The following is a 51,936-nucleotide window of genomic DNA, read 5'->3' as shown; positions in this document are numbered from 1 at the left end:
GTATCGGAAAAGTGCTGGTAGACCGCGGTGAAGTTCCTCTGAGCCAAATGTCATTACAAGCTATCCATGATTGGACGAATCAGCATAGCGAGCAAGAAGTTCGCCAGCTATTAGAAGAAAATCCGTCATTTGTATTTTTTAAACCGCAATCATTTGTCCCTGTTAGAGGCGCAAGTGCGGTTCCTTTAATTGCTAAAGCATCTGTTGCATCAGATAAAACTCTCATTCCACCGGGAACAGCCTTACTCGCGGAGATCCCTGTGTTAGATAATAATGGGAAATTTACGGGGCAGTACGAAATGCGTATGATGGTAGCCTTGGATGTTGGTGGTGCGATTAAAGGGCATCATTTTGATATTTACCACGGTATAGGCCATGAAGCCGGAAAAATGGCCGGTTTTTATAACCATTACGGGCGAGTTTGGGTGCTGAAAAAAAGCCAGCCGCTATTTGGTTCAATGTAGTTACAGTTTTAACTGAGGTTGTTCGTTATTATGCAAGCTAAGCTTTCTGATGCTTGGATGCAGCGTTTTGCTGGGATCGGGCGTTTATATGGGCAACATGCTCTTCATCTTTTTGCACGTTCCCACATTTGTGTCATTGGCATTGGTGGGGTAGGCGTGTGGGCCGCGGAGGCGCTTGCTCGTTCAGGTATTGGGCATATCACATTAATTGATATGGATGATATTTGTGTGACTAATACCAATCGCCAATTACATGCCATCAAGTCGACAGTTGGGCAACCAAAAGTTGATGTGATGAAAAATCGTATTTTAGAAATTAACCCCGAATGTGTAGTGAATGTTATTGATGATTTTATTACTGTTGATAATGTCGCTCACTACCTTAGCACGGGGTTTGATTATGTCATTGATGCCATTGATAGTGTAAGGCCTAAAGCTGCGTTGTTAGCGTATTGTAGACGCTTTAAAATACCCATTATCACCACAGGTGGGGCTGGTGGACAAATCGACCCAACACAGATTCAAGTGACAGACCTAGCTAAAACGGTTCAAGACCCTTTAGCCGCTAAGTTGCGGGAACGCTTAAAATCCGATTTTAACGTTGTTAAAAATGGCAAAGGAAAGCTCGGGATTGACTGTGTTTTTTCTACTGAACAGCTTGTTTATCCGCAAAGTGATGGTACTGTGTGTGCGGCAAAAAGCACTGCGGATGGCTCTAAGCGTATGGACTGCGCTTCAGGCTTTGGTGCGGTGACTATGGTTACAGCCAGTTTTGGGTTTATTGCTGTCTCACATGCACTTAAAAAGATGATAGCAAAATCACAACGGGAAATGGAACAGCAGTAAAGTGAATGAGGCTATTGCGATAGATAGCCTCATTCAATGAATTACGCAGGTGTCATTTCATTTGCAATATTTTGAATTGCCGTAATGAGTGATTGAATACCATTTTGGCGGGATTCGCTGAGCTGGCTAGGTAAGCCGGTTTGAGCTAATAAGCTATTAAAATCAATTTCCATGATTTCTTTCGCTGTTTTTTGCTCTATTGCCGCTAACAAAATGGTAAATAACCCTTTCACCACTCGGCCTTCACTATCCCCATAAAAATGAAATGTTTCATCATCATTGAGAAGTGCTCCAATCCAAACTCGGTTTTCGCAGCCTTTAACCTCTTGAGTTTGCAGTTTTTCATCATCAGACAGCGCTGGCAATTTTCTCGCAAATTGAATTAATAAACGGTATTTATCTTCCCATGCTTTATGTGTGGAAAACTGTTCAACTATTTCTTGAATTTTAATCTCTGTACCGAATGGGTGCGGAGCAAGTTCATGGTTAGTCGAAGTCATTAGGCTTCCTTTATTGATTTATTCATTGAGTATAGAAAGTGAAACGGTGACTGCATCGATAAATTTATCGACGTCTTCCCGGTTGTTGTACGGCATCATTGAGATACGCAAGCAGCCACTGATATTTAATGCATCCATTAATGGTTGGGTGCAATGTTGACCATAGCGTAATGCAATATTTTGTTCGGTCAAGAGGGCACCTAGATCACTATGGTGAATATCTTTGAAGTTAAATGATAGCAAAGGAGAATCAGGCACACTATAGCGAATAAAGCCGGGAAGTGCCGACAGTTTTTTAGTAGCATATTCGATTAGTGAGCAAGTATATGTTTCTGCTAGTGTTAAATTTAATCCTTCCAGCCACTCTAGGGTAGCAGAAAAGGCAATTACCCCTGCAATATTCGGTGTTCCTGCTTCGAATCGTTGTGGGATAGGTGCAAGAGTGAAATCGTCAAATGTGACGTGGGTCAACATTTTTCCTCCACCATGCCAAGGGGTCATTTGCTCTAAAAGTTCTGTTTTGGCGTAGCAAACTCCAAGCCCAGTTGGCCCATATAACTTATGTGCTGAAAATGCATAGAAATCAATATTCAGCTCACTGACATTAATCGGGCTATGAACGACACCTTGTGCGCCATCAACAACGACTAAAGCTCCTACTTGGTGAGCGAGCTGAGTCACCGTTTGTATATCGGGTTGATAGCCAGTTACATTGGACATTTGAGTGATAGCGATGACTTTCGTTTTTTCAGATAATTTAGATTGGAGTACATCAAGACTCAATGTCAGGTTCTTTTCAACTGGCCATTTTATAATTTTTGCGCCAGTTTGCTGTGAAAGCATAATCCAAGGTAATAAATTTGAATGATGTTCTATTTCACTGACAATAATTTCATCGTCAGGTTTTAATGTTGAGCGAAAATAACCTTGTGTAATTAAATTAATTGACTCAGTTGTTCCGCGTGTCCAAATAATATTTTTTTCACTGGAAGCATGAATATATTTTGCAGCACGGATTCGCCCCTGCTCATAATCACGTGTTAATTTCAATGATTCAGATGACTGCCCTCGATATACCGAACTGCCCGACAAGCGATAATAGTCATTTGATGCATTGATCATGGCGATAGGCTTTAATGCTGTTGCCGCACTATCAAAAAATAGTGTTGATGAGTCTATCGCTGGGAAGGCGAGGCGAAATGTGGTGGCGCTAAAATGATCCATGAGTATTTTCTTTTTAGTCAAAATTTCAATGTGTTTTGATTTTACTGAGTGCGGTATTAGTTGATTGTACATTTATTAGTACATTTATAGTTACTTTCTGATTAATTTAAACTTATCATTTTTTAATCTAGCCATTGAAATATTTTGTTACGTTTGGTATTAATTGTTAGCAATTCTTCTAGATGTGGTTTCAAGATGATTCAGTGTTTTGCGTTGCAATGCAATGCCTTTTGTTTATAAATTTATTTTTTTAAGTACTTAGTAAATAATTTTCAAGATTTATCTTAAATATCTTACTGAAAGTTTTTTCGGTACACTTACAATTATCTATAGTTATTTGTATTTATTAAGTTAAATTGCTTAAGTAAATACCGAAATAGCATTAAAAAAAGAGTAAAAAAAAGCACCGCGCGTTGGCGGTGCACTATATAAAATCACTATGGACAGACAGGGTAAATGTACAGGAAGTGAAAAAACAGTAGCTAAAGCTACAAAGGTCTGGTTCAACCAGACAACTTGCAAACACAACATCACAACCACAAAGCCAAAAGTTTCAAAGTAACTAAACTCTGTAACTTTTCGTTCCGGCTTAGGAAGTGTGCATACTATAGGTATTTACTAGCGTATCCTCAAGGGACAAATTATAATGCTTCGGATGAAAAAAACTAATGCATAACAAGATGCCAAGTAGAAGTGATTATGTCTAAAAGATTACCGCCCCTAAATGCACTGAGAGTCTTTGATGCTGCTGCTCGTCATTTAAGTTTTACTAAGGCAGCAGAAGAATTATTTGTAACTCAAGCAGCCGTTAGCCACCAAATGAAAAGTTTGGAAGATTTCCTTGGGCTGAAATTATTCCGTCGGCGCAACCGATCATTGTTATTGACAGAAGAAGGTCAAAGTTATTACCTTGATATTAAAGAGATTTTCTCTTCTTTAAACGAGGCGACGCGTAAGTTGCAAGCCAGAAGTGCAAAAGGGGCATTAACGGTTAGTTTATCCCCAAGTTTTGCGATTCAGTGGCTGGTGCCAAGGCTTTCAGGCTTTAACCAGGCCTATCCAGGAATTGATGTGCGGATCCAAGCTGTAGATAGAGAAGAAGATAAATTGGCAGATGACGTTGATGTCGCTATTTTCTACGGTAAAGGTAATTGGCCAGGGCTAAGAACAGATAGGCTTTATGCTGAATATTTAATGCCGGTATGTTCACCATCTTTATTAACTGGAGATAGCCAACTAAAAATTCCTGAAGATTTAGCAAAACATACGTTACTTCACGATTCTTCACGAAGAGACTGGCAAGCATATGTTAAGCAACTAGAGTTACAAAATGTCGTTAATGTACAGCAAGGTCCCATTTTTAGTCATAGTGCGATGGTTATTCAAGCTGCTGTTCATGGTCAGGGAGTTGCACTGACGAATAATGTTATGGCTAAAAATGAAATTGACGCAGGGCGCTTAGTTTGTCCCTTTAGTGAGGTGTTAGTTAGTAAAAATGCATTCTACTTAGTTTGCCAAGAAAATCAGGCAGATTTAGGCAAAATAGCTGCATTTCGCCAATGGATTCTTGGGCAGGCGGCAAGTGAACAAGAAAAATTAGGTTTTATTACGGGTGACCAAGATGTGGCGCTTATTCAGTAATCAAGTATTTAAATAAAAGGTGTTACTGTGAATAGTCGTTTGATGTTAATTTTTGCAGGAATTAGTGGCTTCTTTACTGTTGCTTTTGGAGCTATTGGTTCACATGCGTTATCGTCAATTATGAGTGTCCATCAAATGGACTGGATTGAAATAGGGCTACGTTATCAAATGTTGCATACTGTTGCACTAATGGTGCTAGGGGCAATTTTATTACGTAAAATAATTCTGTGGTTCTATTGGTCAGGTGTGTTTTTCTCTGTTGGGATACTTCTTTTTAGCGGTAGCCTTTATTGTATGGCACTATTGCAGGTAAAATACTTCTCTTATTTTACGCCAATAGGTGGTGTATGTTTCCTAATTGGTTGGCTGTTAGTGGTTATTGGCGCTATGCGTCTAAGGAAATCGGCGTCACGCAATGAGTAATAAAATTGCACTATATTGCCGTCCAGGCTTTGAAAAAGAATGTGCAGCAGAAATTACAGATAAAGCAGGGCAAAAAGAAATTTATGGTTTTGCCCGCGTAAAAGAAAACAGTGGTTATGTTATTTTTGAGTGCTACCAAGCAGAAGATGCGGACAAACTCGCACGAACGTTGCCTTTTCGAGAATTAATTTTTGCTCGTCAAATGATTGTAATAGGGGATTTACTTAAGGATTTACCGCCTGAAGACCGTATTACCCCGATTGTAAATGCATTGAGTCAGCAAGTTGTGCGGGCAGGAGATCTCCGTGTTGAAGTTGCTGATACCAATGAATCGAAAGAACTCTTGAAGTTTTGCCGCAAGTTTACGGTACCTTTGCGTAATGCATTACGTAAAGAAAAAATCTTATTGCCACTCGAAAACTTTAAGCGGCCCGTTATTCATGTGTTCTTTATTGCCCCTGGTTGCTGCTATACCGGGTATTCGTATACCAATAATAGTTCAAATTTCTATATGGGGATCCCAAGGTTAAAATTCCCATCAGATGCACCGAGCCGTTCAACCTTAAAACTTGAGGAAGCTTTCCACGTCTTCATTCCTTATGAAGAATGGGAAGAACGTCTAGCAAGTGGGATGAAAGCTGTCGATCTTGGTGCATGCCCAGGGGGATGGACTTATCAATTAGTGAAACGCAGTATGATGGTGGATGCTGTAGATAACGGCCCAATGGCGGAAAGCCTTATGGATACAGGGCAAGTTAAGCATCACCGTGAAGATGGTTTTAAATTTAAGCCTACTTCCCATAATATTACTTGGTTAGTCTGCGATATGGTTGAAAAACCAGCTAAAGTTGCTGCGCTAATGACTGATTGGCTTGCTCAAGGTTGGTGCCGAGAGGCCATTTTTAACTTAAAATTGCCGATGAAAAAGCGCTATGAAGAAGTTTCACATATCTTAGAAAAGATGAAAGCACAGCTTAAAGAGCAAGGCGTTAATGTGTTGATTCAAGCTAAACAGCTTTATCATGACCGCGAAGAAGTAACTGTACATGTGATGAGGATATGGTCGGCAAATCCAATGGCACGTGAGTATTATTAATTTATAGAATCAGTTAATAAAAAAGCCACTTCATCATTAAGTGGCTTTTCTGTTTTCTATTAGTTGGGTGCATAACGCAACTGATTCAGATTCCCTCGTATCGGGATATCGGTTCTTAAAGTCGCAATATCTCGGCAAATCAATGCAATTTCCTGCTGATTGATGAGCTTTTTCTGCCATTTCTCTTCAAGGTTATCTAAATTGGCAAATATATTTTCAATAGAGTGATATTGTTGCAATAGTGTCGTGGCACTTTTAGGACCAATCCCTGCAACACCGGGAACTTTACTACTACTGATCCCTGCAAGCCCCCAATAATCAGGAAGTTGATTAGGAGAAACGCCAAATTCCTTTTCGATAAAAGGGATATCTAGCCAGCGCTTTTGAAAATAATCGCGAATTCTTAAGTTAGGGGAAAGTAGTTGGCAGTAACCTTTGTCTGTGGATACGATGGTAACTGTGTGCCCCGATCCCGCAATGCGTGTTGCTAAGGTAGCGGCTAAATCATCGGCTTCATCCCCTTCAGACTGCCAGCAGTGAACCCCTTTTTCTTTAAATAAGGCTATTAGGGTGGGGAGTTCAGCATGCAGATCTTCAGGCATAGGTTGTCGCCCCGCTTTATAATCGGGGAGTTTTTCATGGCGCCAGCTTTGGTGACGTCCTTCTTCATCAAACACTGCAACAATGTGCGTGGCATCAGTATGGGCGATCAACTGCGATATTGCAGATAAACAAGTTTCTCCACACGGGCTTCCTTGCACCGCGTGGATACGGCGTATTAAGTTTAATGCATCAATAATTAATAAGTGGATCATAAATACGCCAACATTTACTTATTTCACGATTTCATAGCAAGGTTCGTATGCCGTACCACCCGGTAATTTCATACGATGTTGCTCAACGAAGCCTTGTAATAACACATCCATACGCTTCATTAGCTCACTATCGCCGTGAATTTTGAATGGCCCATGTTTTTCGATGGCTTTCATACCAAATTCTTTCACGTTACCAGCCACAATACCGGAGAAAGCGCGGCGTAAATCTGAAGCCAGTTTCTCAGGTGCTTGCCCTGGGTGGAGGTTCAGTGATGCCATATTTTCATGCGTTGGTTCGAATGGATGTTGTAAATTGTGAGCAATTTTAATTGACCAGTTGAAGCTATAGGCATCACCTGTGCTACGGCGATTTTCTTTAACTTGTGGCATGCTGCGTTTCATTACACGAGCGACTTCTTGAGCATCATCAATAATAATTTGGTAATGCTTACTGGCTTCATCACCTAAAGTGTGTCGAATAAAGTCGTCTAATACTTCAAAGTATTCCGCACTTTCTTTTGGGCCCGTTAAAATCAGTGGTAGAACTTGTTCACTGTTGGCTGGGTCCATTAAAATACCCAATAAATACAGTAACTCTTCGGCGGTACCGACACCTCCTGGGAAAATAATAATCCCATGACCTAATCGAACGAATGCCTCTAAACGTTTTTCGATATCAGGCATAATGATGAGTTCGTTCACTAATGGGTTTGGTGGCTCAGCGGCGATAATTGAAGGCTCAGTTAAGCCGATAAAACGGCTATTTTTGTATTGTTGTTGTGCATGGCCAACTGCTGCACCTTTCATCGGTGCTTCCATGGCACCCGGGCCACAGCCTGTACAGATATTTAGCTCACGCAACCCAAGCTCATTACCTACCTTACGGCCATATTGGTACTCAATTTCATTAATTGAGTGGCCGCCCCAGCAAACAATCATACTCGGGTCTTCATCGATATGCAGGGCACGGGCATTACGCAAGATAGAGAAAATCATATTGGTAATATGTGTGCCATTTTCGAGGTCTAAATTAAATTGTTCTTTGGCATGGGTAATTTGCGCATGGACGAATAGAATGTCACGCAATACGGCAAATAGGTTTGCTTGTAAGGTGCGAATAATTTTACCATCAACAAAAGCTTTTTCTGGTGGGTCGATAAGTTCAAGCTTAACGCCACGCTCACGGCGTAATACATTGATATCAAAATCTTTACTTTTTTCTAATAGCTCTTTACTGCTATCAGTTAAGCTGCCTGAATGCAAAACGGCTAAAGAACAATTTCGAAATAATTGGTACAAATCGCTACTGGCCGTGCGTTTTAGCATATCAACTTCAAGTTGAGAGAGTAGATCCATAGATCCTAATGGACTGATATGAGTAATCATTTTTTTCCCTTTTAAATCATTTTATTACGGATTGCTCTCCGAAATAATTCGAAATAAATCCAATATCAAATTTCGATTTTTTTCCAACTAAGACCCCTATCATCCTGATACATTCTGGTCATATCCATTGATTTGTGTCCTAAAAGCTGGTTAGCGAACTCATTTGATTTTTCATTCCCATACACTCTGGATGCTAGGCTTCGGATTTCGTGGAACGTCGGCGGAGAACCCTCCCATGACAAACCACTTTTGCTTCTGGCTAGTGAAAAAGCCTTACCAATGGTTTTATCTGCTAGCATATCACCCTTCTGTGAAACCAGCACGAATTCCTTTCCGTTCAATTCATGCTTGCACCTATCTAGCACTGATTGCAAAGTTTTATTAGCTATATTATTTGAAATGGTGAGCGGTATTGCTATTTTAGTTCCTGTTTTCTCTTGCTCTATCCATAAGTAACCATCATAAATGTCATTCCATTTTAATTTTCTAATATCACCAGAGCGCTGTCCTGTTAATATAGCCAAATCCATACTCATGCTAACCCAAGGCTGACAGTGTTCTACAGCGGTGTTGTATATTTGAATGTAATCACTTTCTGATATCCTAGTTCTGGCTATTTTATTCCTTGGAACTCTGGTTGCTATTACGGGATTGAAATCAATCACCCCATCCGACATCGCTTCGTTAAACATATCTTTTAGAATACTCCGCATCAATCTAGCTGTAGTTATATTCCCATCAGAAACAATGCTATTTATGTAATCAGCAATATCTTTAGTTTTTATTTCATTTAAAGGAACATTATTGAAGCTATTTTTTATCCTTTTTAACCGTCCTTGGTAGTCATCTAGGGTCTTTTTCTTTAAATCACGGAGGAGTATAATCTCACCAAATCTATCTATCCAATCATGAAATTTTATTGCATCGTTACTTGCCATTCTGTTTATTAATGATTCTTTTTTTCCATAAATAAACAAGTTAGCCGAGATGGCTTCATTTACCGCCTCGGCTTTATTTCTTCCTATACCGTATTCAATGCCGGTTTCGGGGTTTCGGTAGCTGTAATATCCTTTTCTGCAATATAAATTAGGGGGTAAGTGTACGTTTTTGGGGCTTCTGTTTCTTGCCATCTGTCTCAATCCTTTTTAACAGTTTGCAGTTTTTATTTAATAGAATGCTTGGGTTAAGATTTTCGTAGTTTGTTATTTTTTGTGCGGATGGGTGTATTAAATATTGATATCCGTCAAATGTTGGAGCTGGGTATATTTTCCCAGCGCTTATCCACCGCCTTATCGTTTCATCACTTCTTCTGTGCTTTTTTGCGAATTCTCTGACTGTTTGCATTTATGCGCCTCCGTTCTTCCTTTTATATTTCTCATAATCATCCCCGCAATCTTTACTGCAATATGCGCTATTTGGTTTTGCTGGCATTTCTTCACACCAGATGCACATTCCGTTTATTGATTTAGTTACTGGCTGGCGATTTGATAATGCTGCTTGAATGTGTAATTGTTCTAGTTCGTTTGCTGAGTCGATAATATCCATAATTCACCTATGCTATTTTCAATACGTTATTAGATTGAATATTGCTTTCTACCTGAGCACCTCACCACAAACCACCTCAACATCCCGCACCTGCATTATCTGCATAGCACGGCTCTCGCATTCTTGCTGTGTGTAGATTTGCTCAGATACAGGCACAGCAGAACCCTGTATTACAAGCAGTAATACATATCCGATTATTTGCATTGTTATTTACTTTTGGATAAATATAGGGGTATTGAATGCAGGGGATTTATCTTTAGATACGTAAACGTTTGATGCAATGCCGTCATTCATTCTTTTTGCTGCCTCTTGCGTGATAAATGCAACAGGATGTAAGTTGTTAATTCGCTCAATCTCATTACATAATTGAATTAACATTTTAGGGTGAATTAATTTATCCCAATCATTCAGCCTAAAAGTAAACTCTTCATTCTCAAGTTCAGCTTTAATTAATGACTCACTACGTTTTTTTAATTCTTTCGCATATTCCAATATTTCATTATTCATTTTTTATTTTCACTCCGTTGCTGATTAATGCTTTTTCCACTTGCTCTATAGCACTATTAAATCCATCGAGGAAATAATCATTATAATGTGAGTCAAGCTCCGGCAATTCAACCTATAAACTCTCGCGTGATGCTTGCCATGCAGATAATTGACGTTGGTGCATTCTTGTTATCGAAATCATACCAAGCCCATTATTTTTCATTTCTTCTTTTTGTGGTGTAAACCACTCTTCAAATTGCTGCCTTGATTTATTCATCACTCACCATCCTCAAAGTTACTTAACGCATCCATTACGCTAGTTTCTCGTAGAACATCAAAAGCAATACAGGCCATATCGAATAAAGCAATCTCTTGCGGGTGAATGGCTTTATCAAATCGATAACCAAATGGCACTTCATAACCTAGGCGTTTATAGTAAACACGCGCCAGCTCGTTGGCTATATCGACAATTTGACGGTCTGTTAATGGTCTATCCATCACTCCACCTTCATTAATTCATGAATTCCATCTTTAGTTAATGTCCAGCCAAGGATTGTTTGTCTGATTAAACCTTTTTTCTCAAAAGATTTAAGCGTTCTGCCATCAACCCCAGCGCCAAACTTATCTCTCACAATATCTAGCGTTTTAATTTGCTTCTCTGTTAATTTCATCACTCCACCTTTTTATAGCCAGTTTTTACCAAACCACGCGATAGCAAGAAATGTAATTCCGCCAAAAATGAATGACAGTATTGTGATCGCCAAAAAGTTAAATGAATCTCTCATATATATTCCTTTTCATTGCATCCCTGCGAGTTAAATTATTACGTTGGGTTTACTAGCTCATACGCATCATTAACGTGGTCTTGCTCTATTGCATAATAAGTACCGCTTCCATCAAATTCACATTCTTCACAGTTGCGGTATATATCAGTGATGGCTTGTTTTAACTTTGTGTTTTCTTCTTGTAACTGTTCAATAGTCATATCTATCTCCTGTTTGCATCCTTGCACTGAGTCCGTATTTATTTAGTTAATTACTTTTAATATTACTGTATTTACGTTTGTTCCTGAGCTGGAAAAACTCTTTTCAGGAAGAGAAATAATTTCGTGATTTCTAGATTTAAGTAATTCCAAAAACTCAAGAGTTAATTTATTTGTTCTAAATGTTATTGATGAAGACATTATTGCTATAAGAATTCCGTTAGGCTTTAGAAATTTGAGCGCGTGCGTTACATGCTTTATATCAGCTTGCTTTCCAAACGGTGGGTTCATAATAACTCTATCGAAACTTTCAACGGGAACTGATTTTAAGAAGTCACATGCTTCATGAACAAAGCCTATATTTAGTGATTTTAAGTGCCTGTTATGTTCAGGATTTAATTCATACATACTCAGACTAACCCCATCTACAGCAGTGGCTTCTTTCGCTAATGCTCCAATTCCTGCACTAGGCTCTAATACTGACATTCCGGACTTTATTTCTGCTAGGTCAATTACTTTTTTTGCTAACTCAGGCGGTGTAGGGAAGAACTCAAAATCATCTTTAGGTATTGTTATTTCTCCTGTTAATATAATCTGGTCTATTCTTTCTTGTGCGTCACTTTCAAACAAATGAGCCTTTATTTTTTTGTTCCATTTAGCTCCTGCGGCCTCTAATACTTTGTTTGTTTTTAAATATATATTTCTATCAAGCTCTCCAGTTAAATATAATTTATTTTCTTCTGCGCGTGCGTTACTTAGCACATTCAGAATAGTGCTTTCTATTTTCATGGTTATATCCTTTGGTTAAATCATATAAATAGCGTGTCGTGGGTAGGGGAGTCCGATAGGAGCGAACGGAATATCGTCTGAGAAATCCATCGGTGGCTCATTACTTTGTTGGGCTGGTTGTTGTGGTTGCCCCCATCCACCTTGTTGTTGTGTTTGTTGTGACTGTGGTTTCTTGTCTAGAAACTTCACGATGCTATCCATGCCCACAGTGACCTCAGTCGAATATCTATCTTGCCCTGATTGGTCTTGCCACTTTCTAGTTCTGAATTTTCCTTTCACAAAAACTAGCGATCCTTTTTTAAGATACTCACCAACGTTTTCAGCTAATTTTCCAAACACAACAACACGTATCCATTCAGTTTTTTCTTTTTGCTCGCCCGTTTTCTTGTCTTTCCAACGCTCTGAGCATCCGATAGACATAGTTGCGATAGCGTCACCGCTAGGTTGGTATCTAATTTCAGGGTCATTACCAAGATGACCAATAATATTTACTTCGTTTAGCATGGCTTACCCCACTGATTGCCAAATTGAATGCCTAATTTATTTAAACCCTGATCCATTACTTCAATGAACTCGGGGACTAATTCGTCGAATTCTTTCATCATGCTTTCGTCACGCTCGACAGGGAAATATGCGATTTCTTTCCCTGCTGGCATTCGTGGGTCAAAATTTGCAAAGTGCCAGATGTCCTTACCTGTAACCCACATGGAATATTGAACTTGAGCCACATATTCCTTTTTCATTGCATCGATTCCGTTCAATGCTAAGTCGATAAATACGTCCGTGTTATTCGGGCATTTAAGCTCTAACCCTGAGCCATCACTGCAAATGCCGTCTGGTGAGCAAGCTATCCGTAGTTGCTCGTCTTTGAATATTATTGGCACTTCCTTTGCCGTTAATCCGGTGTAAAACTCGAATGTCATCCTTGCTTCTAACTCGTAGTTTTTACCCCATTCCAGCGTCCTTGCTGATACTTCCTTGTAAACTCCCGTGCAAACTTCACCAATAAGGGTGTTTAAATATGTTTTCTTTGTGTCTGACCATTTAGTGCCAGACCTTGGTTTGGATATGACTTTCCATGCCTCAGAGGCAGTCACAACACCTAACCTGATTGACAACCACTCTTCGCTTCCTTGCTCTACTTTGGTTAAATCGATGCCTGTTTTGCTTAGAATGATGTCATTGCTAATCATTTTCCTTCTGCCTTTTTCCTTAGCATGTCGATGATTACGTTCGCTTCAAACACAGTTATTTGTTCAGGGTGGGTAATTGGACGATTGAATTTCTTGCTGATGAATTCCATAAACGTATCGCTCCATTCGCCATCTACTTTCATCATCAATGCGGTGATATCGTCCATCTGTTGCTCACTGGCTGGCGTTACGTCACGAGGTTGTGACTGTTCGCTTTTAAAGTCGATACCTTCACCAGCTTCGGTGTTAACGTAGTCAATTGCTTGGTCTAGTCGTTCTCTACGAGGCCAGTATTTGCTAGCACGCTTAACTATTGTTTTACGCGCCATTTCCTCCCACCAAGTTTTCCATGGTCCATTAGCTGATTTACTTGCAGCCTGTACAGTTTTTATCTCAGCTAAACTCATTTCTTCCGTGAGATAATCACCGCTTGGAGTTTTGACAGTACAATAACCACCAACAATCGCGCCTCTATCACCGAATGCGTTGTATTTATGTGTTGGTGGTGTATCTAATCCGTTAGATTCGTAAGTATCATTTTCATGAACTAGCTTACATTGCCCCCATTCAATTGCTTTCGTTGCTTGAGCTAAATGCAATAGCCCCATGTAACTGATATCCAAACAAACAACGCCTTTCCTTGGCACTAGATAAGCCAGTTTGCTTGCTGGGTTTAATGTGATTCCAATAGCTGCGACATTGACAATTGCATTCTGCGCGCTTGACGGGTTACTCATAGCTACAGATGCCAGTTCGTTATTCCGCTGAAATGCTTGAATGGCGAACTGGCTTTCCTTAGCCCATGTTATTGATTGGTCTGTAACTGCACTGCAAAATAATTGCTCTTGCTGTTTTACAAACTCTATTATTGATGTGCTCAAAACATCCTCCTTTCGCTTTTCGCAGCCTCAAAAAAAGCATTCCATGCTTCATCTGATTCTTGAGTCGTCATTTTCCGTATGACCGATGAGGGAAGGGCATCATAAAACCGCTGAGCCATTTCATTAGTTAGCTCATCATCCTGATTTGCTAGGTGCTCACGGTCTGGAATGGTGACGAAGTTTTCATACTCTGAAATTCTCATGCTGCGTCCTTACTTAACTTGGCCACTGCCGAAAATATTAGGCTTCCTTTCCCTCTGGTGATGTACTCTTCCATAAGCGCATCAGTCCATTCATGCTTTAAGAGGAAATCAACTATCTCCTCAATCGGTGCATCCATTGCAGTAAAGAGAGCGTCCGTATCTCCCTCTATTTTTTGCACTTCATGGTTTTCAATTGATAACCTGAAGTCTTTATCAAACGTTATTGACGGGTAATAACCTTTTGTATTTATGTGTAACGTCATATCCACCTCGGTATCAGTGTTATGAAGGCAAGTAGGGCGATAACAACGGCTATCCAATCCCACTTAATTTTGTTTTTAACTTCATCCTTGAAGCTCTCGCTATTCAGTCGATAGCTGAGTTCCTGACGTTTTAATTCGTTAATTTTTGGCATAAGAAATCCCTCACTTATCGATTGATAGCGATTGTTATTTAGGTTCTGGTGTTGGTGCGGTGGGTATTAGTAGTTCATTGTCATATGGGGGATTTGGTTACTTGCAACTAGCTTAATAAATTCAGTCGCTAATTTTTCATCAAATCCGTTACTGACCAAGGCTTTCAATGCCTCTTGATTAAATACTCGGCGATGCTCTTTATCTTCTTGACGTTTAGCATCTTCCTTACGTTTGCGTTCTTCTTCCGCTAATCGCGTTTGTTCAGCTTCAAGAGCTTTCTTGCGCTCAGCTTCGATAGCGGCTTGTTTCTCGCGCTCGGCTCTCTCCTGAGCTTCTTTAGCTTCTTGCTCAGCACGTTGAATGGCTTCCTGCTTTTCACGCTCTGCACGTTCGGCGGCTTCTTTGGCTTCACGTTCGCGCTGTGCTGCTGCTTCGATTTCTTGCTGTGCTTTTTGTTCAGCTTCTAACCTAGCTTGCTCTGCTGCTTGTTTCTTCAGCTCTTCTTCGTGTGCAATACGTTGGCGTTCTGCTTCGGCTTTAGCTTCTGCTAAATCACGGTCGAATTTCTCATTCATGAGCAGGGCGATTTCATGATCTGACTCGATACGCTCAGCAAGTGCCTTGTCGAAAGCCTCATTCATTTCTAGCGCTTCTTCGTGCCACGCTAACATTTGCTTTTCTGCTTCGATTCTCTCTAACTCAGCCTTTCTTTCCTTTTCAGCTAACTCCCAATCATCCGCTGGTTTTTTAATTTCAGATGCTAAGGCATCAAGTTCCCTTTTAAATTCAGCTCGAGCCGCATCAATCTTTTTCGGAATTTCTTTTAACTCTGCGGCTAATTCTTTTCCTTTTGATTCAATATAAGTTTTCGAGCGAGTTACTTCATACGCTAAAGAAACTAGCTTCTTTCTGTTAACCTCCTTAGACAAATCCAGCTCGCCAAGCTCCTCTCTTTTTTGATTGGCCTTAACTTTGATAGCTAATAATAAGTTGCCAGCTTTCTCTGGTTCAGTAAAAATAGAGAGCCTATTTTCTTTCTCGATTACGACTAATTCATTTGCCATTTCCTATGTTCCTTATGTGCTTATTCCTCACTATTAATAGCGATATGAATGATTAAGCGGTGGGTTACTGCTGACCGAGGGCTTTTGCGATTGCTAAGCGTGTCTTTTCCATTGATGACTCGTAAATGTCATTCCAGCCTTGCTTGCGACCATTGCGTTGCATTTCAATCAAAGCCTCTAATAACTCTGGTGCTGCTGCGATTAGATGGGAGTCTGCTTTCTGATTGGCTGTTGTGATATCTAAATAAACATCACCAATTGTCACTCCGTGAAAAGTTGTCATTATTTCATTGGCATTTCTTATGGTGTGTTTCCAAGGCGCAGGCGTTCCTTTAAACTCCATATCACCCCCTAGCCTTTAATATTGCATATGCTTCATTAAAAACATCTTTATCTACCCACAAAACCAAAGCTTCTTCATCTAAATCAGCATCAGTAACAAAAGAGACTGTCGTGTTATCAGTGCTTTCTTTTATAGCAGTTATAGTCTTTGATAAAAGCTGGAAAGATATATTTTCACTTCCGATTTCATTAATTAAGTCAGATATAGAAATCATTTATTACTCCTAGCCTTTAACATTGCATCTGCCATGCGGTAGTAGGTTTCAGCTTTATCCTTGAAAATGGCGTCAATGTCATCCTGTGACCAATAACCGCTATCCATGCGCTCTGTTGCCCAATCACCTTGCATAGCCTTAGCAGCTAGATAGTCACGTAAACTCATACCTGTATGAGTGCCATGTAACCCTGTTGCTGGAATTGGAAAAGCCGCACCACCTGTTTTATCTGTCATACTCCCTCCGTTATTAACTAAACGTCATCATCATCTAACGATGCGAATTTGATGATTGTTTTTATTGTTTCATCAAATTGATGGATTCCACTACTTTCAGAAAGCCTGTCTTGCGTACCTTCGACTAACTCACCTAACTCAATCGATTTACAGTCATACAAGCCAAGCACGTTACATAAAGTTCTGGATACGATGTTGTGTAAGTGACCCTTGATGATTAAAGCTGGATTACCATGCATAGCGCCAACCCGTAAAAAGTGGTCAGCGTGTTTCTGATGCGCTTTTGCTGATGATAAAATTGCAGGTAGCATCTCTTTGTTAGGCTGGTTAATTAACTCGTCGCCATCGCTGTAGGTGTGACCTATAGCGCCTGTTGGTATTGTTTCCATCTCTATCTCCTATCTATTAATCAACTCACCACAGTCCACCTTGATGGACTGTAATTAGTTAACTGCGCTCGTTTTTCTGCTGCTCAAGCTCTCTTGCTATCATTGCAGTTGTGCGTATCGCCCATTTATCAATAATTAATCCATCCTCCATCACTAGAGCCATTTCCTCCGGCCTAACCATGCACTCAGAATCAAGCTTGCAGCCTTTGCATTTTTTGAACTGGCTACACCATTTGCTAGTGTCAATAGTCGTATTCATACGGATAGTCCTGATATTGACTCATGTCATCGTCTGGATGCTCGTCGAATTCTTCGATATCGTATTCCATATTCACCCCCTTGCTGTGATGCTTCCATCACTCCTAATCGGCTTGCGTAGCCTTTCCTGTCGCTTCTTAGAGTTCATATTTCCTCCGTAATGATTGCCTGAACTGTCTTAACCTCCTCAGGCGGCAGAGGTTCATCGCATTTACCACAACGCAATAAATCTGTGTATAATTCAATCACCACAACGTAAATAAAAAGGACTTGAAATGCTTAAAGTTAATTACGCATCACAAGGTGATATTGTTCCAAACCACTTAAACCCGAAACCAATTAGACCAACACCTCCACCGCCATCTACACCAAGTGACGGAGGTAAAAAATAAGGAATTGCTATGAGCCGAAATGATTTGATTGATAGAGTTATCTACTCGCACTATTTAGAGCAGCTTTACTCGACAGCTTTAGGGAGGGTGGATAAGTTAATATCCATTCTTATTTTTATTTTCGGCTCTGCTATTGTTTTGCAGGCAAACACCTTTGTTTTTGGTGTGTTAATTGCTGCATTGACAGCTATACAGTCAACATGTCAATTCGGTAAAAAATCTGGTGAAGCTAAGCGTAAGGCGTTTGATTACCAAAAGTTATTCACCATCGAATCAAAGTATGATGACAGCGATTTAGTTGATAGAATCCTCGAAATCGAAGCGTCTGACTCGACTCCGTGGTCTTCACTTTCTCCGATAGCTACTCTCAAAGCCCAGATAAAAATGGGTGTTGAGGATAAGTATCTAGAAAAGCTTAATTGGAAAACTAAATTACTTAGAGTTCTTTGTGGCTAGCCCATCCTTGGGCTTTATCTCGCCGTCACCCCGAACTCACTGCTCGGCTTGCGTAGCCGTGCTTGCTTGCGTGTGTCGCATTCCTGCGAACGTTTCTGATCTTCGTTAACTGAGCATCAGTAGCATCTTTGTGATACTTGCTGATGTGCATAACTGGTAATCGCGGGTCAAATGTCCTTAGACACAACGGACAGGTAACTTTCGTTTTCATGCGCTGCTCCTATCAAATGACTTATGCAAATATTGTTATTTCATAAGTAATCTGTAGTGCATCTCATTGCCGTTCTTACCTGAACCCGCCGAGTGCCCGACGCATGGTTTAAAGTCGCGCCGTTCGACTATTTTTATCTCAGGTTGCCCTTCGATGATTAAAATATACCTACAGGTAATTTAAAAGTAAATACCCAAAGGTAAACAATTTAACGCAAAAAGTTTACCTGATTGTTTTTTCAGGAAATTTATTTTCAACAATTATTTATCTTGCGAGGAAAATCACACTAGAGGGGAATTGCGGGCACAAAAAAGCCCTCGCGGGGAGGGCTGGGGTGAAATAGGGCTATTGATTACTTAATATATCATGTGCTGCATTAAGCATTCTGTCATAATAAAAATCCATGTCTGATTTGCTATATGAGTTAATTAGGTTATCACAATGCTTTTCTAAGAGGTTTAATTGTTTTCTTGCGCTTTGTTCTTGAGCAATAGTCTCTGCTGCATATATAACAAATGAATCTATGTTATTTAGGTAAACTTCGTTTGCTTTACTGATAGTAATAGCACTAACGGCAGCTTCACCCATTTGTTTCTTGATATTTTCAGCTCTAAAATCTATCGTTTCGGTTAAGTGATACTTTCCATTCTTTAGTAGAAAGTCAGCAACCAAACCTTCATCATGGCTAATGGTAAAATTAGTTACAACCTTATGATTAAAGATGTCACTTTCTGATTGCCCAAGAATACCTTGTTTTTTAAATACTTCTTTTATATCGAAGAATATATTTCTTTTAACCCTTTTGTATTTCTTTTTATGAGGATTTATAAGGCGATCCATTAAGTTCTTAATTTTATCGTCGTACGTTTCGTTTGATGAAACTGAAAACATACCAAAACTTGATAGTGATAGAGACCCTTTAAATAATTTTGGCAATAACTCAACATCCTCAACTAATTCAGAAAGATGGACTAACGAGTCAGTTAAATCATTTAGGTAATGAAGATCTAAATTAGTATCTATAGCTTTTAATTTAGACTCGCTGTTTATTATCCTTACATCTATTCCTTGATTTAAATACACAACGAGTCCAACATTAATAGTCTCCCCTTTTTCAAAATTAGGGGTAAGTCTTATTAGGCTGTACCTGTATGTATTCATGAATTTATCTCCTGACGGATAGCTTCTATTCTTAGTTGCCGTTCTTCGCTGTCCCACCATTTTATAAAATGTTCCTTGTGATGATTTGGCATCCATTGCTCTGGCATACTATCAAGTATATCAGATATTTTAGAGCTGACAATTTTCTCAATTTTATCCAACACAGCAAGAGCTGATGCCTTAAATTGGTCTGAATCACCAAGAAAATTCTTTGCAAATAACCAGTTACAATATGTTGTTGAATCAGTAGGGAGTGTTCTAGAAGTTGTTCTCGGCCACCCAATAACAAATGAGCTTAAACTAAAATCAAAAGTTTTAACGATTGTATTCCCTAATGTATTTTGCATATATAAATAATTATTGAAATGCCTATCGACGTTATGGACAAATTGGTCAAAGGCATATATAGCCCACATTTGTCTTTTTAATCCATCATTAGCACTGGATAGGATATTTATCCATTGAACGTCATTTAACCCCGTTTTCCAAGCTGCCAATTCAATTCTAGAACCAAAAACATATTCACCATTAGATAAACACTTCAGTATTTTACAAACTGGAGTTGCAATGCCACACAATTCGGCTAAACACGTACAAAACCATTCAGAAGCTGGAACTTGATTTGGGTTTGATACTGGTATTGGTATGCCACTATTCATACTTTTTATCGCATATTCCATTTCATCAGAAGCAATAGCAAAACCAGATAAGTGAACTGTACCAAGGCTAGATGGTGTAAAATCCGTAAATTCCAACTGAAATAACTGGCCTTGCTCAGCACTAGTTTGATCGTTTTCTGTTTGTTCCATCTGCATACCTTGTGCTTTTGGCATTGTAAAGATCTCTTTGTTATTAAAATCCTAAAACGTGTCGTCAGGCCATTGGGTTAGCCGTGGAATTTATAAGTAATAGACTGGCTAACTAGCACCTTAGCACATATATAAAGCCCATTAAGAGCATCTTCGTCTAGATACCAAGTTTCATATCTAGGGTTGTCAGATATAACTGCTAGGCGCTTATACTGTTTCTGCAATCGCTTTATGTAGAGCTGGTTATCCAATACGAACACATAAATCCCGTCACCATCAAAAAAGTTTGTGGTTATATCTACGAATATCTGATCCCTAGGTTCGAACGTTTCAGCCATCGAATCACCTTTTACAGTGATCATCTTTATCGTATTTGAAGGTCTACCACCAAATAATCGTTTTGCTTCATCCGCTGAATACTCAATAGCCGTGATAGTCTCGATAAAATCATCGATAACCATCACGCCAGCACCTGCACTCGCTTCTACGTCTAGTATTTCAACCTTGAACTTATCATTATGTTGTGGTGGGGTAAATTCTGATTCTGTTATACCATCCATCCATCCAGAAGGGAGTCCTAATGCTTTCTGAATAGCTAAAACCATCTTATCCCCGATTCTCTTGTAACCAGACTTTGTCGGTGGATACAGCATCCTAGATACATATGACTTATCCTTGCCTATAACACGAGAAAACTCTTCTTGCGTCTCATATCGGGAAACAAGTTCGGCTAGTTTTTGACGTCTTTTTTCATACAAATCATTTTCATCTTTCATAACTAAATCATCTATCAAAAATACCTTCTGGTAAATTGCCTATAGGTATTGATATTTAATTTACCTGTAGGTATATTTATTCTATGTTTAGGTAAACAAGGACAACAAATGGAACAATTACGGATATTCCTAAATTCCCTTTCTGTTTCTGAGCAAGAGATGTTTGCTAAAAAATGCGGAACTTCAATTGGTTACCTCAGAAAAGCTTTAGCAAAGGGCTCAAAACTAGGAGTTGCCTTATGTGTGGCAATTGAAGTTAACAGTAACTCAAAAGTAACCAGAAAAGACCTCTACCCAGATGATTGGGAAAAGAACTGGCCTGAACTGGCAGCTTAATAAAGATTAAAAACAAAGTAGTAACTGAACGGCACAGTATATTGTCGGGCGGGCGGCGTATCTCTAAGGAGACAATGTACCGAAGTGGCAACACCCATTCAGCTATATAAAAAAGTAATACACACTCACTGGATCGTGAGTCACGGACTAACTGTATCTAAAAGGACTATAGACTATGGAAAATGCAAAAAATATCAAAGTAGAGTGCTCATCAAACGAATTGATGACGTTTTACATTCAACAAATGTATTCAGTCGGTAATAACGGACTCGCTAAGGCGCTAGGAATACACCCATCAAAATCCAGTCGAGATAAAGCCAGAATATTCGATTTAGCTTGCCAGTTGGTGAGTAAGTTCGGATTGCCGCCTGATTCGGTAAACATCAGCGATAAGCCAACGAAAGTTGTTCTTGAAGGTGATTATGCAGAAAGGATTATTCAGGCTCTTGAAGGGAAGGGAAAGGTTAAAAGAAAAGCCTCAACCACGGCGAATGATGAGGCTCAAATCAGTTTAAACATTTAATTTTATTTACCCATTAATACTGGACGAATAATCAGTATTAGTCAAGTAATTTGATTACTCATAGATAATCTCATTAATAAAAATTTAATGGGCTTTAATTTCATGAGGTTAAAAAAGAATATGGATAATTATGAGTATAACGTCAATATTTTAATGCCAAATTGCTATTTTGAACAGGATGAGAAATGGATTAAGGAAATGTTATTGAGGCTAAGGCCATCAGTAAGGCCAAAGGTATCAGTTAAATATTCTGAGGTTTATCAAGAACATTTTGACGATGAGCCTATACCTTACAAAAAAATAAATGCTGGTAGAAAGGCTGCAAATACACGGTTAAGGAACTTTGTAAAAAACTACTCTTCCTACCTCGATGGATATGTTTCCGAACCGAGAGTTTTTCAACAAGGCACTGGCCAGATGAACCAACCATCTCAAGGCGTCGCCTGAATCACCGAATTCAATACAAAAATATGGCCTGTTCCTTGGAAAGTGTAGCAATGCTGACACATGGCACTAGGTATAAGTATCTGATTCAAAAACCAAAAAAAAGAAAATCCGAGTTCTAACTTGACCCCTATAAGGACAAGGAAGGGTATTTTGAAAATTTCTTAAAAATCAAATAGTTAAATAACGTCAAAACGACAGGGTTTGTCGCTTTTTGCGACAGGTTCGGTCGCTTTGTTAAAAATCAATAGGTTACGATTTTATGCACAAATGGTCACGCGTTTTTAAAGCCAAGGAGCTGTTCAAACGAATGGCTGGATTGTCTCCCGTAGCAACGGAGCTGTACGGACATATCGTTGAGAATTGTGACTGGCGGCATGGGCGTTTTGTTGCGACTTCGGCAGAGGTTGCAAGCGAGTTAAACGTCACATCGCGAAGTATTCAGAGAGCCAACAAAGAGCTTGAGGCGGTAGGGTTAATCAAGTTTAAGCGTGGCATATACGCAATAAACCCAGAGTTTAACTGGGGAGGGAGGAGTTGGAATATATCGAAATCATGTTACTACACGATGGACAGGAAAGGTGCTCAGGTTATTGATTTTAATGACGCAGCAGAAGCCATTAACTCAAAAAAACTTGAGGGAATAGCCCGAAAAACCTTGAGGGAGGTAGACGGGCGTAACGCAAAAAGGAATTAATCATGCTCAGTATAACGCCAAAAGCTAAGCAAGTCACTGCACTGGATATGCTCAGGAAGAACTGGAATCAACACCGAACGATGTTACTTTCTGCAAGTGTTGGATTTGGTAAAACCGCGATAGCCGCATTCGTGGCTGACGGCTTAGTTTCTAGAGGGATGAGGGTCATGTTTGTCGCCCCCTACACAGTGCTGATTGAACAGACTGCAACACGGTTTGTTGAGTACGGACTGCCAGTCGATGAGATCAGTTACTTGTGGCGCGACCACCCACTGTATGACCCCAGCAAGTTGATTCAAATTGCATCTGCAGACACGTTAATTCGCCGCAAATTCCCTGACAACATTGATTTACTCATCATCGATGAAGCCCACATGAAGCGAAAAAAAATACTCGAAATTATCCGAGATACGGATATTCGTGTGGTTGGGTTATCGGGGACGCCCTTTGCTAGTTGGATGGGCGAATACTACGAAACACTGATTAAACCAACGACGATGAAGGAGTTAATCGAAATTGGTGATTTGAGTCCTTATGAATTTTACGCGCCAGATAATCCCGATGTTAGCGGTGTAAAAACATCAAAACTATCGGCATTTGGCAATGACTACAACGAGGAGCAGTTAGCAAAAATCATGGGCGATTCTGATTTGGTCGGGAATATCGTTAAGTTTTGGCTAGAACATGGCGAGGACAGGCCAACGGTTTGTTTTTGCGTCAATGTCAGCCATGCAAACTACGTCACGATGGAATTTAACCGAGCGGGGGTCAACGCAGAGGTTATGACCGCAGACACGCCACACGATGAGCGGCAGTTGATTATTAACCGTTTTGAGAGTGGATCTACAAAAATCATCGTTAACGTTGGTGTTTTGGTTGCAGGGTTCGATAGTGACGTTCGCTGCATCATCTACGCGAGGCCAACAAAATCGGAAATCCGCTGGGTTCAGTGTCTTGGTAGGGGATTGCGTACTGCACCAGGTAAAGATAAATGCTTGATATTTGATCACTCAGGTTCTGTTCACCTTCTCGGGTTCCCTGATGAAATTGAATACGACGACCTGCAAAACAAAAACGATGGCATGAAAACACAAAGCAGCTACCGAGATCAGGTCAAGGCAGAGAAAAAACCTAAAGAGTGCCCATCTTGTCACTACATGAAGCCCGCAGGCGTTTACGTTTGCCCTAAGTGTGGATTTAAACCACTGATGGGGGAAAACGTTCAAGTCGATGAAACACGCGAACTCAAAAAGCTGAAAGCGGGTGAACAGATATTCACCAAAGAGCAAAAACAAAGTTGGTGGTCACAAATCAAGTTTTATCAAAAACAGCGTGAGATATCAGGCAAGCCTATTTCTGATGGTTGGTGCGCTCACACGTACAAGAAAAAATTCGGGGTATGGCCTCGTGGATTACATGATACACCGCAAGAGATAACACCCGAAGTTAGTAATTACATTCGTTCAAAAAATATCGCTTTTGCAAAGATGCAAGCGAAGAAAAATACAAAAGAGGTAAAACCGAAAACAGAGGCTGAAAAAATAGCCTCAGCAAGGTCACACTTGGAAGATATACGGGAAAAGCTCAGCTTAGGAGGTAATCGTGAAGACGGTAGAGGCAGTAATAGGTCGATGGCCTGAGATATTTGAGTATTACAAATTACCGCCAATCACAGGGAAAAAACACTATCAAGGGGAATGCCCTATATGCGGAAAGAAAGGAAAATTCAGGATAGATAATAAAAACGGTAAGGGAACTTGGATATGCTCATGTGGTGCTGGTGATGGCTGGAAGCTACTGGAACTTACCCAGCAAAAAGATTTTAGAGTTTTAGCCAGTGAGATAGATCGATTAATCGGGAACAGTTATTCAGGTCAAGCAGTACCGCGCACAAAATCAGATGTAAAAGCCACTCGTTCAAAAGTTATCGCAAGGTTCGCCTCACTAATCCCACTTAAAGATACATCAGCTCATAGATATTTGATGAGCAGGGGGATCAACGTTTTACCATCTCAGCACGTCAGATACAGTAACACACAACAAAATGGATTTACTTCGCTCTGGTCAATTGCAACAGATGATCGTGGTGCTGGCTGTTATCTGCATAGGACGTTCTTGGATGGTGAAAAAAAGGCAAATTTTGAAGGAAATAAACGCCTTACCAAACTACAGGAAGATAACTATTTAGATTTTGCTGGCTCTATTGCCATTCGAATGAGCCCAGTAGCATCAACGCTGGGGATTGCCGAGGGGATAGAAACGGCTCTTTCATGTCAGCAAGTCTACGGCTGTAACACTTGGTCAACGCTTAATGCCAATTTCATGCGTAAGTTTAGAGCGCCGAAAGGTGTTAAGCACCTCATCATATTTGCAGACACGGACAGCAACGGCACAGGGCTAGCAGCCGCTTTTGAGTGTGGCAATCGAAACATCCTTAGTAATAACGACGTTGAAAAAGTCAGCGTCCGATGGATTGACGGAACAGGCGATTTTAACGACATGCTAGTCAATGGGGCAAAAGTATTTCAACAGGAGTTATGGCGCAAGCAAGCAGCCTAACACACCAAATCATAAGGACTTCTAGATGAACTATAGGGCAATTATCGTTTGTATGATTTTTTATCTATTCCTGCTTCTCATGTTTCTGACCATCACTGAATTTAACACTGAAAGACTAGCTTTTGACCTGCTTATTTTTAACGGAGCATTGGCAGCGGTTGGATTTTATTTATGGGCGTCAAAAAAGCTTATTGATTGGGCGTGGGGTAACAAGTGATGCAGGAAACTAAACGTAGCGAAAAAACGCCAGAGACCGGAAGCCATGTAATGGTAAGACTAGGAACCATGCTTTACGCCATGCGTATCAGTGACTTTAATGAAGTTTGGGATAACAAAGAAATCCCATCAGTCGCGGAGCTTGAAAACATCAATAATTGGACGAGGTGTTGAGTGATGAAAGGAACAACGTTAACAGAGCTATTGGCAGCATGGAAAAATCACAAAGATATCATTTCAGCTAGGGCGCATGCAGCTGCTGGATATCCAGATAGAAAGCGATGGCGTGAAATAATGGCGGCTCGCAAAAGGAGGCTTAACAGAAGCCGAATATTTATTAGAGCTAGTGTCGTGGCTAGAGTGTTAGAAAATCATGAGCTTTTTCAATATATGAATGAGATTCGCGGCAGTAACGGACTACCTAAAGTGATTTACACATTCGGCAATTCAGGCACAGCAAAAAGCCAACGGGAGGCATCTAATGCAGGGAACTAATTGGGTTAAGTGTTCAGACAAAATGCCAGAAGTTGGTAAGCCAGTAATTGTTAAGTTGGGAACCATGCTTCACATCATGCACATCAGCGACTTTGACGGCAAATGGGATGATGGTGAGTTTTTATCTGGGGTGGGATTAGAAAACATCAAGTATTGGCACGAACTCCCACCAATGCCAGAGGGTGAATGATGAACGAGCTCAAGAAATGCCCGTTTTGCAATAACGATTTGCTAGATGAGAAATCAGCAGCACCAAATTTTAAATATATCCGCTGCCCTAGATGTGGAATGGCTGGCGCTTACGGATTATCAAGCGAACAAGCGATTCACTTTTGGAATACATTGCCGAGAGAGGGTGGCGCAGCATGGAACAGGAGAGCTAACAGTGAGTGATGAAACATACAAATGGATAGTTGGGTTGTTATCAATGATGGGCTACGTGTGGATTGTTACACAGGCGTTTTGCTGGTTCGTAAGTTTGATTTTCAGCAAGCTATTTAAACGAAAGTCAAAGGAACGCAAGCAAGCGGCAATTGATGAATTGTACGATGCGTTTGAACTGGGCGAAATTAAAGATAACCAGACTATTAAGGTTGCAACCAAAGGCGGCTTAGTCGTTATGATTTATCGTCAATAGGAGGCTAACTTGGAGAAAGCCACAAAGTTTCTTCTAAGAAATAAACGAATACGTGAAAACCTAATAGCCACAATAAATGCTCTACCCCTCAACGAAGAATTCCCCCTAGAAGTAAAAATCTCAGAATCCAGCCGAACACTACCGCAGAATGACATGTTTCATGCGCTATGTGGTGATGTGTCAAAGCAAATGACACTCAACAATGAGCCACTGAAATTATGGCAGTGGAAGAACGTCTTTGTGTCTGGTCACTGGATGGTTACTACGGGAGCGAAAGAATCACCACTAATTCGTGGCATTGAAGGCGAGCTATTAAACATTCGCGAGAGCACGTCTCAGATGGGCAAGAAGCGCATGAGTAGCTTAATTGAATACTCGACAGCTTGGGCGGTAGAAAGTGGCGTGAAGCTACGTACAACTCGTTATGAATACAACTACTACGGTCACAGGGAATAACTCAAGGAGCAGCAAGAGAGATGACACATGATGAACTATGCGAGATAGCAGTTAAATTTCTTCGCAAAAATGGCTTTGAAATCGTGTTCGATGACAAGCTGAAATCTGTTAACTGCTCAGGCGAACAGCCCGACGCGATTGGATTTAGGAGTAGCGTGAGTTGTTTAATTGAAGCGAAAGTGAGTCGTTCTGATTTTCTAGCTGACAAGAAGAAGCGATTTAGGATAAAACCAGAACTCGGCATGGGAGACTGGCGTTTTTTCATATCACCGCCTGACATTATCAGTATTGACGATTTGCCGAAAGGATGGGGGTTGCTTCACGTCACTGGCAATAAGGTTGAGAAAGTGCATGGGTGGCCTAGCAATTGTCTGTGGATTAGTGAGAAGCCGTTTAAATCAGACAAACAAGCTGAGTGCAATCATTTGTATAGTGCGTTACGGAGAATGAATAAATGACACCTCAAGAAAAACTAAAGCAACTAGATGAGCGCTTAGATGAAGTGCATAAGCTAATTGTTTATCTAAATGAGTGCCGCAGGGAGTTAATAAATCGTCACAATCTAAACAAGGAGAAGTTATGACTCAGCAAGGTAAGAATGCGATTGAAATAATCAAAGCGGTTAGAGGGCTTGAATATTTCACCACAAAACAAGCGCAAAACATAACAGGAATACCTTACTCAACGGCAAGTTACATTATCAGCCTAATGCGTAAATTTGCGGCCGTGTCAGTTGTAGGGAAAAGCAAAGGTACATTGAAATACACAATATCACCTGATGCTGCGCAGATTGTTAAGCGTGAATTTATCGAAGTTTTCAAGCCTGCTCCTAAGAAAATAGACGATGAAATAGTAGGTCGTGGAATGGTCTATGTCGAAAAGGCCAATGTGCAAGGTATGGGTAGTACACTCCTAAAACGCATGGATTCGTTATTGAGTGAGGTGAGGGCATGAAGAAACAATTATTCTTTGGCCTCATTGTTGGCCTAATAGTTACCGCTGTTTGTATTTTCGTGGAGGCTGTTAAATATGGCTAACCCAAGTCGACGGCGCTGTAAAATATGTAGGGAGTGGTTTCATCCCAAGTACGAAAATATAGAGTGGTGCAGTCCGGAACATGGAGCAGAATTAGCAATCAAGCGACGAAGTAAGGAGAGGGAAAAACTAGAAGCTAAACTCAAGAAAGAACAGAAGCAAAAAGAAGTAAAAGCCCGCGACAAACTCAAAGCCCGCAAGTTAGCAGTAAAACCCCGCAGTTATTGGATTAAACAAGCACAACAAGCCGTCAACGCATATATCAGAGAAAGGGACCGTGATTTGCCATGCATATCATGCGGAACGTTTCAATCTGCTCAGTGGGATGCTGGTCATTATCGGACTACCGCTGCGGCTCCACAACTTAGATTCGATGAGCGCAATATTCATAGGCAATGTGTTGTTTGTAATCAGCATAAGTCGGGGAATCTAGTTCCATATCGCGTAGAGCTTATTAATCGAATAGGGCAGCAAGCCGTTGAGTCTATCGAGTGTGACCATGAGCGCCACAAGTGGACTATTGATGAATGCAAAACCATCAAAGAGGTTTTTAGGAAGAAACTGAAGGAGCTGAAAGATGCAGGCTGAAATCACGACCATTCCAGAATTACTCATCAAAACGTATGGGAATATGGCAGAAGTTTCTAGATATCTAGGATGCTATCGAGCGACGGTAAAAAAATACTCGAAAGATGTTAACGCTGAAGGTCATGTAGTTATCAATGGTCGCCTAATGACGATATATAAAACAAGAGTGAATGGCACGTCCAGTCTCGCCAAAGAATTAGATAGTGCCGTTTCTATTGTTAAGTGTATTAAACCTGAAGCTGATTGCAAAAGCTCGCAAATTAACACGAGGTGAACAATGCGCGATATTCAACTTGTGTTGGAGCGATGGGGAGCTTGGGCGGCGGATAATACAGAATCAGTGCAATGGTATTCTGTAGCGGCTGGGTTCAGTAGTTTAATTCCAAGTAAGGTGAAGTCACGAGACCAGTGCTGCGAAGATGATGCAATGATTATCTCCGAATGCATGGCTCAACTAAATAAGAAAGATAGCAAAATGCATGACCTGCTACTCGATTATTATCTGTTTGGTATGACATTCATTCAGTTGGCTAAAAAGCACAAATGCTCTGATGGCCATATTGGGAAAAAGCTACAAAAAGCGGAGGGGCAAATCGACGGAATGTTGATGTGGTTAGATATAACCTTGGAAATGGATAAATATGTAGAAAAAATCCATTAAATCACTTTACGTACGTAAAATAGCTGATATTGTGATAAGAGTGACAACAACGTCAGCAGCTTATAGAGCCTCACTTCGGTGGGGTTTGTTGTATAAATATCTCAGTAAATCGCAATCAATCGTGACGGGAAACTATCATTAGCAGAAATGCCGACATTGCGGATGAGTAATAATAGTGCCCCTCATAACCTCTACGCAGAACGGAGAAATCTGGTTTGCGATACGTTTGGGGCTTTCGATGTAAGCGGCTCTTCATTTTGGAGAGTTGTGTGATTAGGGACGCCAGATGATGCTTTGGTCGACGGATATCTGGTGTCCCTTTCTATTTTAATTCCCCCGAATTCGAGGGGTTTAACTCTTACCTCAATTTTTAAATTTTGCGGTAACGTTTACTTTGGTTCCCTCATCAATGAGGGTAGCATAATGTAACGTATTGATATTGTTCCGTTATGGGAATTCACATAACGACAATTCCAACCTGTCGGTATAACCGACTAGTTCAAAATTCAAGAGGTCGCCTAGTGCGGCCTTTTTCGTATACGCCGCCACAGAATCACTACTATCACTCACTTTCACTGAGCGTCTGTGCGCGGCTATCTATTAACTAAAAACACAGGTGTCACATATGCCAAGTACCGCAGCTGGTGCTATCGTCGGCGCGGCAGGCGGTGGTGCAATCGGATTAATGACAGGAAGCTTTGACTACGGTGTAATTACAGGTGCAATTATTGGTGCAACTGTTGCGGTCATAGCCTCAAAAGATAACAACAAGAAAAAGGTTCTGTTATTTATCTTATCGTTTTTAACTGGCGTTCTTATCTCTGAATCAGTAGAGCGAATAATTGTAGCTGAGACGGGTTATGAGATAGGTAAAACATTAACTGCCATTCTGGTTTCAGCGTTATTCATTTCATTGCTTCTCATTATCGCAAGTAGCGAAACACTAACTAAGGCCATTAGATGGCTACCAAGACTCATTGAGAATAATTTCTCCGTATTGATGAGCACCTTAACTGAAAAGTGGAGGGGCAAAAAATGAGTTATCAGGAGATTATCAACTATACGAATGTAGTCGTGTTAATTCTCATGGCCATTCGTGTATTTCTATGTAATTACGCTCGCCACAGGGATTCATTTATCGGCATGGTGCTTATCTGGCTTTGTATCTGGCAAAGCTACCAATTAATAAAGCCTAATGATTTCGATACGAGCTTATCTAACTTACTCGGTGATGTGTTCATCTGCGTTTTGGTTTTCGCAGCTAAAGGCAACATCATGCAGGTATTTAAAAAGGTGAAAAATGAAATTAAGTGAGCATTTCGATAGTAAAGAATTTGCATGTAAAGACGGATGCGGAGCAAATCAAGTTGAATCAAAGTTGGTTGAAATTCTTGAAGGTGTTCGCGGCCACTTTGGTAAGCCAGTAATTATTGTCAGCGGTCGTCGCTGTGTTAATCACAATAAAAATGTTGGCGGAGCACCAAAATCTCAGCACTTATTAGGTACAGCGGCAGATATCAAGGTTAATGGTGTGACGCCGAAAGTTGTCGCTGATTATCTTGAATCTCAGTTTCCTGATAGCTACGGCATTGGTCGCTATAAGACATTCACACATATTGATGTGAGAGGATATAAAGCACGATGGGGCAGCAATTAAGCATACTAACCAAAGCGTTAATGGCTGCTTGTGCAATCTTATTATTCTGGCTTATCTGGGTTATGAATGACTTTGATAAGTTACAGGTTAAATTTGACAAAAAGTCTAACGAACTATCTGCAAGCCAACTACTAAACAAAGTAACCCAATCCGCTATCACTCTTCACTATCAAGTATCACTCGATAACATCAAAGCAAAGCAATTAGAGGACTCAGAACATGTCAAAGTTAAGGCTGTTATCAAAACAGTGCTCAAAGACAATGAGTGCGCTAATACTGCTGTGCCCGATGATGTTGTTAGTGAGTTGCGGAACTACAAAAGAGGTATTGATTCCCGTTCAGTCTCCGCCAATACCAGCGCAACTAACCGCTGATTGTCCTCAGCCAGATATCCCTGAGAAAGTAGATTGGGGTGACTTTCCTCAACTATTGGCTGATGCTATGAACTCAATAGCAAAGTGCAACTTGGACAAGAAAGCAATACGGGAAATTGAACAACAAAGAAATGCCCCAGATATCGGGGCGAAGCGAGAATAGTAGTTCATGAATGTAACGCAACTATACGTTAATCGTGAATGACCACAACCTTAAAAAGGTAGCAATCTCAAACGGATATTACAAATATGAGCCTCGCAAAATAGCGGGGCTTTTTAATGGATGCAATTCCGCCATATAAGGGGGTGATTTCATCTGGCTGACGGGTAAGCCGTAAGTGACCAAAGTAACGTAGTGATACGTGATGATGGTTGCGAACTCTACGCATTTCACCGCTCATTCACAGAGTAATTTTAAAACGTCGAATCCAATCACTTTGATATGAGCCTTCGAGGAAGTCAGTTATAGCTGGCGAGCTTCGACGGGCTGATTTTCTATGTGAACGAGGGTTCATTTCAAATGTAGGTAATACGTATGAATAATTTAATGGTAGTTAATGGTATTGATTTTCGTGAGCTTGTATTTCTAAGCGGCTCAAATGCAGAAACAGATACATTCAAGGTGGCTTTAGCATTTAAGAAGAGTCACAAGGATGTATTAAGGAAGGCAAGGTCAGTCATTAAGTCGTGTTCGCCTAGTTTTGCAGAGCGCAATTTTACGCTTTGCCATGAAAACAATAACTTACAGAATGGTAAGCCTCAGCCATTTTACAAAATGACCCGTGATGGCTGGATGATGTTAGTAATGGGATTTACTGGAGATGAGGCTGTGAAGCTCAAAGAGGCATTTATCAATGCCTTTAACTGGATGGCTGATGTTATTACCAAAAATATCCGCACCATGGAGCAAGAGAGAAACGAAGTAATTCTTGAATTCATGAAAGAGAAAGATGTGGCTAGCATGTCAGGCCGATTACTAAACAGGTGGGGCAGAGTTAAAAAGCCACAACTTCTTAATCGAATTGCGGAGATAGAAGAAAAAGGCCAGCTACGATTACCTGAATTCAACGCATAAGGATATCACCATGAAAATAAATACAACTGGACTAACAACGGGTCAATCTTTTGCAATTTTAGCAGCATGCATGATCGCCGCGCTATCAATAAGTTTCTTTGTGTCATGGTGCTTGCTGCATATTTGGAATTGGTTTGCTGATTCAGCAGGGTTCGACTTGGCAATAAGCATCAACTGGGGAACTGTGGTTGGGCTATCAGTAATTCTATGGGTTCTTAAGTCGATATTTGGCAAGAAGGAATAGGTCGCTCAGCGGCCTTTTTTATGCGAAAGTATAACTACTGGCTAGAGTCGCTCTCGAAAAGTGGTATCGTCACCACCTGCCAGTATTTCAATGACGAATAACTAGACGAGGTTACTATGGAAGTTCAATTGGTTAATGGCCCATGCGAAGGTATGAAGGCGCAAGTAAAACTAAACGATGAAGGGATGCCTCCATCAACGTACATAGCTGAGTTGCCAGCGGTATGCAATGACGTTCATGTCGACGGAATTGTTGAGCCATTTAATATTGCGCCAGACAAGTTTATCTACGAACTGCACGTAACAGTGAGAAATGGCGAGCCTCCGCATTTCGAATATCGCTTTCCTGAAAGATGAGGGTATGGTAATGAGTGAACTTGAGCACTTACCTTGGACTGGCGCTGCATTGAAAGTTGCACTGATAATGACTGTAGAAACCATGAAACTAACTCCAGAGGAAGCCTATAGTCAAAACATCATTGTTGTAGTTGGCCCATTCGCTAGACCATACAGAGAGATAATGGCAATAGCCGAAGAGTATGGTGAAAAGGAAATACCTAAGTCGATGCGCGATAAGCCGCTGGATATTAAATAAACAACAAGAATTCATAATGGCCCGCCTAGTGCGGGTTTTTTATTGGGTGGAATATGAAGAACTACGACATAGACGCCAAGACTACAGGGTTCGGAACGAAGATTGATATAACCGATGGTGAGTTGACTGCTTGCTTGCGACAGGCTGGAGAAATTAGGCGCATCACTGTCACTGGTCGCGGCAATGTGCGGCAGATTAAAACTATCGCCAAGACGTTTTATAGAGCATTACATACACAACAATAAGGTAAAGCATGACTACTGAACTAACAGCAAAAGAGAAAATCCGCTTAGGCTTACTTAAACTAACAGGCAATAACACCGCAGCAACCGCAAAGGCAATTAAGCTCATCAACGACGACCAGCTTGAATATGAGCTATTTGTTCAACTGTGGAATAGCAACAACGGCAACTTTGATAACGGCAGTGTCGATACGCTAACGAAAGTTGACTCCGTCTATCAGCGAGTGCAGGAAACAAAGAAAACGTTATTCAACGATGAAGTAGCAGAATAACCAATCACAAAGCCAGTTCGAGTGAGCCGGCTTTTTAATTTGTTATGAGGATATGAATATGGCACTGACAGTTAAGCAAGAGAAATTCTGTCAGGCATACGTCGAAACAGGTAATTCGTCCGAAGCTTATCGAGTAGCGTATGCCACGGGTAAAATGAAGACAGAATCTGTTAACAGGAAAGCAAAAGAGCTATTGGACAACGGCAAGATTACGGCAAGGGTTAATGAGCTAAAGAGTGATCATCGTGAGAGGCACAATTTGACTGTTGATGATTTGCTAAAAGAATTAGAAGAGGCTAGAAGGGCTGCTCTAACGGCAGAGACACCGCAATCATCAGCGGCGGTTGGTGCGACCATGGGCAAGGCTAAGCTTCTTGGGCTTGATAAGGTAGTAGTTGATCACCAATCATCCGATGGAAGCATGGCGACCAAGCCAACAGTTATTAGATTGGTAGGAGTATCACCTGATGGAGCAGACAGTTGATTTACCCATCCCTGCCAAATTAGTTCCAGTATTCGCAAAAGAAGGAGTTCGGTATCGCGGTGCTTATGGTGGTCGCGGTAGTGCAAAGACTCGCACATTTGCAATGATGAGCGCAGTAAAAGCGTATCAGGCAGCAGAGCAAGGAATTAGCGGAGTTATCCTGTGTGGTCGTGAGTATATGAACTCGCTAGAAGAATCATCAATGGAAGAAGTTAAACAGGCGATCAGGTCTGTTCCTTGGCTAGATGATTACTTTGATATTGGCGAGAAATACATTCGAACTAAGTGCAAGAAAGTTAGTTATGTATTCTGTGGGCTAAGGCATAACCTAGATAGCATTAAATCTAAAGCAAGGGTGTTACTGGCTTGGGTGGATGAAGCGGAATCAGTATCAGATTTAGCATGGAAAAAGTTAAGGCCCACCGTCCGTGAGTCAGGCTCTGAAATATGGATAACATGGAACCCTGAAAAGGATGGTAGCGCCACAGACAAGCGATTCAGAAAAACACCTCCGAAGAATTCAATTATCGTTGAAATGAACTACAACGATAATCCATGGTTCCCTGATGTTCTGGAAGAAGAAAGGCTTGATGATCTTAACAGCCTTGAATATTCAGACTACGCGTGGATATGGGAAGGTGCTTATCTTGAAAACTCTGATAAGCAGGTGTTAGCGAATAAATACGTTGTTCAATCATTCCCCGATGACCTCTACAAAAAAGCAGACAGATTGTTATTTGGTGGTGACTTCGGATTTGCGAAAGACCCAAGCACTCTTATTCGTATGTTTATGTTGGACAGGAATTTATACATTGAATACGAAGCATATGGCGCTGGAGTTGAGCTTAATGACATGTGGAAGTTCTACGCTGGTAAAGATGGGGCTACAGATAAGCAATTGGCAGAGTGGGAAGTAACCGATGATGCCAAGTTCACAGGAATTCCAGAGGCTAGAAAGTGGCCCATTAAAGCGGACAACTCAAGACCGGAAACTATTAGCCATATCAAGACGCAGGGATTCAACATTTCCTCGGCCAAGAAATGGCAGGGAAGCGTTGAGGATGGCGTGACATTCCTTAAAGGCTTCAAGCAAATCATCATTCATCCTCGCTGTAAAGAAACAGCAAAAGAAGCCCGTCTTTACTCATACAAAACAGACCGGATCACTGGTGAAGTATTGCCTGTGATTTTGGATGCAAACAACCACTGTTGGGATGCTGTTAGATATGGGCTTGATGGGTATATCACGCAAAAATCAATAGCGGGAATGCTTGTTAGAAAACGTTAATGAGGGCAAAAATGGGAGTAAATCAACAACGGCTGTCATTAGCGGTTAATAACGCGGTGAAAGCCATGCAAAGAGCTAGAATGTCCTACGTTCAGGCGTTAGGCACTGGCAACACTAAAAGACCTCGAATATGGAATGAGTTTGGCTGGCCTGAGAATCTAAGTTTTGATGATTTTTACAGGGCGTATGATCGCAATGCGCTAGGCGGTGCTGCGGTTGATAGATACATATCTGGGTGCTGGATTGATTACCCTGAGATATTCGAAGGTGACGAAGAGGCAGACCAAGACGGCTCAACTGATTGGGATAAGAGCCTTAATAAGCTACTCAAAAAGCACTGGGAACAGGTTGTAGAGGCTGACAAACGTAATTTAGTGGGCCGATATTCTGGTCTAATCATCCAAATCAGAGATAACAGACAATGGAATGAGCCAGTTGACACTACCATCGTTAAAAAACTGAAAGATAAGGCCATCGTTCGCTTAATCCCTGCGTGGGAAGCTCAGTTAGACGTTAAAACTTGGGATGAAGACCAAACAAGCGAAAACTACTCCATGCCAACGATGTACTCGTTTACTGAAATGGCTGTGGGGGATGATAGCGACGGATCACCATCTCGAATAATTGATATTCATCCTGACAGAGTTATAACGCTTATCGAAGGTGCTGCCGATGGTAAAATGTCATCCGGCGTATCTTTGCTGAGAAAAGGTTATAACAAGCTGCTCGATATTGAAAAGGTTTCGGGTGGTAGTGCAGAGGGCTTTCTTAAGAATGCCAGCCGACATCTCAATTACAGCTTTGGTGAAAACACTGACTTTACCGCCTTGGCTGACGCCCTAGGGACTAACCTTGAGGGGCTCCCAGATGCGCTAGATGAGCAAGTAAGGCGCTTAAACCAAAGCATTGACTCAGCTTCATTTATGCAAGAGGGAACAGCTACAGTGTTATCGGTTGCCGCTGCTGACCCTGAACCGACATGGCGTGCATTACTCGCTGAGTTTGCGGCATCAATCAACATGCCAGTTAAGGTGCTTATCGGTCAGATTACAGGGGAGCGCGCTTCAACTGAGGATATGAAAGATTGGGCAAGAACCTGTAAATCAAGGCGTGAAGGGTTTCTCTCGAAAGTTATCACTGATCTAATCCATCAACTTGGAAAGCTTGGCGTCATTGAGCAAAAAGACGAGATAACAGTAAGCTGGTCTGATTTGCTTGCACCCAGTCAATCTGAAAAGCTGGATAACATGAGTAAGGCTGCTGATGTTGCAATGAAGACGCAAAACTCATTTGGGCGCTCAGTCCTGATGGAGAACGAGATTAGGGCGCTTGGCGAGTACCCAACATTGCCTGAGTTTGAGAACAGCGAGCCGCCAGAGTCAGGCGCCAAAGGAGACCCATTAGTCGATGATGAAGAATCAAAAGATAGGGGCGCCGATAATACCAAGGAATAAGGCTGACCCAACACAATCGGGGCAGCAAGTTAGAAAGATGTTCCGTGATATTGATAATCGGTATTACGAGCTCAAGAAGGCACTCAAGCAACTCTTCGACCTGTCATTCACTGGTAGAGAGAAAACGCAATCACCCACTCAAAACTACATACTCGCTAAAAACGCACAGGATGAGCCTGATACGATTTTTAAGGTTAACGCTGGCGTTTATATATATGAACTAGCAGAACGTCCCACAGAGTACGCTAGATTCCTTGAAAGACTGCAATCAATACTTGATGACTACCTTCTCGAAGGTGGCGACGAGCGATTGTGGGCTTTTGAGTATGTGCTTGATGGGTATGAGCGAGGCACCCTGAACGCCTACACTAACTTAGCCATACAATCCGAAGTCTACGCACAGCAAACAACACTTACTTATCTATTGTCACAGCCAGCCTACCAGAATCAGGTTGCAGCGGCATTTATCTCTACATACAGCGATTGGCGCGGCTTGTCTGATGCTGTACGCACTGACCTTGCTAATGTAATCGGTATGTCGATAGCGCGAGGCATAAACCCACGCGAGACAGCGAGGATAGTTAGCAAGCGATTAGATGTATCGATGACTAGAGCAAAGGCTATCGCACAGACTGAGCAGGTAGGCGCACTTCGTAGAGCAAACTGGAATGAAACGACATGGGCTAGTGAAAGGCTAGGGCTGAAAACTGGCATCCTATGGATATCAGCGCTCAAACCAACGACTAGACCTAGCCATGCAGCACGTAGCGGTAAGATATTCACTGTTGAAGAGGCGGAGCATTTCTACTCAATCAATGGCAATCGCTATAACTGCTACTGTGCCAATCAACCAGTATTACTGAATGAAGACGGCACGCTGCATAACCCTAGCGTTTTAGACAGGCTCATTCAGTCTCGTGATGAGTGGGAAGAAAAGCAACAGGAAACAACAAGTAATTCATAAAGAGGCCAACGCATGAAGCTATCCAGCATTCATGTTAAATCACTGGCTGTCAACTCCTCCAATATTTCAACTGAAACTATTGATGGTGATGAGCATATCGTCATACGTGGCGTAGTGCCTGTCGTCGATGATGTTGTGATGAATGGGGGGTTATATCCAGCTAGTGAGATTAACAAAAGCTTTAAGTCGATAGAGGGGCGTCAATGCCCATATGGACACCCTAAAATTGGCTCTGATTATGTATCAGCAGATATGCCGCGAGCAGTCAATCAGTATCACATCGGTGCATGGGCTGAAAACGTCCGTAAGGATGGCGAAAAGGTCGTCATGGACGTGAAGGTGAACCGTCGATTCGCAGACGGCAGCGAGAAAGGGAAAGAGTTCTTATCCCGCATTGATGACATTATCGCTGGTAACAACTCGGAGCCTATTCATGTTTCAACGGGGTTATTACTCCAGCGCGAACAGAACAAAGGCAAGTCAAAAGGTAAAACCTACACATGGGTAGCCAGAAACATGCACTTCGATCATGTCGCTATTTTACCCGCATCAGAACCAGGAGCTGCTACGCCAGAAGATGGCGTGGGAATGTTCGTGAATAGCGAGGGTGAGAAGCTAGAAACTGAAACAGCAGAGCTTATTGATGCGGCAAACTGCACACAAGAAGGCTTATTTAACAAAGCTAAGTTCTTTTTCGCTAACAACTCATTCTCATTTGAAGATATCTATTCCGCATTACGTGCGGCATTACGCAATGCTTCCAGTGGCGATGATTGGCCTTATCCCGAAATGGTATGGCCCGATAAATTCATTTACTACAAATCAGGTAAAACCTACCAACAAAAATACCTCATGAACGATGACGGAGACGCCGAACTCGTTGGTGAGCCTATCGAAGTTGTGCGCAAGCCAACAGAGTACGAAGTTAAAACCAATAAGGAAACTAACCCGATGAAAGAAATCATCACGAATGCGCTGAAGGCGAAAGGCATCGAAACAGAAGGTAAATCTGATGCTGAGTTGCTGGATGCCTACAACCAGATGAATGCCGAAGAAAAGAAAGGGGAAGCACCAGAGGAGAAATCTGAGCGTGATAAAAAAGAGAAGGAAAAAGATGCCGCGACAAATGCGGATGCCATTACAGCGGCAGTGAATGCAGCGATTAAGCCGCTAACCGATAAAATTGACGCTCTTGAAGGTCAGTTAAATGCCAACGCAGACAAAGAAATCAATGCTATGCGTGATGCTGTGAAAGCTAAATTCGGCATGTCCGACACAGCAGTTAATGCGCTAAGTGGCGACCCACTGAAAGAGCTATACGCAAAATGCAATGTATCGCATGGCTTGAATGGTTCATTCCAACAAGTCAATTCCTCTCAATCAGTTTCAGATATGCCGGAGTAAAACATGGTGAGCAAAAAACGTGTAATTCATGCGGGCGGTGTATTTCCTAACCCGCTATTAAATCGTGAAGGTGCGGCGGCAGTTGATACTAAGGCTGGCGTTATCGGCTTCTATGATGAGGCTACTGCTAAATTCACACCATCAGTTGATGGCAAAGAAGCAAATATTCTGTATGTGTCCAACTTTGATTATCTGCGCTGCCAAACGGTAGATGATGAAATCAAAACGGGTGATTGGGTTGTGGCAATTCAACCTATGCAGGGCATGTTTTTAAACGTACGTGCCGCTGCTGGCACATACAAGAAAGGCCAAGCGGTCATTGTTGCTAACGGTCAAATCACACTGGCAACTGGTGCAGAAGGTGAAAGAGTATTTGCCTATGTCGAAGAAGATACAGCATTAACCGTTACGGATGGTGAGCTGGTTCGTGTTGTGTTCAAGTAAGGAGAACTGAATGTTTTATTTTTCAACTAGTCGAGCAACCGAAACAGGAAATCTCGAAGCCAACCAAGCGCAGTTCAGTGAATTGCAGTTAGCCCGTAATTCATCTGCTCAAGCGGTGGCTGATTTTATTTCTCGCGCTCGTTTTCGTGGGGAAAATGCACCGTCACTGGACGCAACAAATGCCATTGATGATATTAAGCGGCTTTACAAGGCATATGACCAGACTGTAATGGCTGAATTTCAGCCGACTACTGAGTTCACATTGTTAAATGACCTAATGGGGCTATCGCGCTCAGTTCGACTGGAAGAGTCGGTGTATGAATATGCGCGAAAAGGAAGCGGCGGAATTGCTCATACATCAATGAGTGGTCAAATCGGTGCGTTATTAGAAGCAAGTGCGTATGACTTTGATGGCACAATGGTTCCTATTCATGATACTGGCTTTAAGTTCGGTTTCCGTGACCCTATCTTTGCTAAAGGCTCGGCGCTGGCCTCTTTATCAGATGCGCAGAAAGACTCGGTCGATACTGTTCGTCGCAAGTATTTGGACTTTATCTGGAACGGCTTCCGCGATGCCGCAGGTAATTTCATTGCGTTTGATGGCAAGACATTTAAGGGGTTACGTAATGATGAACGCGTGGCTCAAGTGACATTGAATATTGATTTTACAACTGAGCAAGATGGCAAGAAAATCCGCACTGAAATCATCAAGCTGCGTGACGTACTGAAACTGCAAAACCTGCAATACGGTGAGCAAACTTGGTACGTATCTGGCGAAATCCTGTCTAACTGGGAATCTGTCTACTTCGATGTTAACCAAACCCGCACCATTCTTGAAGAGGTCAAGAAAATCACGGGCATTAAAGACATCAAAGAAGATTATGAGCTGAAAGGTAACGAAGTTCTGATTGTTCCGCTGGGTGCTGGCGTTATCGCTCCTATCGTCGGTCAGGCATTCGGTACTGTTGCTGACCCTCGCCAGTTCTACAACTCAGATTACATCTGGCGCACATGGGGGGCTGCTGGCCTAATGGTTAAGCAAGACATCGCTGGTCACTTCTCAGTTATTCACGCTAAAGGCGCATAGGGGGATTCATGGCACTGGTAAAGGTTATTTCAAGTAACTTCTTTGCTGGTGCCGACCTCAAAAAGCTAGAGGTTGGCGCTCAGTTGGAAGTCTCAGAAGAAACTGCCGAAACATGGCTACGGGCTGGGCTGGTAGAGCGAATCGAAGAACGAAAACTCGAAGTCGCTACACCAGAGAAGAAAAAAGGCAAAGGTAAGGCAGATGGTGATAACACTTGATGACGTAAAGCCAATGATAGCCGAGCTTGGGTTTACATTGCCTGATTCTGTGCTGCTGTTGCTGCTGGATCAAGTGAATGCAAAATCTGAATGCTTGGCGGCTAACTATGATGAATCACTGCAAAAGCTGCTTCTAGTTTATGCACTGGTTCGCCTTGCCTCATTGTCTGGTGCTCGAAAGATATCATCACAAGGCGCTCCTAACGGGGCGTCACGTTCATTTGCCTATGATTCCTCTGGGACGGATTATTTACTGAAACAGTTGAGGGCATGGGATACGGCAGGGTGTTTATCTACGTTGCCTCTAGCGAGTAAATCGGCTGGGTTCTTTCGTGCTGTGGGAGGTTGTCATTGAGCGCTACCGCTAATTGGTCATATACCAATATCGCAACAATTTACCCTGTCATTCATGGTGGCGGCGAGTGGGGGGATGAAACCACCTACGGGCTTCCTTATCTTATTGACTGCACATGGCAATCTAGCAATGAAGTTGTGAAAGATGACATGGGGAAAGAGTTTGTTACCAACAACGTATTTTTCACTGAGTTAAAACGCAACGGCGTAGATGTACAAAAGCCAGAGCGCGGTTTCTACATTGCCAAAGGTGATACCACTTCTCAATCTGACCCGAGAGTCGCAGGAGCTGACATCATCATCACAGTTAAAGAAGATGATATGAGCTTTTTCGGGGAAGGGCCAGATTATGAAATAAGGACTTGATATGGCTGGCAGAGTTAGGGGGCTTGACAGTGCAAGGCGCAATACACGAGCGTTTATTAACGCAACAACAAAAAAAGCGGAAACAGCAATACATAAAGCGATCCTTGTCGGTGCTGAGCTGTCTGCTGTGTATACCCCTATTGACACATCAACGCTAATTAATTCGCAGTTTCGCGAAACTAAAGTGAACGGCACTCGCATAACGGGGAGGGTTGGTTATAGCGCAAGTTATGCGGTGTATGTCCATGACCCTAAAGTGAAGCAAAACTTTAGGCGTAGCTCTGCGAAAAAAGAGTTTTTGAAATCTGCATTTGAAGAGTCCGAGGCTCGCATACATGAAGTGATAACAAGGGAGCTGAGAGTGTGATTATTGATGATTTTCTTGACTACTTAAAGCGCGGTGGACTTACTGATGGATTCATTGTTCAACGCTTAGACTGGAAAGAGCGTCCAGAAACTAAAATCCAGCAATATATTGTTATCCGTCCTGCTAGTGGTTCTGGTCGGTTGGGTGAGTTGAGTGCAGATGATTATGTAGATGTTATTCTCGTGTCCGCACAAGATGACCCAATCCCCGCATTAACTCGCGCTGATGAAATACTCAAATATGTCGCGGCAAATCCTAGTGACTGTAATCTCAACTCAGTTTTTAACATGGGTGGGCTGCCATCAGGAATTGTAACCACAGAAAACCGAACGATATTCAGGCTCTCATTCCGCTGCTTATCATAAACAAACAAATCTCAAACTAGGTCGCCAATGTGCGGCCTTTTTTATTTTCTATAGAAAGAGGTAAAACATGGCTAACTGCCCCGTACAAACTAACAAGTTGATTGGGCGCAATGCAGTTATTCGTATTGCTCCTGGCTGCCCTGACCAAGTTCCAGCGCAGTCTGCATTTAAGCGGATTGGCGCGATTACAACAAAGTCCTTTGATTTATCACCAAATTCGATTACGTCAGAGGCAGACGATACAAAAGGCCTAATAGAAAACATTGTTACCAACATGGATCTCTCTATCTCATTCGACGGAGAGTATCGCAAGAGAGACAAAGATACTGACTTTGGGCCATTAAAGCTATTACAGGAGATCCCTAAAGAAGTGCAAATGGGTCGCCAGCCTGCTTATTGGGTGCAGATGGACTTCACTGGAGAGGATGCTGTTGTTCTTCAAGGGTATTTTGTATTCACATCTTGGTCTTCTGATTTTCCAGCATCAGAAATCGCTACTTACTCGGGAGAGTTAAAAGTATCTGATGCTGACTCGATTGAATGGCTAGTTGAGGAAGTTGCAGTAACAGGAGTATCAGTCACGCCCGCAACATTGAGCGTAAAAGCAGGTGAAACAGGCACGTTCACAGTTAACTTCACGCCAACAGATGCAACCAATAAAAATTACACGGTTGTAAGTGATAAGGCTAACTTTGCAACAGTTAGTAAGTTGGTGAATGTTGTCACTGTCACAGGTGTTGCAGCAGGAACAGCAAATGTAACTGTCACATCTGAAGATGGTGCAAAAACTGCTAAATGCGTAGTCACTGTCACGGCTGCTTAATATTACAAAGGGTGCTTTCGAGTGCCCTTGATAATATTTTCAGGGGGAAAAATGGCAGCAAGAAAGGAATATGGCGAATTCATAATATCAACGCCTGACAAAGATTATTTTTTCAAGCCTTCATTTGATGCGATGACAAGAATAGGAACGCCAGAGCAGATTGTTAATGCACTTACTCTGATAAGCGGGGCGGAGGCTCAGGCATTAATTGCTCGCGCCAAACATGCTTATGGAGAGGTTCCTGATTGGCTATTTAGAGCGTTAAAAAAACCAGCCTACGGACGCAGCGTTTTATCAACATCAATGATGGTGATGCAAGCTTGCTGTAATGATGATTGCGATGAGCTGATAGGCGAGTGGAAGCCAAGTAGAAATGGCTCAACATACAGGCTAGGCAAGATGCCTGTCACATCCATAATTGTGTTGGCTAATGAGTTAATGATGCATGGCATTGTTGGCAAAGTAAAGGTTAGAAAGCTTCAGCGTAACGAAGGTAAAAACGAATTTACAGATAGCTTTAATGCCATTGAGTACATCAATGCTGCTCGAGCTCATTTTGGAATGAGTCGTGAGGAGGCGGAGCAATTAACCATGACCGAGTTCGTCATGATGCTAAAAGCTAAATATCCAGACGAGAAGGGTTTCACGCGCGAAGAATACGACGAGATCATGAAAGCTGATGACCAGCGCAATGATGAGCTGATCAGTGGTAAGCGTCGGTTGGTGAGTAGGAAATAATACTAAGTAGGGCAGCAATGCCCTAGGAGGATACATGAACATAATCAAAATCAAACCAACCCGTAACCAGCATTGCCCATGTGGTAGCGGAGTTCGCTATAAGTGGTGCTGTGGGAAGTTGAAATAGGAGGATTTATGGCTAGCAAGAGGGAAATTCTATATGACTTAATTGAGTATAGGAAATCGGCGGATGCTTTGTATTATGATTTATATGAAGTTTCGACACTGGCATTAAAATTACTTGCTCCATTAGAACAAAAAGCACATAAATCGAGAACGGACGAAGATATGCAGTTTCTTGAGAAAATACATCAACTTACTCATAAGATAACAGATTGTATAAAACATTCGAATGAGTATGCGGAAGAGGGGCTTAAATCATATTCTCGCGCGCTTAGAAGCATTGGTGATTATTGATCATAAAACGAGTAGATGTCATTGTGTATGTATACAGTGGTTTGGTGTTTATCACTGATCAAATTACCAGATAACCATCCTTAAGTAATATTGATATTATGTAAAAAAAATTAATATACTCTACTCAAAGGATGTCAATGCATGGCTGAGGTATTGTCGTTAAGTTTTAAGGAGAAATTCTATTATTCAACTGAAAATCCAGTAAGTGTAAAAGAGATAATCAAATCTTTACAAGGCTGGGAAGCTATAGCAAAACAGTCGCGCGAAGTATTTGCAAATTTGACTGATTGTGAAATTGACGGAGTAGAGCTTGAAGTTGAATTATTGCGATCTGGCAGTCTATACGAAGACCTAGTAATTAAGTTATTATTTGGGTCGCAAGAAAAACTGGATAAGTTTGTGGAAAAATGTCACGCCGTGATAGGAGAAGGAGCCGTGAGAAATACACTTGTTTTTGCGGTTGTATCCGGAATGGTGGGATATGGATTATATCTTGCTAGTGCAGCCATGAGTCCAGACAAGGTAAGTCACTTTGAGGCAAACAACAATACGATTATTAATATTGGTGCAGGCGCTGCAAATTTGACACCAGAAGGATTAAAATCAGTTATTGAAACCTCTGTAAAGAATCCGAAATCATTGGCTGAAGGTGCTGTAAAAGTAATTTCACCAGCCAGAACAGATGAAAATGCTTCACTTATTATTGGTACTGGGCAGCAAACTATATCTATTCCGCCAGAAACAATCCGACAAGCTCCAACTTCAGTATCCATTGACCCGTTGACGCAAGTTAGAGATTACCCTGACGTTGATGTTCAAATAAGAGCACTAGATCTAGATAATCCCTCTAAAGGATGGGCTGCTGTTGTGCCGGGTATCATAGATAGAAGGGTTAAATTAGTACTAGACCCGAATGTATCAGCCGAATCTTTATCTGGAAGGCTTTCATTTCGCGGCGATATAACAGTAATTTCCACGTTGAAAAATAATGAATATAAACCAACAGAGATTTTGCTAAGAGAAATAATAGAGTAAGGCTTCAAACTAACCCACTCCGGTGGGTTTTTTGTTGCCTGAATCTAGCCCGTCCTTGGGCTGGGTGGTTATTTTTTTTCGGTAAGAGTATTTAGTAAGTTTTCAATTCGTTGTAGCTTAGACTCCATAGCACTTAGCTTTTCTTGTAAGTTATTATCAGTATCTATTGTCGTGCTAGTTGAGCTAAATTTTTTATTTGCCTTGATTCTATCAGATGTTAAGGATACCTGTGCCTGTAGCGCAACTCCGATTATTTGGCGCATATCTTCAATAATGTATGACGGGTAATCAACATTTAATGAGCAAAGGTACCAGTCCCCTTGATCAAATATGAGTTGTTTAAAGCTACAAAAACCATCAATGTAATGAAGTACATAATCCATATGATTAGGCTCTAACGATGGATCTATGATAACAATAGTGCCAGATGGGAAGCTAACCCCATAAGAAGAAGTCATTGAATCACCCATGATTTCATAGGCAAATGCTTTATCACTGGCATCAGGGATTGATGGTACAAATCTTGAAAAACTAGCTTGGTTCTTTAAGTCAAAAATCGAATCAGAGTAAGAAAGAACAGGTATAAGTGGCAACGTAATAGTTTTGACAACCTTGCTTAAATCAGGTGCCTCTCCTGTGCCTTCTGCTAGCCATTCTGATGTTGTGCCAAGGGCTGCGGCTAAGTTAGTTAAAATATTTTTCCTTGGTTTGGAGTTGCCAGCCTCATAGGCTGCGATCTGTCGGCGAACTACACCAACTTTTTCCGCCAATTCACCTTGAGTTAATTCTGCGGCTTGACGTGCCGCACTAATTCTATTTTTAAAACTATCATCAATTATCATATGTGAACTCTTTAAAATTCATATTGACACAATATGGAGTCATGGTATATAACTAATACTACATCATGAAGATGTGAAATTAAAATACTTCATAGGAGATAAAATGAAAAAAGATACTAGACCTTCACCTTATCCATTCAGAATGGAGCCAGATATGCGACAGTGGCTTGATGATGTCGCTAAAGAAAAACGACGCTCAACACAGGTTCAGCTTGAGTATATTGTGGAATTGGTAAGGGATATGGTGAATAAAGGTGAGATTACACTGCCATAATAAAAGGCCTCATCCGCGCAAACAGTATGAGGCCAGTTGCCAAATAAACCCTTCGACAGGAATAAATGACATGAACATTGTAGCTAAAAAAGAATTGACTTTCCAGAGTGTATCAATGGCTGTAGTTAATATTGGTGGTTCTGTCTGGTTATCATCAAGTGATTTAGCAAAAGCGCTTGGGTATAAAAGTCAGAAATCAATTACTAATTTATACAACTCGAATGCTGACGAGTTTTCACCACAAATGACTCAGGTCATTGATTCAGTGACCTCAGGAAATTATAAGAAAAAACAAAGGGTTTTCTCTTTACGTGGTGCGCATCTGATCGCAATGTTTGCAAGAACATCAGTGGCAAAATTATTTAGAAAATGGGTATTGGATATTCTAGATAAGGAGGTTGAAAAGGTTGAATTAGTTAAACCAGTAACACAAAGAGAAAAGGACGCGCATAACATTAATGCTTTAGCTAAACACTATGATGTTTTCTACAAAGCATGGAAAGAGAGTATTTACCCGATGCTGAGAAAAATGGAATCACCTTTAGCTGGTAATTTAGTGGATAGATTTCAAGATGGATATGCGTTTACGATGATTTTAAAACGAGAATTGAATGGACGGTTATCAAATGGAGAAGTACCAAGGCTGTTCTAAAACAGAAAAGCCAATAGCTGCAACTATTGGCCAATCCCAAACTAAACCAGAAGGAAAAGTTTCAATGAACGAATTAACATTAGCATCAAATGAAACAAATGTCACTATGTCGAGCCGTGAGATTGCGGAGTTGACAGGTAAAAAGCATGCAGACATTTGTCGCGATATTCGCGTCATGCTTGCTGAAATGTATGAAGGTAATGAAAAGGACTATATCCGTAACGCAGATTTGCTTTACCTTACAAATCATAGTGTTAGTTGTGTTCATTATGATGAGTCAAATCCTAACGCGTGGGAATACTTGTTAGACCGATATCACTCCGAAATTTTAGTGACTGGTTATGATGTTAAGCGCCGTGCAGCAGTTATTAAGCGTTGGTATGACCTAGAAACAGGGAAGGTTAATCCAATGGCTGCATTGAATGATCCTGAATTCTTGCGCTCAACATTACTGACTTATTCAGAAAAAGTTATTGCACTCGAACACACAAATAAAGAACTGAGCAATAAAGTTGAATGCATGTCAAACCTGTTCAAAGAAGGCATGACGCCAACACAGTTCTGTAAAATGCTTAATGGTGTAAATACTCAACAAGTTCAAATGTGGTTGGCAGAACGCAATTGGCTATATAACGAGAGTAAATCAGGTAAAAATGTTCGCTGGCGTGTTGCTTCATATGCTCGTGATAAATACATGACTGAAAATCAGAGTGAAATTAATCCTCATGGGTACGAACCATTTATTAAATATCAGCCTGTATTATTGAAGAAAGGCGCTAAACGCATTTATGACCTTTATCTTGCAGGTGAGTTACCAATGAAAAAGAATTGGGACGGATTATTTACTCACGATAAAGAGTTTAAAGCTGTAGCCTAACCCACACATAGCCCAAGGATGGGCTTGTAATCCAGATCACACATTACGCCTCTTGATTGAGGTCTTTTGCTTTGTATAAATTAAAACTTATGAGGTAATTATGAATAAAATCATAATGGATAAACAGAACGGTTTTATCAGCAAAACTGATGCAAATAGTATTGGTATACCACTTGAGGGTGGTGGTGTTTTTATTGAAGACCCACATTTAACGAAAATATTTTCAACTATAACTGCAAGAATCGTGGAATTAGAAACGAAGGTTCAAGAGTTGAGCAAAGAAAAATAAGTCGTGTATTGATTCTTGGTTGATGCGAATATTATAGAAAAGTTAACTCATTTCTATAAGGCACAATATGGATAATGTGAAAAATCTATTAGGGCATTTGTTACACTGTACTGTGCGAATTCATTGTGAAAACACTGATGGCACAACATCAACAGGGACTGGATTTGTATTTGGTTTCGAAAGAAAACAGGGTACATTTTTAACAGTTATAACTAATAGGCATGTGTTAAAAAAATCAAATGAAATCAGAATAACCCTGACAAGACTAAAAGAAAAAGGAAAGCCTGATATTGGAAAGCATAAAGTTATCATCTTTCAGGACGCCAGTGATTACTGGCATGGGCATCCAGATAATGATGTTGATTTAGCTTTGCTTCCATTAGCTCAGGCATTGAATGCCTCAAAAAAAGAAGGAGATGAATTTTTCTTCACAATACTTGAACAAGAATTTATAGCCAAAGACGAATTACTAGAAAGCTTATCTGCATTTGAAGATATAGTGATGATTGGATATCCCAACTCCTTATGGGACAAAATTAATAATCTACCAATTATCAGAAAAGGTATAACAGCGACACACCCGAGAATTAAATACAACGGTAGACCTGAATTTGTAATTGATGCGGCTTGCTTTAATGGTTCTAGTGGATCCCCTGTATTTTTAGCTAATATTGGCAACTATATAGATAAAAATGGAGAGATCACAGTCATAGGGATGAAGTCTGGAAGCTATACAACGCCAAAATTAAATGAAAAAAAGGATAGTGACGGCAATGACGTTTTGTTTCTCGATGATAAATCGTTAGGAATATTATTTTCCAAACATGCAGGTATTTTTAATGTGGTTTATTCTGACAAGTCAGGGCAATTATTAATGAATTGTAAATTAAAATAGCATAAATATAGAACTAATTATGGCCCTGCCGTTTGGCGGGGTTTTTTATTTTAGCTAAAGGCCTCGTCGCGTTGACGGGGCTTTCTTTTTCTAGGAGAAAGAAATGTCAACGAATCTAGGCGAGATAGTATACGACGTATCGATGGATGTTCAGCAGCTTTTAACTTCACAGAGAACTCTAGAACAGAGGCTCAATAGAATGGAGTCAAGCTTTAACAGCACAAGCACTGCAATAGATCGCACAAACAAGGCGATGCTATCTCTATCTAAAGTGGCAGTAGCGTTAACAAGTTATCTCTCTGTTAAGTCTGTAGCCGACTACGCGGAAGCATGGACAACATTAAACAACAAACTCTCTAACTCGATTAGAGAGGGGGAGTCTTTAGTTGATGTCACTGAGCGAATATTTAATATTTCTCAAACAACTCGATCAAGTTTAGATGCAACGGCAACTCTATATGCTCGCTTAGAAAGAGGAACAAGACAGTACAATACGTCAGCTCAAGATCTAGCTAAACTCACGACAATAATCAATCAGGGGTTTATTGTTTCCGGAGCAACCGCGCAAGAGGCTGAAAATGCCATCATTCAGTTATCTCAAGGCATTGCTTCTGGCGTGCTGAGAGGAGAAGAATTTAACTCTGTATCCGAGCAAGGAAGTCGTTTAATGGTCGCTTTGGCTGATTCTTTAGGTGTTGGAATTGGCGAGCTGAGAAAAATGGCAGCAGAAGGAAAGTTAACGACAGATGTCGTTGTCAATGGCCTTTTATCTCAAGGTGACTCAATCGGCAAGGAGTTCGCAAATACAACTCAGACGATGTCTCAAGCAATGCAAGAGGCTGGGAATAACATCACAAAGTTTTTTGGAGAGTCATCAACAATAAAGTCATTTGTGAGTGTATTCAATGATTCTGTTGTAACAGTAAGTGAAAACCTGAGCGCATTGGCTGGCGTATTAACGTTGCTAGCCTCAGTGCTAGGCAGTAGGTTTGCTGGCGCACTAGCGATGGCAGCAAAAGGGAAAATACAAGCAGCTATAGAATCAAGAAATTTAGCCATAGCGGAACACAGGCTTGCATCATCAGCAGAATTAACAGCCGCTGCAAATTTAAGAGCAGCGTCAGTAGCTAAAACAAGAGCGCTAGATGAAGTTAAGCTAGCGCAACAAATGAGAGCAACTGCAACAACAGCCGATCAAGTTGCAGCAGCAGAAGCTAGGCTGTCGGCAGCAAGAAGAAACGCTGCTCCAATAGTAAATAGGTACAACAGATTGTTATCTGAGCATAGATTAGCCCAAGCGGAAGCGGCTGCGGCGGCGTCAAGGGCTAGCATTACGATTGGCGGCGTACTGAAAGGTGCGCTTGGGTTGGTTGGTGGACCAGTAGGATTTGCAGTTTTGGCGGCGTCAGGCTTGTTCTATTTTAGCCAAAAGGCTCAGGAAGCTAGAGATAGTGCGAATAGCCTAGCGGACGGAGTAAACGGGCTTATCCAAAAATTCAAAGAGATGACGCGAGCTCAAATTGGAGAAGAGATAGGTAAAGCAAACAAACAAATACCAGAGTTGGAAAAATCACTAAAAGAAGCTCAGGAGCGGTTTAAAAAACTCACATTTAAAATAGAGGGTTACAACAGAGAAATCGAAAGGTTTGGGTTAAGCAGCAGAAGAGGAAGGGAGGCATCTGAGGCTCTAAATATCGTTTTGAATGATCAGAAAATTGCTGCGAGTGAGCTTGAAAGGGCACAACAAAGGTTATCTCAAGCCAAAAACTTTGTAACTATAGCAACAGCAAAATTCAATGGCGAGCTAAGAGAAGGTGTTGAACTATTATCTTATGAAGCTAAAACTCTATTACCTAGTGGAAGCGCTGCGCTAAGACAGTATGGCGTAGATTTGGAGAAAGCCACAAGAAGCAAGCAAAAATTCAATTCTCAAAGCTTGATGCTGGATTATGGCGGCGAAAAAGGGGAGGAGTTAAAAAAGAAAATAGAGAGGGA

At 41.2% G+C, this 51,936-nt stretch carries 85 protein-coding genes (2 of these 85 running past the window's edge); 55 read left to right on the top strand and 30 right to left on the bottom strand.

Translation table 11 applies throughout. The annotated features are described in order from the left end of the window. Positions 1–464 carry the 3' end of a murein transglycosylase A gene (gene mltA, locus SJ312_RS13535; RefSeq protein WP_004257581.1) on the top strand. 658 nt of this gene lie to the left of the window's left edge, so only the last 464 of its 1,122 coding nucleotides appear in the window; its start codon lies off the left edge, out of view; the stop codon is at positions 462–464. Positions 465–494: 30 nt separating this feature from the next. Then, on the top strand, positions 495–1,310 hold the full coding sequence (gene tcdA, locus SJ312_RS13530) for a tRNA cyclic N6-threonylcarbamoyladenosine(37) synthase TcdA (RefSeq protein WP_004257579.1): 816 nt from the start codon (positions 495–497) through the stop codon (positions 1,308–1,310). 41 nt (positions 1,311–1,351) lie between these two features. Here tcdA and csdE read toward each other — a convergent pair whose 3' ends face one another. Both csdE and csdA read right to left on the bottom strand, forming a co-directional pair. Then, complete coding sequence (gene csdE, locus SJ312_RS13525) at positions 1,352–1,810, bottom strand: cysteine desulfurase sulfur acceptor subunit CsdE (RefSeq protein ID WP_094961126.1); 459 nt, start codon at positions 1,808–1,810, stop codon at positions 1,352–1,354. 18 nt (positions 1,811–1,828) lie between these two features. Continuing rightward, positions 1,829–3,034, bottom strand: a complete 1,206-nt coding sequence (gene csdA, locus SJ312_RS13520; RefSeq protein ID WP_110591280.1) for a cysteine desulfurase CsdA — start codon at positions 3,032–3,034, stop codon at positions 1,829–1,831. Positions 3,035–3,733: 699 nt separating this feature from the next. On the opposite strand from csdA, the gene SJ312_RS13515 reads away from it, so the two are divergent. Genes SJ312_RS13515 through rlmM form a run of 3 tightly spaced genes read left to right on the top strand, consistent with a single transcriptional unit; the run spans position 3,734 to position 6,194 of the window. Beyond that, on the top strand, positions 3,734–4,675 hold the full coding sequence (locus SJ312_RS13515) for a transcriptional regulator GcvA (RefSeq protein WP_004257564.1): 942 nt from the start codon (positions 3,734–3,736) through the stop codon (positions 4,673–4,675). Between the two features lie 27 nt (positions 4,676–4,702). Further along, positions 4,703–5,098: a DUF423 domain-containing protein gene (locus SJ312_RS13510; RefSeq protein ID WP_004908716.1), complete on the top strand. Its 396-nt coding sequence runs from the start codon at positions 4,703–4,705 to the stop codon at positions 5,096–5,098. Beyond that, positions 5,091–6,194, top strand: a complete 1,104-nt coding sequence (gene rlmM / locus SJ312_RS13505; protein ID WP_319868007.1) for a 23S rRNA (cytidine(2498)-2'-O)-methyltransferase RlmM — start codon at positions 5,091–5,093, stop codon at positions 6,192–6,194. The genes SJ312_RS13510 and rlmM overlap by 8 nt, the downstream gene beginning before the upstream one ends. Positions 6,195–6,253: 59 nt before the next feature. On the opposite strand, the gene xni is transcribed toward rlmM, so the two are convergent. The 23 genes from xni to SJ312_RS13390 form a co-directional block, all read right to left on the bottom strand. Beyond that, a complete protein-coding gene (xni, locus tag SJ312_RS13500; RefSeq protein ID WP_110591281.1) occupies positions 6,254–7,009 on the bottom strand; it encodes a flap endonuclease Xni in 756 nt (251 codons plus the stop codon). 18 nt (positions 7,010–7,027) lie between these two features. Further along, entirely contained in the window at positions 7,028–8,395 is a 1,368-nt protein-coding gene (gene ppnN / locus SJ312_RS13495; protein WP_110591282.1) for a nucleotide 5'-monophosphate nucleosidase PpnN, read from the bottom strand. Between the two features lie 65 nt (positions 8,396–8,460). Then, positions 8,461–9,525, bottom strand: a complete 1,065-nt coding sequence (locus SJ312_RS13490) for a site-specific integrase (protein ID WP_319868003.1) — start codon at positions 9,523–9,525, stop codon at positions 8,461–8,463. After that, positions 9,482–9,739, bottom strand: coding sequence for an excisionase (locus SJ312_RS13485; RefSeq protein WP_163768750.1), 258 nt, complete (start codon positions 9,737–9,739; stop codon positions 9,482–9,484). Before SJ312_RS13485 ends, SJ312_RS13490 begins: the two co-directional genes overlap by 44 nt. Beyond that, positions 9,740–9,940 (bottom strand): hypothetical protein, encoded by a 201-nt coding sequence (locus SJ312_RS13480; protein WP_036943257.1) that lies wholly within the window; start codon positions 9,938–9,940, stop codon positions 9,740–9,742. 210 nt (positions 9,941–10,150) lie between these two features. Further along, complete coding sequence (locus SJ312_RS13475) at positions 10,151–10,447, bottom strand: hypothetical protein (protein ID WP_249998679.1); 297 nt, start codon at positions 10,445–10,447, stop codon at positions 10,151–10,153. A gap of 112 nt (positions 10,448–10,559) precedes the next feature. Next, positions 10,560–10,703 carry a hypothetical protein gene (locus SJ312_RS13470; protein WP_319868002.1) on the bottom strand — a complete coding sequence of 48 codons (144 nt, stop codon included), beginning with the start codon at positions 10,701–10,703 and terminating at the stop codon, positions 10,560–10,562. Further along, complete coding sequence (locus tag SJ312_RS13465) at positions 10,703–10,924, bottom strand: hypothetical protein (protein ID WP_249998682.1); 222 nt, start codon at positions 10,922–10,924, stop codon at positions 10,703–10,705. The genes SJ312_RS13470 and SJ312_RS13465 overlap by 1 nt, the downstream gene beginning before the upstream one ends. Next, the gene (locus SJ312_RS13460; RefSeq protein WP_249998684.1) at positions 10,924–11,097 is read right to left on the bottom strand and encodes a hypothetical protein; all 174 of its coding nucleotides are present in this window, start codon (positions 11,095–11,097) and stop codon (positions 10,924–10,926) included. The genes SJ312_RS13465 and SJ312_RS13460 overlap by 1 nt, the downstream gene beginning before the upstream one ends. A 152-nt stretch (positions 11,098–11,249) precedes the next feature. Beyond that, positions 11,250–11,411: a hook protein gene (locus SJ312_RS13455; RefSeq protein WP_154622819.1), complete on the bottom strand. Its 162-nt coding sequence runs from the start codon at positions 11,409–11,411 to the stop codon at positions 11,250–11,252. Between the two features lie 42 nt (positions 11,412–11,453). Beyond that, on the bottom strand, positions 11,454–12,197 hold the full coding sequence (locus SJ312_RS13450; protein WP_154635705.1) for a methyltransferase: 744 nt from the start codon (positions 12,195–12,197) through the stop codon (positions 11,454–11,456). 15 nt (positions 12,198–12,212) lie between these two features. Beyond that, positions 12,213–12,701 (bottom strand): single-stranded DNA-binding protein, encoded by a 489-nt coding sequence (gene ssb, locus SJ312_RS13445; protein WP_319867999.1) that lies wholly within the window; start codon positions 12,699–12,701, stop codon positions 12,213–12,215. Beyond that, positions 12,695–13,390 carry a lambda exonuclease family protein gene (locus SJ312_RS13440; RefSeq protein WP_413776562.1) on the bottom strand — a complete coding sequence of 232 codons (696 nt, stop codon included), beginning with the start codon at positions 13,388–13,390 and terminating at the stop codon, positions 12,695–12,697. The genes ssb and SJ312_RS13440 overlap by 7 nt, the downstream gene beginning before the upstream one ends. After that, positions 13,387–14,271, bottom strand: a complete 885-nt coding sequence (locus SJ312_RS13435; protein WP_272672193.1) for a RecT family recombinase — start codon at positions 14,269–14,271, stop codon at positions 13,387–13,389. Before SJ312_RS13435 ends, SJ312_RS13440 begins: the two co-directional genes overlap by 4 nt. Further along, positions 14,268–14,474 (bottom strand): hypothetical protein, encoded by a 207-nt coding sequence (locus SJ312_RS13430; RefSeq protein WP_272519564.1) that lies wholly within the window; start codon positions 14,472–14,474, stop codon positions 14,268–14,270. The genes SJ312_RS13435 and SJ312_RS13430 overlap by 4 nt, the downstream gene beginning before the upstream one ends. Beyond that, positions 14,471–14,737: a hypothetical protein gene (locus tag SJ312_RS13425; protein ID WP_048606419.1), complete on the bottom strand. Its 267-nt coding sequence runs from the start codon at positions 14,735–14,737 to the stop codon at positions 14,471–14,473. Before SJ312_RS13425 ends, SJ312_RS13430 begins: the two co-directional genes overlap by 4 nt. Next, on the bottom strand, positions 14,734–14,889 hold the full coding sequence (locus tag SJ312_RS13420) for a hypothetical protein (RefSeq protein WP_161595417.1): 156 nt from the start codon (positions 14,887–14,889) through the stop codon (positions 14,734–14,736). The genes SJ312_RS13425 and SJ312_RS13420 overlap by 4 nt, the downstream gene beginning before the upstream one ends. Before the next feature lie 66 nt (positions 14,890–14,955). Then, entirely contained in the window at positions 14,956–15,954 is a 999-nt protein-coding gene (locus SJ312_RS13415; protein ID WP_105881164.1) for a hypothetical protein, read from the bottom strand. A gap of 64 nt (positions 15,955–16,018) precedes the next feature. Then, positions 16,019–16,297: a hypothetical protein gene (locus SJ312_RS13410; RefSeq protein ID WP_319867995.1), complete on the bottom strand. Its 279-nt coding sequence runs from the start codon at positions 16,295–16,297 to the stop codon at positions 16,019–16,021. 1 nt (position 16,298) lies between these two features. Next, positions 16,299–16,511: a hypothetical protein gene (locus SJ312_RS13405; protein ID WP_129467332.1), complete on the bottom strand. Its 213-nt coding sequence runs from the start codon at positions 16,509–16,511 to the stop codon at positions 16,299–16,301. Next, positions 16,508–16,747 (bottom strand): hypothetical protein, encoded by a 240-nt coding sequence (locus SJ312_RS13400; protein ID WP_319867993.1) that lies wholly within the window; start codon positions 16,745–16,747, stop codon positions 16,508–16,510. Before SJ312_RS13400 ends, SJ312_RS13405 begins: the two co-directional genes overlap by 4 nt. 17 nt (positions 16,748–16,764) lie before the next feature. Next, positions 16,765–17,136: a hypothetical protein gene (locus SJ312_RS13395; protein WP_319867991.1), complete on the bottom strand. Its 372-nt coding sequence runs from the start codon at positions 17,134–17,136 to the stop codon at positions 16,765–16,767. A 58-nt stretch (positions 17,137–17,194) separates the two neighbouring features. Next, positions 17,195–17,395, bottom strand: a complete 201-nt coding sequence (locus SJ312_RS13390; protein WP_319867989.1) for an antirestriction Ral family protein — start codon at positions 17,393–17,395, stop codon at positions 17,195–17,197. Between the two features lie 400 nt (positions 17,396–17,795). Between SJ312_RS13390 and SJ312_RS13385 the strand changes: the two genes are divergently transcribed. Further along, the gene (locus tag SJ312_RS13385) at positions 17,796–18,242 is read left to right on the top strand and encodes a hypothetical protein (RefSeq protein WP_319867987.1); all 447 of its coding nucleotides are present in this window, start codon (positions 17,796–17,798) and stop codon (positions 18,240–18,242) included. A gap of 556 nt (positions 18,243–18,798) precedes the next feature. Here the strand turns inward: SJ312_RS13385 and SJ312_RS13380 are convergent. From SJ312_RS13380 to SJ312_RS13370, 3 genes are read right to left on the bottom strand one after another with little or no spacing between them, the layout of a single operon-like run. Then, positions 18,799–19,614 (bottom strand): DUF3037 domain-containing protein, encoded by an 816-nt coding sequence (locus SJ312_RS13380; RefSeq protein WP_319867985.1) that lies wholly within the window; start codon positions 19,612–19,614, stop codon positions 18,799–18,801. Then, positions 19,611–20,447: a hypothetical protein gene (locus SJ312_RS13375; RefSeq protein ID WP_319867983.1), complete on the bottom strand. Its 837-nt coding sequence runs from the start codon at positions 20,445–20,447 to the stop codon at positions 19,611–19,613. Before SJ312_RS13375 ends, SJ312_RS13380 begins: the two co-directional genes overlap by 4 nt. A 53-nt stretch (positions 20,448–20,500) precedes the next feature. Continuing rightward, positions 20,501–21,199: a helix-turn-helix transcriptional regulator gene (locus SJ312_RS13370; RefSeq protein ID WP_196573089.1), complete on the bottom strand. Its 699-nt coding sequence runs from the start codon at positions 21,197–21,199 to the stop codon at positions 20,501–20,503. A 108-nt stretch (positions 21,200–21,307) separates the two neighbouring features. Here SJ312_RS13370 and SJ312_RS13365 point away from each other — a divergent pair, with 108 nt between their 5' ends. From SJ312_RS13365 to SJ312_RS13260, 23 genes are all read left to right on the top strand, one after another. After that, positions 21,308–21,535 (top strand): transcriptional regulator, encoded by a 228-nt coding sequence (locus SJ312_RS13365; RefSeq protein ID WP_063693416.1) that lies wholly within the window; start codon positions 21,308–21,310, stop codon positions 21,533–21,535. Positions 21,536–21,710: 175 nt separating this feature from the next. Next, positions 21,711–22,058, top strand: a complete 348-nt coding sequence (locus SJ312_RS13360; RefSeq protein WP_319867981.1) for a hypothetical protein — start codon at positions 21,711–21,713, stop codon at positions 22,056–22,058. A gap of 120 nt (positions 22,059–22,178) precedes the next feature. Next, positions 22,179–22,505, top strand: coding sequence for a hypothetical protein (locus tag SJ312_RS13355; RefSeq protein ID WP_071243402.1), 327 nt, complete (start codon positions 22,179–22,181; stop codon positions 22,503–22,505). A gap of 307 nt (positions 22,506–22,812) precedes the next feature. Then, positions 22,813–23,199, top strand: a complete 387-nt coding sequence (locus SJ312_RS13350; protein WP_232006069.1) for a hypothetical protein — start codon at positions 22,813–22,815, stop codon at positions 23,197–23,199. Positions 23,200–23,201: 2 nt separating this feature from the next. Continuing rightward, the gene (locus SJ312_RS13345; RefSeq protein ID WP_318576254.1) at positions 23,202–24,839 is read left to right on the top strand and encodes a DEAD/DEAH box helicase; all 1,638 of its coding nucleotides are present in this window, start codon (positions 23,202–23,204) and stop codon (positions 24,837–24,839) included. Then, complete coding sequence (locus SJ312_RS13340; RefSeq protein WP_319867972.1) at positions 24,802–25,758, top strand: primase-helicase zinc-binding domain-containing protein; 957 nt, start codon at positions 24,802–24,804, stop codon at positions 25,756–25,758. The genes SJ312_RS13345 and SJ312_RS13340 overlap by 38 nt, the downstream gene beginning before the upstream one ends. Positions 25,759–25,974: 216 nt before the next feature. Continuing rightward, a complete protein-coding gene (locus SJ312_RS13335) occupies positions 25,975–26,148 on the top strand; it encodes a hypothetical protein (RefSeq protein ID WP_319867971.1) in 174 nt (57 codons plus the stop codon). Positions 26,149–26,151: 3 nt separating this feature from the next. Continuing rightward, the gene (locus SJ312_RS13330; protein ID WP_210789267.1) at positions 26,152–26,469 is read left to right on the top strand and encodes a hypothetical protein; all 318 of its coding nucleotides are present in this window, start codon (positions 26,152–26,154) and stop codon (positions 26,467–26,469) included. After that, positions 26,456–26,659, top strand: a complete 204-nt coding sequence (locus SJ312_RS13325) for a DUF551 domain-containing protein (RefSeq protein ID WP_046334329.1) — start codon at positions 26,456–26,458, stop codon at positions 26,657–26,659. The genes SJ312_RS13330 and SJ312_RS13325 overlap by 14 nt, the downstream gene beginning before the upstream one ends. Beyond that, positions 26,656–26,862, top strand: a complete 207-nt coding sequence (locus SJ312_RS23510; protein ID WP_413776561.1) for a Lar family restriction alleviation protein — start codon at positions 26,656–26,658, stop codon at positions 26,860–26,862. Before SJ312_RS13325 ends, SJ312_RS23510 begins: the two co-directional genes overlap by 4 nt. Next, on the top strand, positions 26,825–27,106 hold the full coding sequence (locus tag SJ312_RS13320; RefSeq protein ID WP_413776560.1) for a DUF4752 family protein: 282 nt from the start codon (positions 26,825–26,827) through the stop codon (positions 27,104–27,106). The genes SJ312_RS23510 and SJ312_RS13320 overlap by 38 nt, the downstream gene beginning before the upstream one ends. A 9-nt stretch (positions 27,107–27,115) precedes the next feature. Next, positions 27,116–27,562: a recombination protein NinB gene (locus SJ312_RS13315; protein ID WP_004916478.1), complete on the top strand. Its 447-nt coding sequence runs from the start codon at positions 27,116–27,118 to the stop codon at positions 27,560–27,562. Positions 27,563–27,582: 20 nt separating this feature from the next. After that, positions 27,583–28,020: a hypothetical protein gene (locus SJ312_RS13310; protein ID WP_319867965.1), complete on the top strand. Its 438-nt coding sequence runs from the start codon at positions 27,583–27,585 to the stop codon at positions 28,018–28,020. A 121-nt stretch (positions 28,021–28,141) separates the two neighbouring features. After that, entirely contained in the window at positions 28,142–28,516 is a 375-nt protein-coding gene (locus SJ312_RS13305) for a hypothetical protein (RefSeq protein WP_319867963.1), read from the top strand. Positions 28,517–28,591: 75 nt separating this feature from the next. Next, on the top strand, positions 28,592–29,185 hold the full coding sequence (locus SJ312_RS13300) for a recombination protein NinG (RefSeq protein WP_319867962.1): 594 nt from the start codon (positions 28,592–28,594) through the stop codon (positions 29,183–29,185). Then, positions 29,175–29,459 carry a hypothetical protein gene (locus tag SJ312_RS13295; protein ID WP_210849389.1) on the top strand — a complete coding sequence of 95 codons (285 nt, stop codon included), beginning with the start codon at positions 29,175–29,177 and terminating at the stop codon, positions 29,457–29,459. The genes SJ312_RS13300 and SJ312_RS13295 overlap by 11 nt, the downstream gene beginning before the upstream one ends. 3 nt (positions 29,460–29,462) lie before the next feature. Further along, positions 29,463–29,846, top strand: a complete 384-nt coding sequence (locus tag SJ312_RS13290) for an antiterminator Q family protein (protein ID WP_319867960.1) — start codon at positions 29,463–29,465, stop codon at positions 29,844–29,846. A 625-nt stretch (positions 29,847–30,471) separates the two neighbouring features. Next, positions 30,472–30,885, top strand: a complete 414-nt coding sequence (locus tag SJ312_RS13285; RefSeq protein WP_071548375.1) for a putative holin — start codon at positions 30,472–30,474, stop codon at positions 30,883–30,885. Further along, positions 30,882–31,160, top strand: a complete 279-nt coding sequence (locus tag SJ312_RS13280; RefSeq protein ID WP_136135528.1) for a hypothetical protein — start codon at positions 30,882–30,884, stop codon at positions 31,158–31,160. Before SJ312_RS13285 ends, SJ312_RS13280 begins: the two co-directional genes overlap by 4 nt. After that, positions 31,147–31,503 (top strand): D-Ala-D-Ala carboxypeptidase family metallohydrolase, encoded by a 357-nt coding sequence (locus tag SJ312_RS13275; RefSeq protein WP_140171640.1) that lies wholly within the window; start codon positions 31,147–31,149, stop codon positions 31,501–31,503. Before SJ312_RS13280 ends, SJ312_RS13275 begins: the two co-directional genes overlap by 14 nt. Further along, on the top strand, positions 31,488–31,877 hold the full coding sequence (locus tag SJ312_RS13270; RefSeq protein WP_319867956.1) for a hypothetical protein: 390 nt from the start codon (positions 31,488–31,490) through the stop codon (positions 31,875–31,877). The genes SJ312_RS13275 and SJ312_RS13270 overlap by 16 nt, the downstream gene beginning before the upstream one ends. Positions 31,878–32,412: 535 nt before the next feature. Then, a complete protein-coding gene (locus SJ312_RS13265; RefSeq protein WP_210846710.1) occupies positions 32,413–32,952 on the top strand; it encodes a Rha family transcriptional regulator in 540 nt (179 codons plus the stop codon). A 10-nt stretch (positions 32,953–32,962) separates the two neighbouring features. Next, a complete protein-coding gene (locus SJ312_RS13260) occupies positions 32,963–33,196 on the top strand; it encodes a hypothetical protein (RefSeq protein ID WP_319867953.1) in 234 nt (77 codons plus the stop codon). Between the two features lie 132 nt (positions 33,197–33,328). On the opposite strand, the gene SJ312_RS13255 is transcribed toward SJ312_RS13260, so the two are convergent. Next, positions 33,329–33,457, bottom strand: coding sequence for a hypothetical protein (locus SJ312_RS13255; RefSeq protein ID WP_319867951.1), 129 nt, complete (start codon positions 33,455–33,457; stop codon positions 33,329–33,331). Between the two features lie 51 nt (positions 33,458–33,508). On the opposite strand from SJ312_RS13255, the gene SJ312_RS13250 reads away from it, so the two are divergent. The 20 genes from SJ312_RS13250 to SJ312_RS13160 all read left to right on the top strand — a co-directional run bounded on the left by SJ312_RS13250 (position 33,509) and on the right by SJ312_RS13160 (position 46,112). Continuing rightward, positions 33,509–33,790, top strand: a complete 282-nt coding sequence (locus tag SJ312_RS13250) for a hypothetical protein (RefSeq protein ID WP_319867950.1) — start codon at positions 33,509–33,511, stop codon at positions 33,788–33,790. Positions 33,791–33,843: 53 nt separating this feature from the next. Next, on the top strand, positions 33,844–34,035 hold the full coding sequence (locus tag SJ312_RS13245; protein ID WP_319867948.1) for a hypothetical protein: 192 nt from the start codon (positions 33,844–33,846) through the stop codon (positions 34,033–34,035). A gap of 8 nt (positions 34,036–34,043) precedes the next feature. Further along, the gene (locus SJ312_RS13240) at positions 34,044–34,304 is read left to right on the top strand and encodes a DUF2560 family protein (RefSeq protein ID WP_036983118.1); all 261 of its coding nucleotides are present in this window, start codon (positions 34,044–34,046) and stop codon (positions 34,302–34,304) included. A 58-nt stretch (positions 34,305–34,362) separates the two neighbouring features. Further along, positions 34,363–34,788, top strand: coding sequence for a terminase small subunit (locus SJ312_RS13235; protein WP_319867945.1), 426 nt, complete (start codon positions 34,363–34,365; stop codon positions 34,786–34,788). Then, positions 34,772–36,076: a PBSX family phage terminase large subunit gene (locus tag SJ312_RS13230; RefSeq protein WP_319867944.1), complete on the top strand. Its 1,305-nt coding sequence runs from the start codon at positions 34,772–34,774 to the stop codon at positions 36,074–36,076. Before SJ312_RS13235 ends, SJ312_RS13230 begins: the two co-directional genes overlap by 17 nt. Positions 36,077–36,087: 11 nt before the next feature. After that, the gene (locus SJ312_RS13225) at positions 36,088–37,530 is read left to right on the top strand and encodes an anti-CBASS protein Acb1 family protein (protein ID WP_319867943.1); all 1,443 of its coding nucleotides are present in this window, start codon (positions 36,088–36,090) and stop codon (positions 37,528–37,530) included. Further along, a complete protein-coding gene (locus tag SJ312_RS13220) occupies positions 37,484–38,494 on the top strand; it encodes a phage minor head protein (RefSeq protein ID WP_004918436.1) in 1,011 nt (336 codons plus the stop codon). Before SJ312_RS13225 ends, SJ312_RS13220 begins: the two co-directional genes overlap by 47 nt. 12 nt (positions 38,495–38,506) lie before the next feature. Beyond that, positions 38,507–39,898 carry a DUF2213 domain-containing protein gene (locus SJ312_RS13215; RefSeq protein WP_004918437.1) on the top strand — a complete coding sequence of 464 codons (1,392 nt, stop codon included), beginning with the start codon at positions 38,507–38,509 and terminating at the stop codon, positions 39,896–39,898. A 3-nt stretch (positions 39,899–39,901) separates the two neighbouring features. Next, positions 39,902–40,342: a hypothetical protein gene (locus SJ312_RS13210; protein WP_004918439.1), complete on the top strand. Its 441-nt coding sequence runs from the start codon at positions 39,902–39,904 to the stop codon at positions 40,340–40,342. 10 nt (positions 40,343–40,352) lie between these two features. After that, positions 40,353–41,429, top strand: coding sequence for a major capsid protein (locus SJ312_RS13205; RefSeq protein WP_193450979.1), 1,077 nt, complete (start codon positions 40,353–40,355; stop codon positions 41,427–41,429). A gap of 8 nt (positions 41,430–41,437) precedes the next feature. Then, positions 41,438–41,647 (top strand): hypothetical protein, encoded by a 210-nt coding sequence (locus SJ312_RS13200; protein WP_319867937.1) that lies wholly within the window; start codon positions 41,438–41,440, stop codon positions 41,645–41,647. After that, entirely contained in the window at positions 41,631–42,002 is a 372-nt protein-coding gene (locus tag SJ312_RS13195; protein ID WP_319867936.1) for a hypothetical protein, read from the top strand. Before SJ312_RS13200 ends, SJ312_RS13195 begins: the two co-directional genes overlap by 17 nt. Then, positions 41,999–42,367, top strand: a complete 369-nt coding sequence (locus SJ312_RS13190) for a hypothetical protein (protein WP_319867934.1) — start codon at positions 41,999–42,001, stop codon at positions 42,365–42,367. The genes SJ312_RS13195 and SJ312_RS13190 overlap by 4 nt, the downstream gene beginning before the upstream one ends. A 1-nt stretch (position 42,368) precedes the next feature. Further along, entirely contained in the window at positions 42,369–42,734 is a 366-nt protein-coding gene (locus SJ312_RS13185) for an HK97 gp10 family phage protein (RefSeq protein WP_319867932.1), read from the top strand. Next, positions 42,731–43,099 carry a hypothetical protein gene (locus SJ312_RS13180; RefSeq protein ID WP_052127995.1) on the top strand — a complete coding sequence of 123 codons (369 nt, stop codon included), beginning with the start codon at positions 42,731–42,733 and terminating at the stop codon, positions 43,097–43,099. The genes SJ312_RS13185 and SJ312_RS13180 overlap by 4 nt, the downstream gene beginning before the upstream one ends. Positions 43,100–43,166: 67 nt before the next feature. Next, entirely contained in the window at positions 43,167–43,922 is a 756-nt protein-coding gene (locus SJ312_RS13175; RefSeq protein WP_319867930.1) for an Ig-like domain-containing protein, read from the top strand. A 51-nt stretch (positions 43,923–43,973) separates the two neighbouring features. Then, a complete protein-coding gene (locus SJ312_RS13170; RefSeq protein WP_053110919.1) occupies positions 43,974–44,660 on the top strand; it encodes a DUF6246 family protein in 687 nt (228 codons plus the stop codon). Positions 44,661–44,694: 34 nt separating this feature from the next. After that, positions 44,695–44,787 carry an SEC-C metal-binding domain-containing protein gene (locus SJ312_RS23505; protein WP_071599646.1) on the top strand — a complete coding sequence of 31 codons (93 nt, stop codon included), beginning with the start codon at positions 44,695–44,697 and terminating at the stop codon, positions 44,785–44,787. A gap of 8 nt (positions 44,788–44,795) precedes the next feature. Beyond that, entirely contained in the window at positions 44,796–45,077 is a 282-nt protein-coding gene (locus SJ312_RS13165) for a hypothetical protein (RefSeq protein ID WP_004916404.1), read from the top strand. 141 nt (positions 45,078–45,218) lie between these two features. Then, entirely contained in the window at positions 45,219–46,112 is an 894-nt protein-coding gene (locus tag SJ312_RS13160) for a hypothetical protein (protein ID WP_196715497.1), read from the top strand. A 68-nt stretch (positions 46,113–46,180) separates the two neighbouring features. On the opposite strand, the gene SJ312_RS13155 is transcribed toward SJ312_RS13160, so the two are convergent. After that, a complete protein-coding gene (locus SJ312_RS13155) occupies positions 46,181–46,954 on the bottom strand; it encodes a LexA family transcriptional regulator (protein ID WP_319867928.1) in 774 nt (257 codons plus the stop codon). Positions 46,955–47,057: 103 nt separating this feature from the next. Here SJ312_RS13155 and SJ312_RS13150 point away from each other — a divergent pair, with 103 nt between their 5' ends. From SJ312_RS13150 to SJ312_RS13125, 6 genes are all read left to right on the top strand, one after another. Then, positions 47,058–47,228, top strand: a complete 171-nt coding sequence (locus tag SJ312_RS13150; RefSeq protein ID WP_154600744.1) for a hypothetical protein — start codon at positions 47,058–47,060, stop codon at positions 47,226–47,228. Between the two features lie 70 nt (positions 47,229–47,298). Then, positions 47,299–47,880 (top strand): Bro-N domain-containing protein, encoded by a 582-nt coding sequence (locus tag SJ312_RS13145; RefSeq protein WP_210848421.1) that lies wholly within the window; start codon positions 47,299–47,301, stop codon positions 47,878–47,880. Then, positions 47,840–48,757 (top strand): Rha family transcriptional regulator, encoded by a 918-nt coding sequence (locus SJ312_RS13140; protein ID WP_319867925.1) that lies wholly within the window; start codon positions 47,840–47,842, stop codon positions 48,755–48,757. Before SJ312_RS13145 ends, SJ312_RS13140 begins: the two co-directional genes overlap by 41 nt. A 100-nt stretch (positions 48,758–48,857) precedes the next feature. Continuing rightward, positions 48,858–49,046 carry a hypothetical protein gene (locus SJ312_RS13135; RefSeq protein ID WP_319867924.1) on the top strand — a complete coding sequence of 63 codons (189 nt, stop codon included), beginning with the start codon at positions 48,858–48,860 and terminating at the stop codon, positions 49,044–49,046. 67 nt (positions 49,047–49,113) lie between these two features. Further along, complete coding sequence (locus SJ312_RS13130; protein ID WP_319867922.1) at positions 49,114–49,941, top strand: trypsin-like peptidase domain-containing protein; 828 nt, start codon at positions 49,114–49,116, stop codon at positions 49,939–49,941. A gap of 103 nt (positions 49,942–50,044) precedes the next feature. Then, a protein-coding gene (locus SJ312_RS13125) for a tape measure protein (protein WP_319867920.1) crosses the window boundary here: on the top strand, positions 50,045–51,936 show its 5' portion. 1,591 nt of this gene lie beyond the right edge of the window; the window shows 1,892 of its 3,483 coding nt (coding positions 1–1,892); its start codon is at positions 50,045–50,047; its stop codon lies beyond the right edge, outside the window.

The sequence above is a fragment of the Providencia sp. CIM-Carb-044 genome (assembly GCF_033901115.1).
GTDB lineage: Bacteria > Pseudomonadota > Gammaproteobacteria > Enterobacterales > Enterobacteriaceae > Providencia > Providencia hangzhouensis.
The sequence above is the reverse complement of the archived record's forward strand: the minus strand, read 5'-3'. Positions and strand labels throughout refer to the sequence as shown.

Coding starts and splice junctions, on each gene's coding strand:
- tcdA (WP_004257579.1), top strand. CDS start 495: ATGCAAGCTAAGCTTTCTGATGCTTGGATGCAGCGTTTTGCTGGGATC.
- csdE (WP_094961126.1), bottom strand. CDS start 1,810: ATGACTTCGACTAACCATGAACTTGCTCCGCACCCATTCGGTACAGAG.
- csdA (WP_110591280.1), bottom strand. CDS start 3,034: ATGGATCATTTTAGCGCCACCACATTTCGCCTCGCCTTCCCAGCGATA.
- SJ312_RS13515 (WP_004257564.1), top strand. CDS start 3,734: ATGTCTAAAAGATTACCGCCCCTAAATGCACTGAGAGTCTTTGATGCT.
- rlmM (WP_319868007.1), top strand. CDS start 5,091: ATGAGTAATAAAATTGCACTATATTGCCGTCCAGGCTTTGAAAAAGAA.
- xni (WP_110591281.1), bottom strand. CDS start 7,009: ATGATCCACTTATTAATTATTGATGCATTAAACTTAATACGCCGTATC.
- ppnN (WP_110591282.1), bottom strand. CDS start 8,395: ATGATTACTCATATCAGTCCATTAGGATCTATGGATCTACTCTCTCAA.
- SJ312_RS13490 (WP_319868003.1), bottom strand. CDS start 9,525: ATGGCAAGAAACAGAAGCCCCAAAAACGTACACTTACCCCCTAATTTA.
- SJ312_RS13485 (WP_163768750.1), bottom strand. CDS start 9,739: ATGCAAACAGTCAGAGAATTCGCAAAAAAGCACAGAAGAAGTGATGAA.
- SJ312_RS13480 (WP_036943257.1), bottom strand. CDS start 9,940: ATGGATATTATCGACTCAGCAAACGAACTAGAACAATTACACATTCAA.
- SJ312_RS13475 (WP_249998679.1), bottom strand. CDS start 10,447: ATGAATAATGAAATATTGGAATATGCGAAAGAATTAAAAAAACGTAGT.
- SJ312_RS13470 (WP_319868002.1), bottom strand. CDS start 10,703: ATGAATAAATCAAGGCAGCAATTTGAAGAGTGGTTTACACCACAAAAA.
- SJ312_RS13465 (WP_249998682.1), bottom strand. CDS start 10,924: ATGGATAGACCATTAACAGACCGTCAAATTGTCGATATAGCCAACGAG.
- SJ312_RS13460 (WP_249998684.1), bottom strand. CDS start 11,097: ATGAAATTAACAGAGAAGCAAATTAAAACGCTAGATATTGTGAGAGAT.
- SJ312_RS13455 (WP_154622819.1), bottom strand. CDS start 11,411: ATGACTATTGAACAGTTACAAGAAGAAAACACAAAGTTAAAACAAGCC.
- SJ312_RS13450 (WP_154635705.1), bottom strand. CDS start 12,197: ATGAAAATAGAAAGCACTATTCTGAATGTGCTAAGTAACGCACGCGCA.
- ssb (WP_319867999.1), bottom strand. CDS start 12,701: ATGCTAAACGAAGTAAATATTATTGGTCATCTTGGTAATGACCCTGAA.
- SJ312_RS13440 (WP_413776562.1), bottom strand. CDS start 13,390: ATGATTAGCAATGACATCATTCTAAGCAAAACAGGCATCGATTTAACC.
- SJ312_RS13430 (WP_272519564.1), bottom strand. CDS start 14,474: ATGAGAATTTCAGAGTATGAAAACTTCGTCACCATTCCAGACCGTGAG.
- SJ312_RS13425 (WP_048606419.1), bottom strand. CDS start 14,737: ATGACGTTACACATAAATACAAAAGGTTATTACCCGTCAATAACGTTT.
- SJ312_RS13420 (WP_161595417.1), bottom strand. CDS start 14,889: ATGCCAAAAATTAACGAATTAAAACGTCAGGAACTCAGCTATCGACTG.
- SJ312_RS13415 (WP_105881164.1), bottom strand. CDS start 15,954: ATGGCAAATGAATTAGTCGTAATCGAGAAAGAAAATAGGCTCTCTATT.
- SJ312_RS13410 (WP_319867995.1), bottom strand. CDS start 16,297: ATGGAGTTTAAAGGAACGCCTGCGCCTTGGAAACACACCATAAGAAAT.
- SJ312_RS13405 (WP_129467332.1), bottom strand. CDS start 16,511: ATGATTTCTATATCTGACTTAATTAATGAAATCGGAAGTGAAAATATA.
- SJ312_RS13400 (WP_319867993.1), bottom strand. CDS start 16,747: ATGACAGATAAAACAGGTGGTGCGGCTTTTCCAATTCCAGCAACAGGG.
- SJ312_RS13395 (WP_319867991.1), bottom strand. CDS start 17,136: ATGGAAACAATACCAACAGGCGCTATAGGTCACACCTACAGCGATGGC.
- SJ312_RS13390 (WP_319867989.1), bottom strand. CDS start 17,395: ATGAATACGACTATTGACACTAGCAAATGGTGTAGCCAGTTCAAAAAA.
- SJ312_RS13385 (WP_319867987.1), top strand. CDS start 17,796: ATGAGCCGAAATGATTTGATTGATAGAGTTATCTACTCGCACTATTTA.
- SJ312_RS13380 (WP_319867985.1), bottom strand. CDS start 19,614: ATGAATACATACAGGTACAGCCTAATAAGACTTACCCCTAATTTTGAA.
- SJ312_RS13375 (WP_319867983.1), bottom strand. CDS start 20,447: ATGCCAAAAGCACAAGGTATGCAGATGGAACAAACAGAAAACGATCAA.
- SJ312_RS13370 (WP_196573089.1), bottom strand. CDS start 21,199: ATGAAAGATGAAAATGATTTGTATGAAAAAAGACGTCAAAAACTAGCC.
- SJ312_RS13365 (WP_063693416.1), top strand. CDS start 21,308: ATGGAACAATTACGGATATTCCTAAATTCCCTTTCTGTTTCTGAGCAA.
- SJ312_RS13360 (WP_319867981.1), top strand. CDS start 21,711: ATGGAAAATGCAAAAAATATCAAAGTAGAGTGCTCATCAAACGAATTG.
- SJ312_RS13355 (WP_071243402.1), top strand. CDS start 22,179: ATGGATAATTATGAGTATAACGTCAATATTTTAATGCCAAATTGCTAT.
- SJ312_RS13350 (WP_232006069.1), top strand. CDS start 22,813: ATGGCTGGATTGTCTCCCGTAGCAACGGAGCTGTACGGACATATCGTT.
- SJ312_RS13345 (WP_318576254.1), top strand. CDS start 23,202: ATGCTCAGTATAACGCCAAAAGCTAAGCAAGTCACTGCACTGGATATG.
- SJ312_RS13335 (WP_319867971.1), top strand. CDS start 25,975: ATGCAGGAAACTAAACGTAGCGAAAAAACGCCAGAGACCGGAAGCCAT.
- SJ312_RS13330 (WP_210789267.1), top strand. CDS start 26,152: ATGAAAGGAACAACGTTAACAGAGCTATTGGCAGCATGGAAAAATCAC.
- SJ312_RS13325 (WP_046334329.1), top strand. CDS start 26,456: ATGCAGGGAACTAATTGGGTTAAGTGTTCAGACAAAATGCCAGAAGTT.
- SJ312_RS23510 (WP_413776561.1), top strand. CDS start 26,656: ATGATGAACGAGCTCAAGAAATGCCCGTTTTGCAATAACGATTTGCTA.
- SJ312_RS13310 (WP_319867965.1), top strand. CDS start 27,583: ATGACACATGATGAACTATGCGAGATAGCAGTTAAATTTCTTCGCAAA.
- SJ312_RS13305 (WP_319867963.1), top strand. CDS start 28,142: ATGACTCAGCAAGGTAAGAATGCGATTGAAATAATCAAAGCGGTTAGA.
- SJ312_RS13300 (WP_319867962.1), top strand. CDS start 28,592: ATGGCTAACCCAAGTCGACGGCGCTGTAAAATATGTAGGGAGTGGTTT.
- SJ312_RS13295 (WP_210849389.1), top strand. CDS start 29,175: ATGCAGGCTGAAATCACGACCATTCCAGAATTACTCATCAAAACGTAT.
- SJ312_RS13290 (WP_319867960.1), top strand. CDS start 29,463: ATGCGCGATATTCAACTTGTGTTGGAGCGATGGGGAGCTTGGGCGGCG.
- SJ312_RS13285 (WP_071548375.1), top strand. CDS start 30,472: ATGCCAAGTACCGCAGCTGGTGCTATCGTCGGCGCGGCAGGCGGTGGT.
- SJ312_RS13280 (WP_136135528.1), top strand. CDS start 30,882: ATGAGTTATCAGGAGATTATCAACTATACGAATGTAGTCGTGTTAATT.
- SJ312_RS13275 (WP_140171640.1), top strand. CDS start 31,147: ATGAAATTAAGTGAGCATTTCGATAGTAAAGAATTTGCATGTAAAGAC.
- SJ312_RS13270 (WP_319867956.1), top strand. CDS start 31,488: ATGGGGCAGCAATTAAGCATACTAACCAAAGCGTTAATGGCTGCTTGT.
- SJ312_RS13265 (WP_210846710.1), top strand. CDS start 32,413: ATGAATAATTTAATGGTAGTTAATGGTATTGATTTTCGTGAGCTTGTA.
- SJ312_RS13260 (WP_319867953.1), top strand. CDS start 32,963: ATGAAAATAAATACAACTGGACTAACAACGGGTCAATCTTTTGCAATT.
- SJ312_RS13255 (WP_319867951.1), bottom strand. CDS start 33,457: ATGGCTCAACAATTCCGTCGACATGAACGTCATTGCATACCGCTGGCA.
- SJ312_RS13250 (WP_319867950.1), top strand. CDS start 33,509: ATGGCGAGCCTCCGCATTTCGAATATCGCTTTCCTGAAAGATGAGGGT.
- SJ312_RS13245 (WP_319867948.1), top strand. CDS start 33,844: ATGAAGAACTACGACATAGACGCCAAGACTACAGGGTTCGGAACGAAG.
- SJ312_RS13240 (WP_036983118.1), top strand. CDS start 34,044: ATGACTACTGAACTAACAGCAAAAGAGAAAATCCGCTTAGGCTTACTT.
- SJ312_RS13235 (WP_319867945.1), top strand. CDS start 34,363: ATGGCACTGACAGTTAAGCAAGAGAAATTCTGTCAGGCATACGTCGAA.
- SJ312_RS13230 (WP_319867944.1), top strand. CDS start 34,772: ATGGAGCAGACAGTTGATTTACCCATCCCTGCCAAATTAGTTCCAGTA.
- SJ312_RS13225 (WP_319867943.1), top strand. CDS start 36,088: ATGGGAGTAAATCAACAACGGCTGTCATTAGCGGTTAATAACGCGGTG.
- SJ312_RS13220 (WP_004918436.1), top strand. CDS start 37,484: ATGATGAAGAATCAAAAGATAGGGGCGCCGATAATACCAAGGAATAAG.
- SJ312_RS13215 (WP_004918437.1), top strand. CDS start 38,507: ATGAAGCTATCCAGCATTCATGTTAAATCACTGGCTGTCAACTCCTCC.
- SJ312_RS13210 (WP_004918439.1), top strand. CDS start 39,902: ATGGTGAGCAAAAAACGTGTAATTCATGCGGGCGGTGTATTTCCTAAC.
- SJ312_RS13205 (WP_193450979.1), top strand. CDS start 40,353: ATGTTTTATTTTTCAACTAGTCGAGCAACCGAAACAGGAAATCTCGAA.
- SJ312_RS13200 (WP_319867937.1), top strand. CDS start 41,438: ATGGCACTGGTAAAGGTTATTTCAAGTAACTTCTTTGCTGGTGCCGAC.
- SJ312_RS13195 (WP_319867936.1), top strand. CDS start 41,631: ATGGTGATAACACTTGATGACGTAAAGCCAATGATAGCCGAGCTTGGG.
- SJ312_RS13185 (WP_319867932.1), top strand. CDS start 42,369: ATGGCTGGCAGAGTTAGGGGGCTTGACAGTGCAAGGCGCAATACACGA.
- SJ312_RS13175 (WP_319867930.1), top strand. CDS start 43,167: ATGGCTAACTGCCCCGTACAAACTAACAAGTTGATTGGGCGCAATGCA.
- SJ312_RS13170 (WP_053110919.1), top strand. CDS start 43,974: ATGGCAGCAAGAAAGGAATATGGCGAATTCATAATATCAACGCCTGAC.
- SJ312_RS23505 (WP_071599646.1), top strand. CDS start 44,695: ATGAACATAATCAAAATCAAACCAACCCGTAACCAGCATTGCCCATGT.
- SJ312_RS13165 (WP_004916404.1), top strand. CDS start 44,796: ATGGCTAGCAAGAGGGAAATTCTATATGACTTAATTGAGTATAGGAAA.
- SJ312_RS13160 (WP_196715497.1), top strand. CDS start 45,219: ATGGCTGAGGTATTGTCGTTAAGTTTTAAGGAGAAATTCTATTATTCA.
- SJ312_RS13155 (WP_319867928.1), bottom strand. CDS start 46,954: ATGATAATTGATGATAGTTTTAAAAATAGAATTAGTGCGGCACGTCAA.
- SJ312_RS13150 (WP_154600744.1), top strand. CDS start 47,058: ATGAAAAAAGATACTAGACCTTCACCTTATCCATTCAGAATGGAGCCA.
- SJ312_RS13145 (WP_210848421.1), top strand. CDS start 47,299: ATGAACATTGTAGCTAAAAAAGAATTGACTTTCCAGAGTGTATCAATG.
- SJ312_RS13140 (WP_319867925.1), top strand. CDS start 47,840: ATGGACGGTTATCAAATGGAGAAGTACCAAGGCTGTTCTAAAACAGAA.
- SJ312_RS13135 (WP_319867924.1), top strand. CDS start 48,858: ATGAATAAAATCATAATGGATAAACAGAACGGTTTTATCAGCAAAACT.
- SJ312_RS13130 (WP_319867922.1), top strand. CDS start 49,114: ATGGATAATGTGAAAAATCTATTAGGGCATTTGTTACACTGTACTGTG.